The sequence below is a fragment of the Candidatus Polarisedimenticolaceae bacterium genome (assembly GCA_036376135.1).
Taxonomy (GTDB): Bacteria; Acidobacteriota; Polarisedimenticolia; order Polarisedimenticolales; family DASRJG01; genus DASVAW01.
On record DASVAW010000019.1, the window covers coordinates 1 to 57,671 of the forward strand.

Here is a 57,671-nt window from a genome sequence, read left to right on the forward strand (position 1 = left end):
TGGCGCCGACGAGCGCGGACATCGGGATCGTGAGCACCCACGCCCAGATGACCCGCGCCGCGATCCCCCACCGCACCGCCGAAAGCCGCTGGATGGCGCCCACGCCCACGATCGCGCCGCTGATCACGTGCGTCGTGCTCACCGGGATCCCCAGCTGCGCCGTACCGAAAAGCGAGACGGCCGCCGCGGTCTCCGCGCACGCCCCGCCCCACGGCTTCAGCTTCGTCAGCTTCATCCCCATCGTCTTCACGATCCGCCAGCCGCCCGCCATCGTGCCGAGCGCGATCGCCGCGTGGCAGATCAGCACGATCCAGAAGGGAAACTCGATCTTCCCCGCCTCGAACGCCGCCTGCTGCGATTTCCACACGCTGGCGTACAGCAGGGCCGCGATGATCCCCATCGTCTTCTGCGCGTCGTTCGTCCCGTGGCCGAGGCTGTAGGCCGCGGCGGAGATCAGCTGCATGCCGCGGAACCAGCGATCGACCTTCGACGCGGCCTTCCGCTTGAAGGCGTTCATGACCGCGATCGCGAGGATCAGGGCGAGGATGAACCCGATCAGCGGGGCGAGCACGATGAACTGCACCGTGGCGACGAGCTTGCCGACGTGCATCACGCCCGACCACGTCCCGGCGTACGCCATGGCGGCGCCGCCGAACCCGCCGAGCAGCGCGTGGGACGAGGAGGTCGGCAGGCCGAAGTGCCACGTCACGAGGTCCCAGACGATCGCCCCGACGAGACCGCCCAGGATCACGTCGGCGTTCACGAACTCCGGGTGCACCCACTTCGCCACCGTGTTCGCGACCGCGACGCCGAAGACCCACGCCGCCGCGAAGTTCCACCACGCCGCCCACACGACCGCCGTTCCCGGGCGCAGGACACGCGTCCCCACGATCGTCGCGATGGAGTTCGCCGCGTCGTGGAAGCCGTTGATGAAGTCGAAGACGAGCGCGGCGATGAGAATCGCCGCGATGTAGGGAAACGACGCCAGCGCGTCGAGCGTGGCGATCAGGCCGGTGTCGACCACCTCAGGCGTACTTGACGAGGACGGTCTCGATGATGTTCGCGACGTCCTCGCATTTGTCGGTCGCGACCTCGAGGTGCTCGTAGAGGTCCTTCCACTTGATGACCTCGATGGCGTCGCCCTGGTCCCCGTTGAACAGGCCGGACAACGCGTCGCGCATCACCTGGTCGGCGTCGTTCTCGAGCTGGTTGACCTTCGCGCACTGCCGGACGATCTCCTCGTGCCGCCGAAGGTCCTTGAGAAGGCCGATCGCCGCGCGAACCTCCTCCGACGACCGCACGATGATCCGGCTCAACTCGATCGCCTGCCGCGTCGGCTGCAGGATCTTGAACGTCACGAGCCGCTTCGCGACCGCGTCCACGTAGTCGAGGACGTCGTCGAGGCGGCTGCACAGCTCGTAGAGGTCCTCGCGGTCGAGAGGCGTGATGAAGCTCTTGTTCAGGCGGTCCATGAACCGGTGGACGAGCTCGTCCCCCTGGTGCTCCACCTCGTGGATGGCCTTGCTGGCGAGGTAGATCTCCTGCTCGTCGCGCTTGGACTCCAGGCACTCCTGGAGGAGCTTCGCCCCCCGCAGGACCGTCTCGGCCTGGGCGTCGAGCAAATCGAAGAACTGCGGCTCTCGAGGGATCAGCGACATGCGACCTCCGGCCGGGCTATCTAGCACCGTCGCGGGATCGCCGCAATGCTTTCGTCTCAGTTGCGCCTTCCGGGAGTCAGGCCAGAAGCGCCAGGAGATCGTCCCGCGTGATCGCCGCCGCCCGCCCCGCCTCGCCGAGCGCGGCGTCGGCGATCGCGCGCTTGCTCGCCTGGAGGGCGAGGATCCTCTCCTCGACGGTCTCCTCGGACACGATCCGGTACACGAGTACGGGGCGATCCTGCCCGATGCGGTGGGCCCGGTCCGCGGCCTGGTCCTCGACCGCGGGGTTCCACCAGGGATCCATGAGGAAGACGTGGTCCGCGCGGGTGAGGTTGAGCCCGGTCCCCCCCGCCTTCAGCGAGACGAGCATCACCGGCGGGCCCGCTTCGTCCTGGAAGCGGCGAACGACCTCGCCGCGATCCACGGTGGAGCCGTCGAGTCGCAGGAACGGGATCGACGCCTCCCGGAGCCTCGGCTCGATCCGGTCGAGGAACGCCGTCCACTGCGAGAAGACGAGCGCCTTGTGCCCCTCGGCGATCACGGTGTCGAGGGTCTCGGCGAGCAGCTCCACCTTCGACGAGGTCTCCGCGTGTTGGCCCGGCACGAGCGCCGGATGGCACGCCGCCTGCCGCAGCCGGAGGAGCGCCTCGAGCGCCGCGAGCACCGAGCCCCCTTCGGACAGCCTGGCGACGACGTCGTCGTAGGTCGCCGCGCGCACGGCGTCGTAGACGCGGCGCTCGTCGAGGGAGAGCTCGCAATGAAGCACCGCCTCGGTGCGCGGCGGGAGCTCGGGAGCCACCTCGCGCTTGAGCCGGCGGAGCACGAACGGGCGGATCCGCTCGCGCAGTCGCGACGCCGCCCCGGCGTCCCCCTCCGCGACGGCGCGCGCGTAGCGGTCCTGGAAGTCCCGCCGTCCGCCGAGCAGGCCGCGGTTGGCGAAGTGCATCTGGCTCCAGAGCTCGTCGAGACGGTTCTCGACCGGCGTACCCGACATGGCGACGCGGAACCCCGCCTCGAGCCGGAACGCCGCCTGCGCCACCTGGCTCTCGGGGTTCTTGATCGTCTGGGCCTCGTCGAGCACGACGGTGTCCCACGGGCGGCCGGCGAGGGCGCCGTCGTCCAGGCGGAGCAGCGCGTAACTCGTGACCACGACGTCGGCGTCGGGCTCGATCGCGCGTCTGGGGCCGTGATACAGGCACGCGCGCAGCGCCGGCCGGAACCGGCGGATCTCCTCCATCCAGTTCGGGAGGACGCTCGTCGGCGCGACGACGAGCGTCCGTCCGCGGATCGCGCACAACGCCTGGACGGTCTTGCCGAGCCCCATGTCGTCGGCCAGCAGCGCCCCCAGACGGGCCTCGCGCAGGAAGCACAACCAGTCCACGCCGCGCTGCTGGTAGTGACGCAGCGTTCCGTGGAGGTCGGGAGGGAGCGCGGCGCTCGGAATCGCGTCGAACCCCGCGGCGAGGGTCTCGAGAGCCCGGAACCCGGGCGGGGGCGGGAGATCGAGGTCCGCCGCCAGCTTCGCGAGATCCCCGAGCGCGGCGCGCGCCAGGCGCCCCTGCGCGTCCCGCGCCGCGAGCAGGTCGGCGATGCGATCGCCGAACCGCGCCATCCAGTCCGACGGAAGCGGCGCCCATCCGCCCCCCAGCAGCGGCACGAGCGACTCCCCCGCCCGCCACGCGCGCACGACGGCGTCGGGATCGGCGCGTCGCGCGGCGCCGCCGGCGGAGGGCACCTCGAAGGAGAGGTCCATCCCGTCCCCCTCGAGTCGCACCCTCGGCACGATCGGGCCGTGGAGGTGGAACGCCTCGAGGCCTCGCGAGGGCGTTCCCGTCCAGGCGTCGAGCCTGCGCTTGAAGTCGACCGCGGCCGCGCCCGCGAACGTCTGGGCGACCCCCGGCGCCAGTCCCAGCGAATCGGCGAGGGAGCGCACGAGGCGTTCCTCCCCGCGCGTGTCGCGCAAGGGTACCTCGCCGCCGAGATGGACGAGCCGCCCCGCGTCCACGCGCGCGACCGGGGGATCGCCGTAGACGACGGTCGCGAGCGCGACGATCCCCTCGCCCTGGCGACTCGCCTGAACGACGGCACGCGGCGGGGTGGCGACGGTCCGCGGCAGGCGCGAGGTCCGGATCGCGACGGGCACCCGACCCTCGAAGGAAGGAAGCACGTCGGTCACGAGGACGGCGACGTCGTCCGGGGCGAAGCGCAATCCCCGCGGAAGCTCGTGGAGCTCGCGCCCGGTCAGCTTCGCCTCCCCCAGGGGTCGCAACAGGGCCCCGGAGCGGACGAGGCCGTTCGTGAAACGCTCGTCGATCTCCGGCGGGTCCTCGAGGACGAGGCGGAAGCCCTCGCCGTTGTCCTCCACCGCGACGCGCGGGAGCAGGGGATCCCCCGAGGTCCGCACGGCGACTCCGTCGAGGGTCACCGACTCCACGCGACCGAGGGCGGCGAGGAGCTTTCCGACCGACGGCCGCGGGAGCGCCCCCCGCCGGTGGCCCGCGAGCGCCGTCTCGACGTCGTGGTCGGCCTGCGTCGCGGTGAACGCCGGCGCCTCGACGCGCCGCTCGGCGAGCGCGACGAGGGTGGCCTCGAACGGGTGGAAGCCCGCCGAGTTCTCGATCCCGCGCTCGAGCTCGATGCCCTGCGGGCCGCGACGGAGCCGGTAGGCGACGCGCCCCACCTCGAACTTCGGGGACGGCAGCGCCGCTCCCGACTCGCGCGCGCGCTTGAGGGCGATCACCGCCGCCGCGGCGTGCTCGCACGCCGTCTTCGCGCCGCACGAGCACTCCCAGTCGCCGTCGCCGGTCCACAGCGTGACGGTGCGCGACAACATGCCGCCTTTGAGGGCGACACGGACGACCACCCGGTCCCCGTCGTCGGTCTCGCCGAGAACGGCGTCGGCGCGGACGAGCGCGATCCCCGACGACCACACCGCGGGGGTCGAGGCCTTGCGGACCGCGTCGAAGACCGCCTGCACGCGGCGATTCTAGGCGCTAGGCGTAGACCGAGGGGCCCCCGGATCGCTTCGGGATGTTCCGCCGGCCGCACAGGCCCCCGCCCTTCCCGCGCACCGAGCCCCACGCCGCCTCCGCGGCACGAAATACCTCCACGAAATCCGCGCCGTCGAGCGCACTCTCGATCCAGACCGCCCCGATGCTGACGCGAACCGGATCGTCCGAGCCGGGCACCCGCAGCGTGGACAACGAGACCAGGATCCGGTCGACCGCCGGGCCCGGGTCCTCGCATTCGCCGAGCGTGACGCCGAACTCGTCGCCGCCCAGACGCCCCACGGCGTCCGTGCCGCGCGTGGCGGCCTGGACCGTGCGCGCGACCTGGAGGAGCAGCTCGTCCCCCTGCAGGCGGCCGATGCGCTCGTTGATCGCGCGGAAACCGTCGACGTCGAGCAGCAGGAACGCGAACGGCTTCCCGATCCGGCCGTCGCGCTGCACGGTCTCGTCGAATCGGCGAAGGAACGTCCGCCGGTTGAGCACCCCCGTCACCTCGTCGAGGGAGCGCGCCTCCTCGAGGTCCCGCTCGCGCTCGCGCGCCTGGGCCTCGAGCCGCGCGACCTGGCCGGAGACGGCCTCGAGCCTGCGCTCGCCGTCCGAAGCCTGCCGCGAGAGCGCGAGGTGGAAGGCGAGGAACCCGGCCCCCATCGCCAGAACGCCGACGGTCACCCCGATCGACCACACATCGGCGCCGCGCGTGAGCGCCGCCGCCGCCGGTACCGCGCCCACGAAGAAGAACGCCACCGGCCCCGAGGCCCGCCGCCAGTCGGAAGACATCGCTCCCCTCCCGGAATCGGGCGCTCAACGTCGGTCCCGGAAAGCTCCGCGTCAAGAACGACGTCGGCGCGGCTCCCATCGGTACCGGTCGAGCGGCAGGGTCCCGTTCGCCCGGAACGCCACCCCCTCCGCCTCGAGCATGGCCCGCTGAAGCCCCGCCGGGATCCCGGGCATGCGGTCGGTCGAGCACGCCCCACGCGCGTTGACGACCCGCTGCCAGGGGACATCCTTGGGGCAGCCGTGCATCGCCCATCCCACCGCCCGCGGCGAGAGGCGGCTTCCGAGCAGGACGGCGATCTGGCCGTAGGTCATGACCCGGCCGCGGGGGATCCGGCGCACGAGCGCCCAGACGGCGGCGAAGGTCCGTGCCTTCTTCCCTTCGATCTCGCCGTGGACCCGCTCGGCCTTCGGCATCCGGCGTCGCATGCCGGCACTCTATAGGATGGTGGGGTCGCGGGAGGCATCCATGCGCCGACTTCTGCTCGCCGTCGTGTTGCTCCTCTCCCCTCCGACCCTCGCCGCGGACGTGCGCATCGTTTCCGCGATCCCCGAGGCGCAGGCGGGGACATGGACCGTGGTCGCGTCGGTCCCCAAGAAGCCGGTCTTCCTCGCCGACTCCACGGCGCTCGAGGTCGAATCGACCGAACCGGTCGGCGATCTCGCGCGAATCCGCCTCGCGGGGGTGCCGCCTTCGTTCGAGCGCCTCGTCCTCGGCACCGGAGAGGGAGCGAAGTTCAAGCCCCTCGCCGCAATCGCCGCCTCCGCCACGACGGGGGTCGCGGCGTCGCACGACGACCTGACGATCTACCACGTGATGCTGGAGATGTTCCGCAACGGCGCGCCGGCGAACGACGGCGAGATCAAAGGATGGAAACACCCGAACTACGCCGGCGGCGACCTCCAGGGGCTGACCGAGAAGCTCGGTTACATTCGCGAGCTCGGCGCCAACGCGATCTGGATCAGCCCGACCTTCGCCGCACGCACCTCGCACGGTTACGACGTCCTGGACTACGGCCGGATCGCCGACCAGGCGGCAGTCCCCGGGGATCCCGCGGCCTCCCTCGAGGTGTTTCGGACCCTCGTGCGCAAGGCCCACGAGAACGGCGTGAAGGTGATCCTCGATCTCCCGCTCAACCACGCCAGCCGCGCCTACGACCTCGAGAAAGGGGATCCGCTGGGGCTGAAGCCGCGCTCGACCGGACCGATGCAACCCGCGGAGAAGACCTGGGAGAGCTGGGGGGGCGGGTACCGGTACTGGAACTTCGATCACGAGCCCACCCGCCGGTTCCTTCGTGCGGCGGCGCTGCGCTGGCTGAAGGACGAACGGGTGGACGGTCTCCGGCTGGACTACGTGCGCGGCGTCCCCCACGACTTCTGGGCCGAGCTGCATGCCGAGGTGAGAGCCGCCGCACCGGCGGCGTTCCTGGTCGGCGAATGCTGGGCCGACGAGCAGGGAGCCGACGGGAACGCACGGGAGATCGCGTCGTACTACGCCCCGGTTCCCGGGAAGGGACCGCAGTTCGGCTCGCTGCTCGACTTCCCGATGCAGGCGACGCTGACGGACGCCTTCGCGCGCGGCGGATCCGCGCTCGCGCTCGAGGATCGCCTGCAATCCGATCTCGCCCTGTACGGCCCCGGCGCGCGTCCGGTGTGGTTTCTCGACAACCACGATATGTCGCGTTTCGCGTCCTTCAATTCCGACCCCGAGCGCCTCGAGGCGGCGGTCGCCTTCATGGCCTCGCTCTCGGGTCCGATGGTCCTGTTCTACGGGACCGAGACGGGCCTCCAGTCGGGCGCCCCCAAGCCCGGCTTCACCGACGCCGGTCGCGTCCCGATGCCCTGGAGCGCCCTCGACGAGGAGAGGATCTCGCGGGTCCGCCGCGTGCTCGAGGCCCGCGCGGCGCACCCGGCGCTGCGCCGCGGCGCGAGGCTCCCGCTTCACGCCGACCGGCAGGCGGTCGTCATGGCGAAGACGACCCCCGAGGAGACGTTGCTCGTCGGATCGAACGTCTCGGACGCGCCGACGACGGTCACCTTCGACGCTCCGACGGCGGCGACGGCGTTCGCGACGGTGCTCGGGACGACCGTGCCCTCGAGGGAACGGGACGGGAGGCTGCGCTGGACCCTTCCGCCGAAAAGCACGTCGATCGCCTCGATTGCGAAACCGTAGTCGTCATCGTCGTGCTTGACGCAACGGGAACCCCCTCGGATGATTCCCCCCGGTGACTGTCGCCGTCGGAATCCCCGCGTTCAACGAGGCCGCGACCGTCGCTCGCGCCGCGCGCGCCCTTCTCGGCCAGCGCGGCCCCCACCTGCGCGAGGTCGCCGTCGTCGTCGTCGCGAGCGGGTGCACCGACGACACCGTGGGAGAGGCGGAGCGTGCGGTCGCGGACGACCCTCGGGGGCGCGTGCTCGTGCAGGCGCGCCGCGAGGGCAAGGCCTCGGCGATCGCCGCATTCCTCGACGCCGTCGCGGGCGCGGACGTGTACGTGATCGCCGGAGCGGACGGCGTCGTCGAGGACGGGGCGCTCGAGGCTCTCGTCTCGCGCTTCGACGACCCCTCGGTGGGAATGACGGGGGGTCGGCCGGTTCCGGTCAACGACCCGCGCACCCTGATGGGTCGCGTCGTGCGGTTGCTGTGGGAGATGCACCATCACGTGGCGATGCGCTCCGCGAAGCTCGGGGAGCTCGTCGCCTTCCGTCGCGCGTTCGACGCGATGCCCCGGGACACCGCGGTGGACGAAGCCGCGATCGAGGCGCTGATCCTCGCCCGGGGATTGAGGCTGTCGTACGTCCCCGAGGCGCGGGTACGGATGAAGGGGCCGACGACGGTGCGGGAGTTCCTGCGCCAGCGGCGGCGGATCCACGCCGGGCATCTGCGCCTGAAACACGCGTCCGGGCACGCGGCGTCCACCATGAGCGTCCGCGCGATCCTGCGCGCCGCCCTCGCCGCAACGCCGCGCTCGCCCCGCGGGATCGTCGATCTCGCTGCGGCGGCGGTCTTGGAGGCGACCGCGCGCGCGCTCGGCACCTGGGACGCGACCCTCGGCCGCCGCGACCACACGGTCTGGGAGCGGATCCCGTCCACCAAGGACCTCGCTCCATGATCGGCGTGGTGGCGAAGGTCCCCGGGTTCCGTCTGATGCACGCCTTCGGCTGGCCGCGGATGGAGCCGGTCAACGTGACCGTCTCGACGAACTTCCGCTGCAACTCGCGGTGCCTCACGTGCAACGTGTACGAGCGCCCGGTCGACGAGCTGTCGGTCGAGGAGTGGGACCGGGTCTTCGTCTCCCTGGGCCGGTCGGCGCGCTGGTTCACCTTCTCCGGCGGAGAGCCGTTCCTGCGCAAGGACCTCCCCGACCTCGTCGAGGCGGCGTGGCGGCGGTGCCGCCCCTCCGTCGTGAACATCCCGACGAACGGGACCTACCCCGACCGCGTGGTCGCCGGGGCGGAGCGCCTCACCGCGCTGTTCGGGACGAAGACGCAACTCGTGCTGAACGTCTCCCTCGACGCGATCGGCGAGCGCAATGACGTGATCCGCGGCCTCAAGGGGGACTACGAGCTCGCCACGGAGACCTTCCGCCGGCTCAAGGCCCTGGGGCGACCGAATCTCACCGTGGGGATCCACACCGTGGTCTCGCGGCACAACGTCGCGCAGTTCCCCGCGATCGCGGACGCGCTGATGGCCCTCGGGCCGGACCAGTACATCGCCGAGCCCGCCGAGGAACGGCTGGAGCTGCAGACGCTGGGGACGGGGATCACGCCGCGCCCGGACGAGGCGGATCGGGCGCTGGGCCACCTCGAGGGGCGCCTGCTGCGCCGGGAGGACGGCGGCCTTCCGGCGCTCACGCGGGCGATCCGGCTCGTCTACTACCGCCTCGCCCGCGCCACGCTGCGCCGGGGCGAGCAGGTCGTGCCCTGTTACGCCGGGATCGCCTCCGTCCATCTCGCGGCCAACGGCGACGTCTGGGCCTGCTGCACGCGCGCGCGCGCGCTCGGCAACCTCCGCGCCGAGGGGTACGACTTCCGGAAGATCTGGCGCGGCGAGGAGGCCCGACGCGAGCGGCGCTCGATCAAGAATCGCGAGTGCGCGTGCCCGCTCGCCAACGCCGCGTACACGAGCATCCTGATGCACCCGGGGTCGCTGCTGCAGGTGGGCCGTCACCTCGCGGGAGGCGGAGGGAAGTCGTGAAGGCGATCGTCGTCATCCCGACTTACGACGAGGCCGCGGCGCTGCCGTCGCTCCTCGACAAGGTCCTCGAGACGGCGCCGGGCGTCGACGTTCTCGTCGTGGACGACGCATCCCCGGACGGAACCGGCGAGATCGCCGACTCGTACGCGGCGAGGACGCCCCGGGTCCGCGTCCTGCACCGCGCGGGGAAGCTCGGCCTGGGAAGCGCCTACCGGGACGGCTTCCGGGCCGCGCTCGACTCCGGTTACGAGGCGATCTTCGAGATGGACGCCGACCACTCGCACAACCCGAAGTATCTTCCCGCGATGCTTCGCCGCCTCGAGGACGGCCTCGACGTCGTGATCGGCAGCCGCTATCGCGACGGCGTTCGGGTGGAGAACTGGCCGTTCCGCCGCCTGCTCCTCTCCCGATTCGCGAACTTCTACGTGAACTGGACCACCGGCCTTCCGATCGGGCTCGTCTCGGACGCGACTTCGGGGTACCGGGGTTATCGCCGCATGGTCCTCGAAGCCCTCGACCTCGCGACCGTCCGCTCGAACGGCTACTCGTTCCAGATCGAGATGGCGTACCGGGCCTGGCGGCTCGGTTTCCGCGTCGCGGAGATGGGGATCACGTTCGAGGAGCATTACCTGAGCTCGTCGAAGATCTCGCTCGGCATCATCTGGGAGGCCATCTGGCGCACGCCGCTGCTGCGGCTGACCGCCCCCGGCCGTGACCGATGAACCCGGTCGGAACCGGGGAGCGATCCTCGAGCGCCCGGAGGTGGGAGCTCACGATTACGATCGCCGTGGCGATCGCGGTGCGCCTGGTCCTGGCGCGGGACGGCGCCTGGCAAAGCTCCGATTCGTTCCACTACTTCGCCCTGGCCGACGCCATCCACGAGCACGGGGCCTTCGAATCCGGCGGGAGCCAGCACCCGGACCTTTCCCGGTCGCCGCTCTACCCGACGCTCGTCGCCGCCACGCGGTTCCTCGTCCCGGACACCGCAACCGCCGGCTTCCTCGTCTCGCTGCTCGCGAGCGTCGGCGCGATGTTCGCGATCGCCAGGTTGGCGGGCGATCTCTTCGGCCCGGGAGCGAAGCGTGCGGGGCTCGTGCTCGGAGCGGTGTCGCCCGTCGGCGTGATGGCCCTTCCTTCCCTTCCCGACCCGTTGCTGGTCGCGCTCCTGCTCGCGTCCGCATCGTCGATCTGGCGGGCGCGGGACTCCGGCTCGTTCCGGCCGGCCCTCGAAGCGGGCGTCTGGGCCGGGCTGGCGACGCTGACGCGGGCGGAGGGGATCGCCTACCCCCTCGCCGCCGCCGCGCTCGCCGTCGCTTGCGGCGGCGGCCGGGCGCGGCTCGGCGCGCGGGTGCGCAACGGCGCACTCATCCTCGCCTGCGGCGCGGCGATGTACGCACCGTGGGCCTGGTACGCCTCCCAGCGGTTGGGACGCACGATGTTCGCGCCGGGGTTCGAATACGTGGCCGGTCAGCGCGCCCTCGCCGATGCGATCGAGGCACGTTACTGGAACTACCCGGGCCTGGACTGGACGGACGTGGTCCTGTTCGCCCCGACCGCCGACCATGGCGGTACGCTGTGGACACGCTGGTTCGAGACCGGCCGCGTGCCGGAGCTCGATCCGCGCGTGCTTCCGGCTTCCATGAAGGATGCCTCCGTCCCCGCTGCGACCACGGGGCGTGGCGGGACATGGCTGCAACCCTCCCGGTGGCTCCGGCGCGCCGGAATCGTTCAGAGCAACCTGCCGAGAGCCCTGCGCGGCTTGTGGAGCGAGCGGCTCGTCACCGTCTCGACGCTGGTTCTGGGCGTGGTCGCAGCGATCGCGCTCGCGGGTTCCCGCCGCCGGCAGGAGGCGTGGTTCCTCGCCGGCGTGGGTGTTTGGGCGAGCTTGCCGCTCGCCAGCCACGTGGAGTACCGATTCCTGTTCCCTTGGACCGGGCTCGGCGCCGTCGTGGCCAGCGCCTGCTGGAGGACCTTCGCGACGCGTCCCTCGATCGGGATCGCCGTCGCGCTGCTCGTGGGGGTGGACACGCTGAGCGCTCCGCGCCCGGCGCACGGGCTACGCGACGATCCGCAGGGCCTGGTCCGGCTGGTGCGCGACGCGAACCTGCCCCCGGGCCCCCTCATGGCGACGCGCTCCGGAGTTCCCTACCTCTCCGGCCGCCCCTATCGGCCGCTGCCGGTCGGGGGCCCGGAGGTCGTGGCCGACGCGCTCCACGCCACGGGATCGGTCGCCGTCGTGGTCGAAACGGCGGCGGACCTCGACCGGCGGCCCGACGTCGGCGCGCTCCTCGAGGATCCCCCGCCGCCTCCGTGGCGGATCGCGGGCCGGATTCCCTCCGGCACGCGGGGCGAATACCGTCTGCTCGTCGTCTCCCACGAGGCGACGATTCCGTGAGCCGCGTGATCCTGATCGGGGGCAACGGCTTCCTCGGAACCGCCCTAACGTCGCGCCTTCGTGCGGCCGGGCGCGACTTCGTGGTCGCGTCCCGTTCGGGCACGGTCCCGGTGGACGTGGCGGAGGGGGTTCCGCAGGCGCTCGTCGCCGACGCCGACGCGGTCGTGAACCTCGCGTCGATCCTCGGGCGGCCGCGGATCGACGAGGGGACGTACCGCGCGGTGAACGCGGAGGGGGCGCGCCGCGTCGCCGAGGCCTGCGCCGCGGCGGGGGTGCGCCGCCTCGTCCACGTGAGCACCACCGGGGTGCTCGGACCGACGGGGACGACGCCGCTCGACGAATCGGCGCCGCCTCGCCCCGAAACGCCGTACGAGCGCACGAAGCTCGAGGGGGAGCGCGCCGCACGCGCGTTCGCGCGCACGGTCGTTCTCCGCCCCGGCCACGTGTACGGTCCCGGCGACCGCCACATGCTCCCGTTCTACCGGTCGATCGCGAAGGGGACCTTCCGCACGATCGGGGGCGGCCGCGCGCTGTGGCAGCCGGTGCACGTCGACGACGTCGCGCGCGCGATCGAGCTCGCCCTCGACGCGCCGGGAACGGAGGGAGGGATCTTCCACGTCGCGGGCTCCGAACGCCTTTCCCTCGGCGCGTTCGCCGCCCGCATCGCCGCCGCCCTGGGGACGACGCTTCGAGGCCCGTCGATCCCGACCCCGCTCGCGTGGGGGCTCGGCGGGCTCCTCGAGGCGCTGATGCTCCCTTTCGGCTCCGACCCGCCGTTGACCCGCGCGCGGGTCCGCACGATGACGACCCACCGCGTCTACGCGATCGAGCGCGCGCGCGCGTCGCTGGGGTGGGCGCCGCGCATCGGCCTCGACGACGGGCTCGCGGGCACCGTCGCGTGGTGCCGGGCGGGGGGGTGGGCGTGAGCGCGCTCCCCCGCGCGAGCGTCGTCGTCCCGGTGAAGGACGGCGGCGAAGGAATCGAGCGGCTCGTCCGCTCGTTGCAGGCGCTCGACTACCCGCGCGACCGGATCGAGATCCTCGTCGTCGACAACCGCTCGACCGATCGCACCGCCGAGCGGGTCGCGGCCCTCGGCGCGGCGGTCGTGCGTGCGGACGACGTGGCGAGCAGCTATCACGCCCGCAATGTCGGCTGGCGCGCCGCTTCGGGGGAGTGGATCGCCTTCACCGACGCCGACTGCGTGGCCCCCGCGGGGTGGCTTCGCGGCCTTCTCGCGCCGCCGATCCCCCCCGCCGCCGGAGCGATCCTCGGCGAGGTCGTCGCCCTCGAGCTCGAGACCGCCGTGCAGCGGCTGACCGAGCGGTTCGGGATCATGAAGCACGCGGTCACGATGCCGCACAAGCGGCTCGCGTGCTTCTCGACCGCGAACGTCGCCATCCGACGCGACGTCCTCGAACGGCTCGGCGGCTTTCGCGAGGACGTCCGCTACTTCGGCGACATGGAGCTGTCCTGGCGGATGCAGCTCGAGCTCGGGGTCGAGCTCGTCTTCCGCCCCGAGGCGGAGATCCTCCACCGCCATCGGCGCACCTGGGCGGAGCTGTGGCGTCACGGCGTCCAGCACGGCCGAGGGGTCGCTTTCATGAAACGGGCCTATCCCGACCGCTACGCCATCGAGGCGCGGGAACAGGCCGGCCGCGTTGGCGGCATCGTCCGAGCGCTCGCCAGGGACGGGGCGGCGGGCGCCATGTTCCAGGTCGTCTGGCTGGCCGGCATGACCGCGGGATACCTCCGCGGCCCGGCGTGGAGTCGTGAATGAAGCGTGTCTTGTTGCTGCTCGTCGGCATTCCCCTGGGCCTCGTGATCGTGGTCGCCGCAGTGCTGTGGTCCAAGCAGAACCCGATCGCCGTGACGATTCTCTACCCCGCGATCGAGCCGATCCTCCCGGAGATGGTGGAGATCCCGGCCGGTCCGTTCCTGCGCGGCAATCCGACGGGGACCGACTTCGAGAAGCCCGTGCGCACGATCCACGTCTCGGCGTTCCGGATCGGCAAACACGAGGTCACCAACGAGGAATGGAAACGCTTCGCGGACTCGACCGGTCGGATCTACCCCGTGGAGCCGCTGCACAACGAAGTGCAGAACTACTTCCTGAACTACCCGAAGAGCCCGGTCGTCGAGATCTCGTGGGAGGACGCCGCGGCCTACTGCGTGTGGCTCTCGATGAAGACCGGGAGGGACTTCCACCTCCCCACCGAGGCGCAGTGGGAGAAGGCGGCGCGTGGCGGACTCGACGGGATGGAGTTCTTCTGGGGGAACGACCGGCGCGAGGGGATGGCCCAGCACGACGTCTCCTGGGACATCGGCCCGAAGGACGTCGGCTCGTTTCCGCCCAACGGATACGGGATGTACGACGTCGCCGGCAACGTCAACGAGATGGTGAACGACTGGTACCGGGAGGACTACTTCGCGAGCTGTCCGGACCGCGACCCCGTGGGCCCGTCCGGTCTCTCCGCCTACCTGTCGCTGGTGAGCCCCTCCGGCACGCGTGCGCGACTCAAGGGCCGCTGCAAAGTGATCAAGGGCGGCTCGTACCGCGCGCCGTGGAGCTGGCGGGAGCGCAACCCGGACAACATGATCGAGACGCCGGTCCAGGTCGGCGCGCGCGAGTATGTGTACCAGGAGCCCTACACCCACTTCGACCTGGGCTTCCGCGTCGCGGAAGGCGGCGTGTGGAAGTAGGGCTCCCGGCCCGGCTCGGGATCAGAAGTTGAACCCGACGCCCGCGTACGGACCTTTGACCTTGAGGTCGACGTCGCCGGCGAGCGGAAGCTCGAACGTGCGCGTCTTGTCGGTATACCCGGCGTAGATGTAGAAGAACGGCAGGGGCTTGATGCCGATCCCCGCGTCGAAGTCGGTCCCGGTGTCCCCCTTGAAGGTGCCGACGCCGGTGTCGATGTCTCCGAGAGCCGGGAGGTAGGCCGCGCGCGCGTAGAAGTAGACGATCTTCACGCTGACCCGCCCCTCGGCGAACACGCGCGCGCTCGTCGAGGAATCGTCGGCGATCCCGAGCTGCTCGACTCCCGCGCCGAGCGCGAAGAAGTTGTTCCGCGAAGCCGAGATGAACTTGTACTTCACGCTCACGTTCGTGAAGTCGATTCCTTCCCCGCCGTCCGGGTCCGCCTTGTAATACGACGCGCCGACGACCCAGTGGTCGCCGAACCCGAGATCGACGAACCCGCCCGGCGCCTCGGAGTCGACCGCCTCGGTGTCGTCCTCGGTCTCGGAGACCCAGTAGACGACGCCGAGGTCGATGTCCACCGGACCCAGCGCCAGTGCGGGCGTACCCGCGGCGGCGACGATCGCCGCCGCCATCAGGAGCTTCTTCATGATTCCGCTCTCCCTCGACGCCCGAAGTCTTGGTCTCGGAGGGGGACCGAGCCGCCCGGGCGGAGATCACGGATAATGCCCCGCAGGCGAAGCGTCAACTCGACAATTCCGCCACCTGCTTCGCGAGGTCGAACTCCCGCTCCACCCGGGCCCGCGCCGCCCGGGAGCGTCGGAGTCGTTCCTCGTGCGGCGCCGCGGCGAACGCCGCGATCGCCTCGGCGACCCCGTCGGCGTCGGCGGCGCGGGCGAGCCAGCCCGTCGAACCGTCCACGAGCTCGGGAATCCCCGAGACGGGGGTCGCGATCAGGGGAACGCCGAGCGCGGCCGCCTCCACGAGGACGACCGGCAGTCCGTCCCGATCTCCGTCCTTGGCGACGATCGAGGCGAGAACCACGGCGTCGGCGGCGCGCATGCGCGCCAGGACCTCGGTCGGAGGAAGGGCGCCGACGAAGCCGACGCGTCCGCGCAGCGCCGGCCGGTCGGCCGCTCGCCGCAGGTCGTCGAGGAGCGGTCCCTCGCCGACGAAGTCGACTCCCGCCTCGCCCGCCGTCCCGGCCAGCCGCTCGAGCGCCTCGAGGAGCACCGCATGCCCTTTCTTCGGGACCAGCCGTGCCACGCAAAGCAGGCGTGCGGGGCGCGACGGGACCGTCGCGGCACGGAATGCGAACTGCGCGAGGTCGAGCCCGCAGCGCAGCACCCGCACGCGACCCGCCTCGATCCCCAGCCGGCGCGCGCGCAACAGCAGCCAGGCCTCGTTCGCCGTGGACACGGTGTAGACGCGCTCGGCGGCGGCGAGGTTCGGCCCCAGCAGGAAGGGGTCCTGGTAGAGGTCGTACGCGTGCGCGGTCACGCGGTACGGGAGCCCCGTCAACGCGGCGGTATAGCGGCAAAGCGCCGCCGCGTCGTTGGCGAAGTGGGCGTGGAGCCTGGCCGTGTCGCCGGGGAGCAGGGCCGCGGCACGTCGGGCGTAGAACCCGAGCCGGAGGGCGCGCGCCCACTTCCGGGGCCGGAGACCCAGGGACAGGAGGTCGGAGGCGAGCGCCCGGGCCCACGCCCCGGCGTTCGGGACGCGGGTGGAGGGGACGCTTCCGCGGTGCGCCAGCACCTCGCCGTCGAGGACCCCGCTCGCCGGATGTTGCGCGGGGAACGCCGACAGGACCGTAACGGGCACCCGCGCGGCGACCAGACCTTCCACCTCGCGCACGACGAACGTCTCCGAAAGCTCGGGATAGGTTCTCAGGACGTAAGCGACGCGACGATTCTCGTGATTCACGGGTACGCAGCTTACCCCATGCAAAAGGTTGACACGACGGAGCTTACCGGGAATATTGTTCCGCCATGAACCCCTCGGTCCGGAAGGTCCTTCTCCTCAACCCCCCCGGGGACCGGCTCTACATCCGGGACCAGTTCTGCTCGCACGTGTCGAAGGGCACGTATTACTGGCAACCGCTCGACCTGCTGATGATCTCCGCGCGGCTCCACGCCGCGGGGTACGAGCTCGCGGTCGTCGACGCGATCGCCGAGCGGCTCGCCGCGGAAGAGGCGCTGCGCCGCGTGGAGGCGTTCGCCCCCGACGCCATCGTGTTCCTGACGGGGAGCGACTCCTTCCTCGACGACATCCGCTTCGTGGAGGAAGCGAAGCGACGCGGCGTGCGGCTCGCGGTCGCGATCGGCGACGTCGTCCGCGAGAAGGGCGAGCGGCTGCTCGTGCAGCACCCCGCGATGGACGCGTGCATGACGGACTTCGTCACGCACGGGCTCGAAGCGTTCCTGCAGGGGCGAGCCGACGAGGCGGCGAACATGATCGTGCGCGACGCGGACGGCACGGTGCGCAAGATCGCGGGCGCCAAGGTGCCTCGGACCTTCACGATCCCCACGCCGCCCTACGCGCTGTTCCCCCTCGACCGCTACCGGATGCCGTACAACCGGTACCACCCGTACGCGACGATCATCACCTCGACCTGGTGCCCCTACGGTTGCAGCTACTGTCCGTTCTCGCGCACGCCCTATCGGATGCGCGAGCCGGAGGACGTGCTCCGCAACCTCGAGGACGTCCGCGCGATGGGGATCCGGCAACTCCACATCGCCGACTGGACCTTCGCGGTCAACAAGGCGCAGGCCAAGACGATCGTCCAGGGGATGATCGCGCGGGAGTTCGGATTCACGTGGTCGTGCCTGAGCCGCGTCGACCTCATGGACCGCGAGCTCATGGACCTGATGAAACGCGCGGGATGCGACCTGATCGAGTTCGGCGTCGAGTCGGGGAACCAGCCGATGCTCGATCGCTACGACAAGGGGACGACCGTCGAGGAGATCCGGCGCGCGTTCGGGTGGGCCCGCGAGCTCGACATCCCGACCCTCGCCACGTTCGTCCTGGGCCTCCCGGGCGAGACCCGCGAGACGTTGCAGCAGACCCTCGACCTCGCTCTGGAGATCGAGCCGACGTTCTGCTCGTTCAACGCGGCGAGTCCGCGCATGGGGACCGAGCTCCGCCACGACATGCTCGAGCAGGGGCTGATCCAGGACTCCGACGACGCGGTGCTCGACTCGTCGCGGTCGCTCCCGGTCTTCTCCACGGAGACGCTGTCCGCGGAGGAGGTCCAGCGCTTCCGCCAGCGGGCGATCCGCTCGTTCTACCTGCGCCCCTCGTACCTCGCGCGCCGCGTCAAGCGGCTCGGGTCGTGGGTCGAGCTGCAGAACCATCTCGGCAACGGCGTCTCGCTGATCTGGCAGACGCTGCAGTCCGCGAGGGCACGTCGGACCTGAGCGAGACACGTCACGTCAACCGCTCCGTCCCGGCGCTCGCCGCCATGGCGGCACTGGCTGCACTGGCGCTGCTCGTCGTCCGGTCGTGGCGGATCGACTATCCGTATTCGATCGACTTCCAGACCTACTGGCTCGCGGGACATCGCCTCGCCGCCGGGGAGGCGGATCGCCTGTTCGACGCCGGCGGCGGACCGGCCTCGGGGATCCCGCTCGAGCTCGCCGCGCACGAGTTCAAGAACCTCCCGATCGTCGCCGTCCCGTTCGCCCCGCTCGCGTCGCTCCCCTACCTCGAGGCGAAGCGGGTCTTCTGGTGGATCGGCCTCGCCGCCCTCGTCGCGGGAGGGACGCTCTCGGGGCTCGGCGGGCTCTCCCCCCGGTTCGGGAGCCCCGCCACCCGGGTGAGCGTCGGGATCGCGGTGACGGCGCTGCTGTCCCCGGCCCACTCCGCGCTCCGCCACGGGCAGACGACCCCGCTCGTGATGCTGGCGCTGGCCGCCTGGCTGTACGGGCGCGATCGCCGCCCCGCGTGGGCGGGGGGGGCCCTGGGCCTCGCGTGCCTCGTGAAGTTCCCGCCCCTGGCACTGCTGGCCCTCGACGCGGTGCGCGCCCGGCTGAAGGCGACCGCGGCCGCGGTCGCGACGATCCTGGTCGCGGTCACCCTGTCGGTCGTCGCATTCGGCGTCCCGCTGCACCGCGCCTACCTCGCCCACATCGGAGGGAACGCGGGCACGGTGATGACCGGGCACAACAACCAGTCGATCGTCGCGATCCTCGCCCGACTGGTCGTCCCGGTCCCCGTGCTGGACTGGACCCCGCGTCCACTCCCCGACGGGATCGGCGCGGGGGCGGTGATCGTGACGCTGCTCCTGTTCGCGCTCGCCGCGCGGACGATCCTCCAGGCCGGTCGCACCCCGCCGGACGAGCTCCTCGAGGTCCCGCTGGTCGCCTCGCTGGGCATCGTCGCCCTCCCCGTCGCGTGGGACCACTACGTGCTCCTCGCGGGGCCGGCGATCCTGGCGCTGCTCGGCGGCCTCCACGCGAAGGGGCTGCTCCTTCGGCCGCGATTCCGGCTCGCCTTCGCGGCGACCTTCGTCGTGCTGGCCCTCCCCACACCCACCGCGTGGCTCGACGGCTCGGAGCCGGCCGGCTTCCTGCGGGCGCTCGCCCTCTCCGGGGACGGGCTCGCCCTCCTCGGGGTCTTCGGCACGGCGATCGTCGCCTCGCGGGTGCGCCGGTGAGGTGGGCGCTCGCGCTCAACGCGACGATCGTCCTTTGCTCGGTCGCGGCACCGGTCGAGGGCGTACCGGGCCCGCTGCGGATGCTCGCCGCGGGACTGCTCGTGCTCGTCCTCCCCGGACTCGGCTGGCTGGGCGCCTTCCGCCGCATCGTCCTCGACCCGACGCGGCTGGCCCTCGCGACCGTCGGGATCTCCGCGGCGAGCAGCGTGCTCGGCTTCGTCCTGCTCGTCGGCACCGCCCGGCCGCCCTCGCCGGGCGGGCTCCTGCTCTGGACGCTGCTCGTGGCCAACGCGGGACTGTGGTCGGTGCGGGGCCCCGGCCGCTTCGACGACCGCGCGCGATGGCGCGACCTCGCGATCGTCGCCGGGGCGGCCTTCTCGATCTTCTCGCTCGCGGCGCTCCACCTGGTGCCGCCCCTCGAGGACCACGACATGGAGGTCCGAGGGACGGCGTGGGGTCTCGCGACCGAGCTGAAGCCCTACTTCCAGACGAACCGCGAGGTCTACCTCCCGCTCGCCCATCCGGTCCTCCTCCACGGCTTCGTGGCGCAGTCGCTCGCGTGGACCGGCGAGATCGAGACGACTCGCGGGTCGTACGAGGCGGCCAAGCGCGCGGAAGCGGCCCGAGGGTCCGGCGCCCCGTTCGACGGGATGGCCGCGTGGCGCGCGGACTACGAAGCGATGGTGCGGCGTCCCGCGCTCGCCGGGACGCGCGCCCCGGGCGTCCTCCTCGCCGCGCTCGCCGCGGCGCTCCTGTTCGACCTCGTGGCGCGGCTGGGCGCGTCCGTCCCCGCCGCGTGGGGGGCGGTCGCCTGCTGGCTGACCTTCCCCGAGACGATCGTCCGCTCCTCGTACGCCGGCTACTTCGCCCCGGCGGTCTTCGCGATGGCCGTCGCCGCGGGGTCGTTCGGCCCGCGGGACGAAGACGACGCGCGCCGGCCGATCCGCCAGTACGGCCCGGCTGCGGCCGCGGGGTTCCTGTGCGCGTGGCTCGACCACAAGACGATCGTCTTCGCGGGCGCGGTGACCGCGTGGTTCGCGTGGCGCTTCGTCGCGACGCGCAGGCTCGACCTTCGCGCCGCGGGGTTGTTCGCCGGGTTCTCGGCGGGAACGCTCGCCTGGTGGGCGTACGGCCTCTCCGTCGACGTGCACGCGTTCGTGCAGGACCACCTGCGGATGCACTTCGCGCACCGGCTGCTCCTCGACGATCTGCGCCTGTTTCCAGGCGGCCAGCGGTACTCCCCCTCGATGCTCGAGTTGTGGGGCCAGTTCTCGTCGCACACCGGGTGGCTGTTCCTCCCGGTCGCGATCGTCGCGGCGTTCCTGTGGCTGCGCCCGCGCGGAGACGACGGGGACGCGCGTCGCACCGTGCTCGCCGTCTGGGCGCTCGGCCACCTCATCGCCTTCACGCTCACCGACTGGCGGCAGACCAAGCACCTCATGAACGGCCTGCTGCCGCTGGTTGCGGCCGCCTTCGTCGCGATCTCCGAAACGCGGCACGTCGCCGTCCGCCGCGCGGCGGTCGGCGCGCTCGTGCTCGCGTTCCTCTGGAACGTGGCCACGGACGTGCGCCTTTTCCGCGACTTCGGCTCGCTCGTCATCCTCGGGGCGAGCGACGTGGATGGCTGGTGAACGGCGCCCCGCGGTTCTCCGTCCTCGTCCCGACGCGGGGCCGCCCCGACCTCGCCGCGGCGTGCGTGGCCTCGGTCCTCGCGCAGGACCACCCGTCGTTCGAGCTCGTGCTCTCCGACCAGTCCGACGACGACCGGACCTTCGCGGCGGCGACCGCGGCGGCGGCGGGGAACCCCCGCCTGACGATCGTCCGGGCTCCCGGACGCGGGCGGAGCCGCGCGCTCAACGCCGGCCTTCCCGCCTGTCGCGGCGCGTGGATCGTGATGACCGACGACGACTGCGAGCCGGAGCCGGGATGGCTCCTCGCCCTCGACCGCGAGGCCGCGCGGGCCCCCGAGCGCGCGGCCATCGTCGGCCGGGTGGTTCCGGGTCCGGTCGAGCCGGGGAAAGCGGATCCGCCGGCGACCCTCGACGAGCCCGAACCCCGCGACTGGCGAGGCCGCGTCGACCGGGACCTCGTTTACCCGAACTTCGCGATCCCGCGCGCGGCCTTCGCCGAGCTCGGCCGGTTCGACGTCCGCCTCGGCGTCGGGACTCCCATCCCGGGGGGCGAGGACAACGACTTCGGCTATCGCCTGCTCCGCTCGGGGTACGCGCTCCTCTACCGCCCAGGCCCCACCGTCGTCCATCGTGCCTGGCGCAGCCACGAGGAGCGTCTCGCCCTCAAGCGGGCCTACGGGGTCGGCCAGGGGGGCTTCTACGCGAAGCACCTCGCCCGCGGCGATGCTTTCGTGGCATGGCGGCTCGCCCGCGATCTCTTCCGGAACGCCCGGGCGGCCGGCGGCGCGGCGATCCGGGGAAACCGGACGGGCGCGCGCGGGCATCTCGCGTATCTTTCGGGGTTGGGGACGGGTCTCTGGCGCATGGGGATCCTGCTCGCCCGCAGGGCGCCGGCGGAGGACCGTTGAGGGGACCGGGAGGAGCGGTCGCGGAGATCGACCTGGCGGCGGACGATCCGCTTCCCGAAGTCCTCGTGTACGCGCCCCTCGCCTACGTGCTCGTCCGCGACGCGGGCCGGCCGGTCGCGCGCCTGGTCCTCGAAGGGGACACGCCGCGCGACCGCGCGACCCTGTTCGCCCGGGCGCGCGAGGTCGCGAGCGTGCTTCCCGCGCCGCACGCCGGCGGGGTCGTCGTCGAGCCGGGGGCCGTCAGCGTGATCGTCGCGACGCGCGATCGGCCGCACGACCTCGAGGCGTGCCTCCTCGCGCTCTCGCAGCTCGCGCCCGGCCCCGGCGAGGTCGTCGTCGCCGACTCGGCCTCGGCCGCCCCGGCCCTCGTCGCGATGACGGCGCGCAAGTACGGCGCCCGCTACGTGCGCTGCCGCCGTCCGGGGCTGTCGATCGCCCGGAACACGGGAGCCCGCGCGGCGCGCAGCGCGATCCTCGCGTTCCTCGACGACGACTGCCGCGTCGAGGCGGGCTGGCTGCGCGCGTTGTGCGAGGGGTTCGGGGCCGACGGCGGCGACGTCGTCACCGGCCAGCTCCTTCCCTCCGAGCTGGAGACCGAGGCGCAGCAGCTGTTCCTCCACTACAGCCACATGGACCGTCGCGGCTTCGTGCCCCGCCGGTTCACGCGCGACAGCCGCGAGTCGAAGCACTGGCCGATCGACGCGTGGCGGATGGGCAGCGGCGGGAACCTCGCGGTCCGGTCCGACGCGTACTGGCAGCTCGGCGGGTTCCGCGCCGACCTCGGGCTCGGGACCCCCGCCCTCGGCGGCGAGGATCTGTTCTTCCTCTGGTCGGTCGTGGTCGACGGCGGCACCGTCGTGTACCGCCCCGACGCCCTCGCCTGGCACCGGCATCACCGGGACGCGGCGGCGCTCGAGCGCGTGATGTTCGGGTACGGCTGCGGCCACTCGGCGTTCATCGCCGCCGCGCGCTCCGCAGGCGCGGCGAGAGGTCGCGTGGCGCTCTACCGCGCCTCGTTCTGGTACGACCGCTTCAAGCGGCTCGGGCGCTCGCTCGCCCGTCGCTGGCCCGTGCCCGCCCACCTCGTCCTTCGCGAGATGGCGGGGTCCCTCGCGGGACGCCACCGCTTCCGGCGCGCGCATCGCGAGGTCGCATGAGCGGCATCCCGGTGCTGATGTACCACTGGGTCAACGACGATCTGGGGAACCACCTCCGCCTGTACGGCGTCGCCCCGGGGGCCTTCGCATCGCAGATGCGCTCGCTCTCGTCGCGCGGTCGCCGCGCGGGGACGCTCGACGATCTGCTCGCGCACGTCCGCGGGTCGACGCCCGCCCCCGACGGGACGATCGTCCTGACCTTCGACGACGGCTACCGCGACAACGTCGAGAACGCCGGCCCGGTCCTCGAGGCGCTCGGCTGGACGGCGACGATCTTCGTCGTCACCGACCGGGCGGGAGGGGTCAACGCCTGGGACGCGCGCTACGGCGACACGCCGAGACCGATCCTCTCCTGGGACGAGATGCGCGCGCTCGACGGGAAGGTCTTCCGATTCGAGCCGCACTCGCGCACGCACCGCCCGCTCCCGACCCTCGACGACGCGCAGGCGGCGGACGAGATCGGGGGATCCAAGCGCCGCCTCGAAGACGAGCTCGGCAGGGCTTCGCGGGTCTTCTCGTACCCGCACGGCGAGTTCAGCCGGCGCGTCGAGGGGTACGTGCGCGCGGCGGGGTTCGAGGCGGCGGTCACCGACCTCCAGGGCCTCAACACCGCCGGGACCGACCCGCTGCGCCTGAAGCGCACGATGATCACCTCGCGCGATGTCGCCGCGACCTACTTCATCAAGTCGTCGACCGGGTACGGCGTCGCGGGGATGTGGGACGAAGGCCTCCGCCGGCTCGCCGGCCGTCCCCCGCGCTGGGAGCGGGCGCGGTGACGCAGGCCCCGTCCCGCGCCGAACAACTCGCCGCCTGGGCCTCGCTCGCCGTCCTCGCCGCCTTCTACGTGAAAACGCTCGGGGTGCCTTCGTTCTGGCTCGACGAGGCGTGGGAGGCGAACTACTACGCGGGATACGAGCCGGAGCCCTGGTACAACCGCCCGATGGCGCTGATGGCGGCGCAGCGGGCGATCGCGACGATCGCCGGGCCTTCGGAGCTGGCGCTTCGCGCGCTCCCGTGCCTGGCGGCGCTCGCCGCGGTCGCGCTCCTGTGGAGGCTCGCGCGGCGACGCCTGGGAGCGACCGAGGCCTGGATCGGCGCGGCGGCGCTGGCCCTGGCTCCTCCATTCGTGCTGCTCGCGCATCAGCTGAAGCACTACCCCTTCGACGCCCTCGCGACGGTGGCGTTGTGGACGGCGCTCGACGCCTGGCGCCAGCGGCGCAGCGCCTGGAGCGCGGCCGCCTTCGCGGCGACGGGATGCGTCGCGTTCGGCTTCTCGTTCACCGCGCCCTTCGCGATCGCGGGATGCGCCGTCGCGGCGCTCGCGGCCTCGCGCGCGGATCGGAGGGGCCTCGGCACCTTCGCGACGGCGTGCGCCGCGACGGCGGCGGTCTTCGCGGCGGTCTACCTCGCGTTCCACGCCGCCGACGCCTCGAATCCCAACACCGTGGACTGGTTCGAGGGGGCCTACCCTCCGTCGGGGGGGATCGTCGCGTGGGTGCGCTGGGCCCTGGCGCAGACCGTGGAGATCGCCAAGCTCCACACCGGCGCCCCGTCGGGACTCGCGCTGGCCGCCGTCGCGGGCGCGGGGCTTCTCGCCGCGCGCGCGGACGGCCGCTGGATCTTCGTCGCGGCCGGCGGCGCCCTCGCGGCGGCCCTCGCGGCGGGCACGTTGCGGATGTACCCGTACGGCGCGGCGCGGACGACCCTCTGGATCGCCCCTGCGATCGCCCTCACCGTCGGCTGCGCCTTCGGGACCTTCGTCGGCGACGGGCGCGCTCGCGCGGCCCGGGCGCTCGTCGCGGCGGCCTTCGCCTATCTGGCCTTCTACCCGGCGCTCCGCGACCTGGGCCCGTACCTCTCGACGGGATGGAAGAAGGAACACCTTCGGCCGTTCGTCGAGACGATCGCGCGCGAGCGTCGCGCCGGCGAGGCGATCTACGTCTACGAGGACGCCCTGTCCGCGTTCCGCTTCTACTGGCGCCGGCTCGGGCGCGAGGGCGTCGATCCCGATCTCGCGATCGCGCCGCGCAGCCGTCTCGACCTCGCGCGGCACCGCGTCGCCGTCGACGCCCTCGCGGAGCGCTACGATCGCGTCTGGGGGGTGTACACGCACGTGAGCCGCGAGGAGATGGACGCGATTCGCGCGGCGCTCGCGGCGCGATACGAGCGGGTCCGCGGGGGCGAGGACGGAGACGCACGCTGGGACCTGTGGGTCCGGCGCGCCGGCGCGGCTCCGTGAGCGCGCGGATCGCGGTCGTCGTGCCGACCTTCCAGCGCCGCGCCCTCGTGACGCGCGCGGTCGCGGCCCTCGCCGCGCAGCGGCCCGCCGGCATCGCGTCGCAGCTCGAGGTCGTGGTCGTCTGCGACGGGAGCACCGACGGGACCGCGCAGGCGCTTCGGGCCTCGGCACCGTCGAACCTCGCGTTGCGCGTGATCGAGCAGGCCAACGCGGGCCAGGCCGCCGCGCGCAACGCCGGCGCCGCCGCGACGTCCGCTCCGGGCCTCCTCTTCCTGGACGACGACATGATCGCGGCGGCGGACCTCGTCGCCGTCCACCTCGAGGCGGCGGCGGCGAACCCCTCGGCGGCGCGTTCGGGCTCGATCGCCGTGGACCCGGGGTCGCCGCGTTCGTTCGTCACCGAGGGACTGCGCCGGTGGGGAGAAAGGCGCGACGCGCGCCTCGCCGGGGCGCCCGAGCTCCCGTGGGACGAGGCGCTGACCGGCCATCTCTACGTCCCCCGGGAGGCGTTCGAGGCCGCCGGGGGCTTCGAGGCGTCGTTCACCGCGAGCGGCGGTTTCGGCGGCGAGGACCTCGAGTTCGGTTGGCGCCTGGCCCGGTCCGGCGTTCCCCTCGCCTTCGAGCCCCGCGCGGTGACCTACCAGGTCTACGCGAAGACCTTCCGCGAGCTCGCACGCGACATCCGGCGCGCGGCGGCGGGGGACGTGCGGCTCGCCGCGCGCCATCCGGAAGCGGCGGTGCGCCTCTTGCTCGGATCGCCGGGAACGCTCCCGCCATGGGAGCGCCGCGCGCTGGCCCTCAGCCGGCGGCACCCGGCGCTGGCGGGCGTGCTGTTCGCGCCGCTGCTCGCGGTGCTCGACGCGGCGTCACGGGCGGGGCGCTGCGGGAACCGCTGGGAACACGCCCACGCGGTCGCCCGGGCGCACCTCTACGGGCTCGGGCTCGTCGACGCCGCGAAGGCGACGCGGTAGAGGACGGCGAGCCCGTCGGACTCGCCGAACCGCGCGACCTCCTCGAGCCACGGCACCGAGGCGGGGTCGAACGCGCCGAGCGCCCGTTCGTGGGAGGTCCACAGGACGTAGTCGAGCCCCCAGCGCGCAACCAGGTCCCTGCGCCAGGCGTCGTCGGTGTCCGCGCCGAAGAACCGCGCGACGTCGCGGCTCTTGGCCTCGCTGTCGATCGTGAGGGAGTAGTGTCCGACGAAGGTGTGCACCCCTGCGAGCCCCGGGACCAGCATCCCGAGCGCGTGGGAGGCCAGCACCGCGTCGTCGGGACCGGTCCTGCGGTCGAGCTCGCTCAGGAGGTCCCGATCCGGGACGGCGATCCAGGTCGGATGGCCGAAGCGTCGCACCTGCCTCCATTCGATGTCGCGGAGGTAATACGGCGTCGCCGCGTGCAGCGGCACCATCACGAGGACCAGGAGCGCGGCGGCGACCCGGGCGCGGCCCGCCATCCTGCTCGCAAGCCAGGGGACGACCCAGGTCGCGAGAACGAACGCCGCCAGCACCGCGATCGGGAGCTGGATTCCCCCGAGGAGCCGGCGCTGGAACCGGAACGGAAGGTGCGCGGCGAAGAGCGAGCCGACGAGCCACGCCGCCGCGACGCGCTGGGCGGGCGTCATCCTCCGGACCCCGAACAGCGCGCCTACGGCGAGCAGGCCCGACGCCCCCAGGGCGAGCGCGAGCTTCGACAGCTCGGGGGTCGTCATGACCGCCTGTTCGTCCATCGCGCGGAAGGCCGGATTGCGCGAGAACAACCACGCGTTCCAGAGGATCGCCGGAGCGACGATCGCCATCGGGATCGCCGACATCCTCAGATCGCGCCACGGGGCGCGGCGTTCGACCGCCGCGGCCAGGAGCGGGTAGAGCCCGAACACCGCGGCGCACGTCACGACCTCGTACGGGTGGAAGAACACGAGCCCGAGCAGCGTCGCGCCCGAAGCGGCGGCGAACCGCGTGGCGGCGGCCCCGCTCCGCCAGGCGACGACCATGAACCCCACCGCGAGGACCTGAAGCGCGAACGCCGCGTCGAAGTGAGGGATCGTCATCGTGCTGAAGAAGGTGCTGATCTCCGGGGTCCACCATCCCGGGCTCGAGACCGGCTCCCAGCCCCGGTTGCGGACGAACCAGTTGTAGGGGCCCTCCCATCCGCCCGAGACCGCGGCCATCGCGAAACACGCGAGCCGGGCGCCGCGGCGCTCGAAACACAGCCCGGCGAACCACCAGAGCGCGGCGAGCAATGCCGCGGCGGCGGCCACGCGCGCGGCGGCGTACACGGCCGGGATCGACGCGCCCGTCACCCCGGCGATCCAACCCAGCGGACCGTAGAAGACGTTGACGTAGAGCTTCCGGTGCTCCTCCACCGTGAATCGGTCGGCGAAGGCGTACTCCCCTTCCTGCCCCTGGCGCATCCAGCCGTAGTACGACAACGCGTCCTCGGCGGACGTGGGCAGGACCCCCGTGTACACCTTCCCGGCGGCATACCCCCGCGACTGGGCGTAGACGGCCCAGGCATGCGGCACCTGCGTGGCGACGATGAACGCCGCTCCGAACGCGACCGCGAGCCACGTCGCCGTGCGCTTGATCACGAGTCCGTTCTTTTCGCCGCGACGAGGATCATCGGACCGAAGTCCCGGTAGGGCGGGATGCCCGCCCGTCCCAGCCGCTCGAAGATTCCGCGAATCACGCGCTGCCCGGGCGTCCCTTTCCACTCCCGCCACGAATGCCACTCGTACCCCGAGGTCGAGGCGATCACCCGCAGCCCCGACGCCGTGAGGAACGCCCTCAGCGAACGGATCTCCGGCTCGCAGAGCGCGTCGAGGTCCCCCTGGTACACGCCGTGATCGAGGACCTTGGGGTGCACACGCTCCCAGCCCAGCGCGGAACGGGCGCTCGACGCGCGGTGCGCGCCGAGCCAGCGACGGAGAAACCGGGCCGCCCCGCCTCCCGCCCGATTCGGGCTGGCCCCCAGCGGTCCCCCGTACTGCGGCGACAGGACCGCGAGGACCCCGTCGCGGGCCAGGACGCGGATCATCTCGGCCAGCGCGACCTCGGGCCGTGAAAGGTGCTCGATCACGGAGATCGCGACCACGCCGTCGAACGACGCCGAAGCGAACGGCAACCGCTCGCCTTCGGCGACCACGACGCGCCCCGGCGCGATCGGGTCCGCCAGGCGCGCCGCCAAGGGGGACAGATCGCACCCGAAGGTCGTCCGGCCCCGTCCCGCGAGCGCCTCGAGGTTGCTTCCCTCGCCGCACCCCACCTCGAGCAGCCGACCGGCCGCGGGGAGGTAACCGTCGAGCAGCCGGTACTCGGCACCGGCCGACGCGGCCTGGCGCACCGTCTCGCGCGCCCGGGCGTAGTAGTCGACGTCCCGCGACCAGAGCTCGCGCAGCAACCGGTCGACCACCGGGTCGCGATTCACGGTTCGGTCCTCGTGGGATCGAGGCTCACGAACACCCGGCGCGCGTGGATTCGCAGGAACTCGCGCTCCTCCCCGTCGAATCCGAGACGCCAGAACAACCCCGCGTAGATCGCGACCCCTCCCCCGGCCCAGGCCGCGAGCGCGGCCAGACCGCCCGGGGCGACCGCGTCCCGCGTCCACCACAAGGCGACGGCAACGGGGAGCCCCGAGAGCACGCCCGGGAGCAGCGCGCGGCGGAGGAGGTCCGCAGCGCCCAGGCCGCACGCCCTCGCGGCGGCCGGGATCTGGACGATCGCCTGGCCGAAGAACGCCCCCACGAGGGCGCCCCACGCCAGCCCCTCCGCGCCCAGCCGCGCGGTCAGGGGGACGCCCAGCGCCAGCGTGATCACCGCCTGCGCCGTCCCGCAGCCGGCCAGCAGCCGCGTCCGCCCCACGCCCAGCAGTACCGATTCGGCGGGGAGGCTCGTCGCGATCACGAGGAACACGGCCGCGAAGACCTGGAGCACGCCGACGGCGTCGGGGGCCCGGCCGCCGAGCCAGTTCGCCTGGATCGGGCCGGCGCCCAGCGAGAGCAGCAACGCCATCGGCAGCGCGACCGTCCACGCGAACTTCGTTCCCTTCACGAGCGATTCGCGCAGGGACACGTCGCGGCGGCTCGCGTCGAGCTCGCTCGCGAGCGGAAACAGGACCGCCGCGAGCGGACCGATCGCCTCGGCGGGCATCGTGGCCAGGCGACGACCCGCCCAGAACGCGCCGACGGCGGGGAGCCCCGCGAAGATCGCGAGCAGCGGCTCGAACAGCCGCGTCGTCGCCACCTCGACCACGTGGCGCAAACCGTTCCAGACGCCGAAATCCACCAGTCGGATGATCTCGGCGGGAACGAAGGCGATGCGAGGGACGACGTCGGGATACGCCCGCGCCAACGCGCGCCAGCGCATCGCGTGGAGGACCAGGCGCGCAAGCAGCTCCGCGCAGGCGACGCCGACGACGCCGTACCCGGACTGGAGGGCGAGGACGATCAGCACGAGCCGGACCAGCGCGTGCACGACCCGGAGCAGGTTCAGCAGGTCGAAGCGGAGCAATCCCTCGAGAAGCGATCCCGACAGGCCAAGGGGGTAGGACACGGCCGCCGAGGCGGAGAGCAGCACGATCGCCGCCCGCAACTCCGGCCAGGCGCCCCGGTCGTCCACGAGGATCGGGACCGCGACGGTCGCGAGGATGCACCCCCCCGCGAACGCGAGGAGCCCGATCACCCCGTACATCCCCAGGGCGGTCGAGGCGAGGCGCCGGATCGCGGGACGGTCCCCGCGGGCCTGGAAGGCCGCCGAGAACTTGAGGACCGCCTCGCGGATGCCGAAGTCGAGCAGTTGGAGCCAGTCCGCCAGGGTGACGCCGAGCGTCCAGATGCCGAAGGCCACGGGCCCGAGCCGGCGCAGGAGGAACGGGGTCAGCAGGACGAACGCTGCTCCCTCGGCGATCGTGCCGAGGTAGGACATGACGAGGATGCGCCCGCTGGTCGCGCCGCGGCGGTACCCCTGCGATGCGGGAGCCGGGTCCTTCGGGCCGTTCATGCGCGGGATCCTTCCCACGCGGCGATCAGGCGTCGTGCGTCGCGCCGCCCGGTGAACAACGCGCGCGCCACCCGCACCCGCCGCCACGAGCGCGCGAGCCCGTCGGCGGGGGCGTGACGCACGAGGGTCGACAGGCAGCGGCGGAGCGCGTCGCTCCAGAAACGCTCCGGCACGCGGTCGCCGAACGACTTCCGGCGCTCCACCCACGCCCCGAGGCCCCACGCGTAGTCGATCTCGTTGCGATCGTGGGCGTGGGCGTCCCGAGGAGGGTGGTGGGAGACGATCGCCGCCGGGACGAAGACCACCGCGCCGCCGGAGAGGAGGATGCGGTGGAACGCGTCGGCGTCCTCTCCTCCCTTCAGGGGACCTCCGGCCCCGAGCATCGGGTCGAACCCCCCGGCCCGGCGCAGGTCCTCGACCCGGAACGCCATGTTCAGCCCGCCTCCGATACGCGAAGGCTCGGTAGGGCCGGAGAAGACGATCTCATCCTCCCCGCCCCAGTCGGTCACCCACGACGGCACGCCGTCCGGGAGCGGCATCGAAGGGTCGGGGCGCATGGGCCCCGTCGCCGCTCCGGCCGACGGGTGGCGCTCGAACGCGTCGCCGAACGCCCCGGCCCAGGCGGGGCGCACGAGGCAGTCGTCGTCGGTGAAGGCGACGATGGGCGTCGTCACGCGCTCGAGCACGGCCTGGCGCGAGGCCCCGAGACCGCGCCGTGCGGGCGCGAACCACTCCGCCCCCGCAGCCCCGGATCGCTCCCGACCGACCGCGGCGAGGGCGTCGTCGCTCTGGTCCGCCACGACGATCGCCCGCGGCGCGGGATCGAGCGCCCGCAGGCTCGCGAGGCATCGCGCCAGGTCGTCCGGGCGATTGCGCGTGCAAACGGCGACCGTCACCTGCGCGGCGTTCACGAGGCGCGTTCCGCGACGACCAGCCAGTTCATCGGGAGGCGAGCGTCGAGGTATCCGAGGAACGCCGCGAGGGGGCCGCGCTCGGCCAGACGCTCCAGCACGCGTCCCGCGACATTGGCGGCGACGAACAACGCGACGGCGATCCAGCCCACCGGCGCGGCGGCGACGCCCAGTCGGCGCCTCGCGGCGATCGCCGCCTCGCGCACGACGGTGTTGAACGCCGCGAACGGGAGGGCCAGCAGCCCGCCCTGGCGGACGATCTCCCGGATCGTGAGGCCCGGGAACAGCGGCGGAAGCTGGGGCCGCCCGAATCGGTGCTCGACGCGGGCGGAATCGTAGGGCCACGCCGCCGGAGCCGAGACGAGGACGGCGCCGCCTGGGCGGACGACCCGTGCGATCTCGCGCGCGAACGCCGCCGGATCGTCGACGAGGCCGAGGAGCTGGGTGGACACCACGACGTCGAACACCCCGTCCGGAAAAGGGAGCGCCTCCGCGCGCGCCACCACGTCCGGGGTGGCCTCCGGGTCGAAATCGACCCGGAGGTAGTCGCGCGTCACGAAGTGCATACGATACGGGGTTCCGCCGCTGCCGACATCGAGGACTCGATCGATTCTGCCCAGCGCGGCCGCGCGAGCGGCGAGGTCGCGGGCGAGGGGGCGGAGGTGCAGGTAGTCGTGTTGCCAGATTCGCGGCCGGCCCCGCGCGTCGAACGTCTCGGTCGGCATCGCGGGTGAAGTATAGTCGCCGCCGATGAGTGTGCCGTCCGTCGCGCGTGGCCCCGCCGGGATCGTGCTGCTCGGTCTTGCCTTCGTGCTCCTGGCCCTGGCGACGCGCCTTCCGTTCCGCGACACCACCCTGTTCATCTCCGATTCAGGGCGCTACGCGATGGCGCTCGAGCGCTACGACATCACGGTCGGCCGCCCGCACCCCCCCGGGAACCCCCTCTACGTCGGCATGGCGAAGGGGATCGACGCCGTCGTGAAGGACCCGCCCGCCTCCCTCGCGCTCCTGTCGGCGCTGCTCAGCGGAGTCGCCTTCCTGTTCGCCTATCTTCTCGGACGCGACGTCGGCGGGGAGCCCGCCGGCTGGCTGGCGGCGGGGATCCTCGCCGTCAGCCCGCTCTTCTGGTTCTTCGGGGGGATCGCGATGCCCTCGACCGGCGAGGCGGCGCTGTCGCTGATCGTGGCGTGGGTGGCGCGACGCGCGAGGGAGCCGCACTCCCCCGCGGCGTTCTGGGCGCTCACGATCCTCCTCGGACTCGCCTTCGGATACCGTTCCACCTTCGCGGTGCTGGTCGCGCCGCTCTGGCTGTACGCGGGATGGCGGCACCCGAGAGGGCGCCTTGTCGGCGGCGCGGCGGTGCTCGCGGCCTCGTGGCTGGGCTGGACGGCGATCGTGGCGGGGCTGTCCGGAGGCCTTGCGGCCTATCGGGAGACGACCGCCTCGTTCTTCACCGACGTCGTCGTCGGCACGAAGATCCTCGGCGGAGGCTGGGGGAAGATCCCGCACCAGGCTGCGGCGATGGGGGCGAGCGCGGTCCTGGGCCTGGGACTGTTCCTTCTGCCGTTCCTCGTGGGCCTGGTCGGCACGATCGCCGGGAGGCCGCCGTTTCCCGGGGCCGGCCCCTTCCTCGCGACGTGGGCGCTCCCGACGCTGGTCTTCCACGCCGTTTACGATTGGGCGCCGCGATTCGGGGTACTCCTCCTCGCCCCGTCGGCGATTCTCGCGGCGACCGCCGCGGTCCCGCTCGCGCGCCGATGGCTCGAGGGACGGCGCCCGCTCGACCCCACCGCGCCGGTCGGTCCCGTCGCGCGGGCGTTCGTCGTGGCCGGGCTCGCCTTGAACCTCGCGTTGTTCCTGCTCCCCGTTCGATTCGGGGAGTGGCGCCTCCCCGATCCGTACCCGAGCGGCACGCGCCTTCTGGAGCGCAACGTCGACCTCGCCCGCCGCGACGCGGTTCTGAAGTCGACGGTGCCGGACCCCGCCTCGACGGTCGTCCTGGCGTACGACGACGCCTTCCACGTCGCGTGGTTCCTGCCCGAGTACCGCGTGGTCGGCCTCTTCCCGCTGTTCAAGGACGCCGCGGACGCGTGGGTTCCGAGCTTCCGCGACCGGACGCTGTCGTACGAGCCGGGCTCGCGGGCGGTGCCGGTCGGCGACCCCCTGCGCCTTCCCGACGAGGTGCGCCGCGTGGTCCTCTACGACCCCGAGTACGTCGCCTTCTGGCCGGTCGATGCCCTGCCGCTGCGCGAAGTCCTCTACGACCCCGCGTCGGGCCGGAAACTGTGGACCGCCGAGCTTCCGGGGCCGGGGTGCCTCGACTTCGCGTTCCGCGAGCTCCGGTTCCTTCCCGCCGGGACCGCGGGGTGCGCGCCGTGACGGCTCCTCGGCTCCCCCTCGGGCCCGAGCCGCGCCGCGTCCTCGTCACGGGGAGCGCGGGGTATTTCGGCGGAGTCCTCGCGACGTGGCTCGCCGACCGAAGGATCAAGGTCGTGGGCCTCGATCGTCTCCTTCCCCCGGAGCCCGATCCCCGGATCGTCACGGTCCGCGCGGATCTTCGGGACGCCGACGCCGTCCTCGACGCGTTCGCGAAGGAGGGGCCGTTCGACGCGGTTTTCCACTGCGCGGCGCTCATGGGGCACGAGAAACCGGACCCCGAGGATCTCTGGGACTCGAACGTGGAGGGGACCCGCAACGTCGCCCTCGCCGCGATCGCGCACGGCGTCCGCAAGCTCGTCTACACCTCGACGATCTGCGTTTTCGGGCGCGAATATCCGCACCTCGTGACGGAGGACGAGCCGGTCTGCCCCATCGAGCCCTACGGGAAGTCGAAGCTCGAAGGGGAGCGGGTGCTCCAGTCGCTGGCCGACCGCCTCGATGCCGACGCCATCCGGTGCCCGACGATCGTCTCGGCGGGACGCCTCGGCCTGCTTTCGATCCTCTTCGAGTTCGTGGAGGAGGGTCGCCGCGTCTACCTCGTGGGCGACGGCTCCAACCGTTACGGTTTCGTGTACGCCCCCGATCTCTGCGAGGCGTGCCTGCTGGCGTCGCGGGCGCCCGGATCCCACGTTTACCACGTGGGAAGCGATCGGGTGAAGACGCTGCGCGAGGTCTACCAGGCGGTGATCGACGAGGCCGGGTCGCGGTCGCGCCTGTTCAGCCTCCCCGAGGGCCCCGCGATCGGAACGTTGAAGCTGCTCTTCAAGCTCGGCCTCTCCCCGCTCGGCCCCTACCACGCGAGGCTGATCAACGGCACCTTCGTCTTCGACACGACGCGCCTGCGGTCCCAACTCGGCTGGAAGCCGACCCTGGCCAACGACGAGATGCTGCGGGAGGCGTACCGCCATTACGCCGAACACAGGCCGGGAAGGGCCGAGGGGCTCGCGGCCCACCGCCAGACGGCGAAGATGGGCGTCCTGAGACTCGTGAAGTGGCTGTCCTGAGGCTCGCCTTCGCCACGCTGCTCGCCCTGTCGCTCGCCGCCTTCGCCGCGATCGCCGGGCGTACCCTCCTCTACCCGCACGAGGTCGTCGTCTCCGAAGGGGCGGTCCGCCTCGCGACGGAGACCTGGGCGCACGGCCGGGACCTGTGGGCGCCCGACCGCCTCACGGACGCCCCGTTCGCGATCGCGCACTACACCCCGCTCTACTACCTGTTCACGCGCGCCGTCCAGACGGTGACCGGCGAGGGGTTCCTCGCGGGGCGGCTCGTCTCCGTCCTCTTCACGGTCCTCACGGCCTGCGCGGCGGGCTGGATCGCGCGCCGCGAGACCGGACGGACCTGGGCCGGGTTCATCGCGGGCTCGGTCTGGTTGTCCTTCTACGCGGTCGCGTTCTGGGGGACCGCCCACCGGGTGGACGCGCCGGGGATCTTCTTCGAGGCGGTGGGCATCGGCACGTATCTCGCCGCGCGGCGGGCGGGACGGGACGGGTACGGCGCGATCCCGTGGTTCGTCGCGGCCTGGTGCGTCAAGCAGGTGATGTTCGTCGGTCTCGTCGCGGTGCTCCTGGACGTCGCGCTCGACCGCAACCGCGGCCCCCTTCGCGCCGCGCGGTACGCGGCCCTGGCGTGGGGCCCGATCCTCGCGCTGTTCGGCCTGTGGACCTGGTGGAGCGACGGCGGATTCTGGAGCGCGACGGTCCTGGGGACGGTCAGCAAGGACGCGGACACCCCGTGGGTCGTCGTCTCCAACGCCGAGCGTTTCTTCGGCTCGCCGTGGAGCCTCGCCACGTTCCTCGCGGGAATCGCGGCGGCGGTGTTCTTCCCGCGCAGGAACTTCCTGGGCGTCTACCTTCTCACCGGAATCGTCCTGGCCATCGTCACCGACGCGAACTTCCCCCGCTTCTTCCCGCCGGCGCTCGCCGCGGCGATCCTCGTCGCGATCCTGCTCGTGGACCTCGAGGCGCACCCGAAGGCGAACGAGTTCGCGCTGGCCTCGCTCTCCCTCGTGTTGTTCGCCCACCTGGGCTGGGAGATGCGCCCGCTCTTCCGCGAGCGCGCGTTGAACCTCACCCCGTCCAACACGCGCCTCGACGCCGCGGCGTGGCTTCGCGCGAAGGTGCCGGAGGGGCGACCGGTCCTCGCCCAGGACGTCGGCATGTTGCTTTCGGCCGAACGCCCGGTCACCGTCGCCGACCCGCTCGTCTACTCGATCCTCGTCGGCAACGGCGCGTGGGATCCCGAGGTCCTCGCCAAGGGGATTCGCGAGGGGGCCTACGGCGCCGTCGTGCTGAACCGTCCCCTCGAGGAGCTCAACGACCGCGAGTGGACGACCCTCTGGATCTCGGGCCCCGCGCGGCGCGCGCTCGCCGAGCGCTACCGCCTCCTCGACACGTTCACGATCGGCCAGTCGTGGGTCTTCCTCGAGCCGACCCGTTACCTCTACGTTCCGAAGGAGGCCCCGTGACCGCCCCCCGCGTCGTCGTGCTCGGCGCCGGCCCGGCCGGGCTCACCGCCGCCTACGCCCTCGCCAAGCGGGGAATCGCGGTGACGGTGCTCGAGGCCGACCCCGAGTACGTGGGCGGGATCTCGCGAACGATCCGGTACAAGGGGTTCTACTTCGACATCGGCGGGCACCGGTTCTTCTCGAAGTCGAAGGCGGTCGAGGACCTCTGGACCGAGATCCTCGGCGACGACTTCCTCGAGCGTCCCCGCTCGTCGCGGATCTACTACGGCGGGAAGTTCTTCTCCTACCCCCTCAAGGCGGGGGAGGCCCTCTCGAATCTCGGTGTCCTCGAAGCGGTCCGATGCGTCGCCTCGTACGGGCTCGCGCGCCTGATGCCGCACCCGTCGCCGAAGAGCTTCGAGGATTGGGTCGTCAACCAGTTCGGCCGGCGCCTGTTCGAGATCTTCTTCAAGACGTACACCGAGAAGGTCTGGGGGATGCCCTGCAGCGAGATCTCGGCCGACTGGGCCGCGCAGCGGATCAAGGGCCTGTCGCTGTGGACCGCGGTGCAGAACGCGTTGTTCCCGCGCCGCGAGCCGAAGGACCGCACCGCGGTGATCAAGACGCTCATCGACTCGTTCCGCTATCCGCGCCTGGGCCCCGGGATGATGTGGGAAGCCGCCGCCACGAAGGTAAAGGCGATGGGGGGCGCCGTGCTCCTCGGCCGGCACGCGACGTCCCTCGCGTGGGATGCGGCGTCCGCGACGTGGACGGTGGCTTGCGGCGAGGAGCGGTTCCGCGGCACGCACGTGATCTCGTCCGCTCCGATCCGGGAGCTTTTCGCCGGACTGACGCCCGCGCCCGGGCCGCTGGCCGCGAAGGCCGCGGCGGCGCTGCGTTACCGCGACTTCATCACGGTCGCCCTCATCCTGAAGGAACGCGACGCCTTCGACGACAACTGGATCTACATCCACGACCCCGGGGTGAAGGTCGGCAGGGTGCAGAACTTCAAGTCCTGGTCCCCTCAGATGGTCCCCGACCCCTCCCTCGCCTGCTACGGCCTCGAGTACTTCTGCTTCGAGGGGGACGGGACCTGGACCTCCGCCGACGCCGACCTGATCGCGCTCGCGACGCGGGAGCTGATCCAGCTCGGCCTCGCGCAGCCGGGGGACGTGGTGGACGGCTGCGTCGTCCGCCAGCGGAAGGCCTACCCGGTGTACGACGACGCCTACGCCGCGAACGTGGCGACGGTCCGCGAGGCGATCGCGCGGGACTACCCGAACCTCCACCTCGTCGGCCGCAACGGGATGCACAAGTACAACAACCAGGACCACGCGATGATGACGGCGCTGCTCACCGTCGAGAACATCGTCGCGGGACGCGAGACCTGGGACGTCTGGCGCGTGAACCAGGACGCCGAGTACCACGAGGAAGGCGAGGCGGGAGGCGAGACGGGGCTCCGTTCGGTCCCCGGGCGCGTCAAGGCCTGATCTTCATCACCGCCCAGTTCTCGGTCGCCCCCGGGACCTCGCGGACGGCGATCCCCGGCCTGCGCGAGAGCTTCCACATCACCTCGCCGAACCCGCCCGGCTCCCGCGGAGGCTCCTCCGGCCGGGACGGGTCCCATCCTTCGAGCCAGTCGCGGTCCATCAGCACGTGGTCGATCGGGGAATCGGCGATCCACCGGTCCACCTCCCCGTCGCGGATCGCCGCGTAGAGCGTGGCGTTGTTGATGAGGCCGTCGAGGTTCACCACCTTCCGGCCGGAGAACCAGCCGAGCTTCCCCGCGTCGCGGGCGCCGAGCACGGCGTCGGCGGGAAGGGTGCGGCGGATCCAGCCGTACACGAACCGGTCCGCGACCGCCCCGTCCCCCGCCCCCACCGCGTCGCCCGCGCGGATCGACTCACCCGCGAGGTGCGCGACCAGCGCCGCGAGCACGAAGGCCCCCACGGTCACCCTCGCCGGGCGCAGGCGGACGACCGCGTCGAACGCAGGCCCCGCGGCGGCGGCGAGCGCCGCAGCGAGGGCGAGCGCCTCGGGCATGAAGTAGTAGAGGCGATACCGCGCCTCCCCCGGCGTCCACAACCAGGCACCGTAGGCGGCGAGGTGGATCGCCCCGCCGACCAGCAGCCAGCCTACGGCGTCCCCGACGCGCGGGCGGAACCGGCGGCGCGCCGAAAGAGCCGCGGGGACGGCCACAGCGCCGACGAGGAGGATCGCGACCGCCGCACGCCGCCCCTTCAGCCCGGACTCGAGGGACGCGGCGCCGCGCACCGCGCCCGCGCCGAGCTCGCGCGGGATGTCGAGGACCGCGTGGCGCGCGCGGCGCTTCACCCAGGCGGCCGAAGCGGCGCCGCCGAGCTGCGTCCGCTCCTTCGCCGCCTCGAGCGCGACGATCCTCCCGCTGACCGGCACGGGGCTTCCGAAAGCGGCCGCGTTCCAGGCGAGCACCGGCCCCGCGACGACCGTCGCCGCGGCCGCCATCACCACGACCGGCATCACGCGCCGCGTCAGCGCGAACAGCAGGACCGCCGAGCCGACGGCGAACGCCCCGCCGTCGAGCCGGGCGAGCACGACCGCTCCGAGGAGCAGCCCGAACAGCGCCAGAGCGGATTTCGGGGGGAACCGCCCGGGGACGTCGCGCTCGGCGAGCATCCGTTCCCAGGCCCCCGCCCCGAGCGCGAGCCCCAGCGCGTAGAGCGGGGTCTCGAGCCCGTTGGGCCGCGCGAGCCCGATCGCGATCCAGGGGTGGAGCGCGAAGATCGCGGCGCCGAGCATAGCCCCCGAAGGCCCCGTGCGCGGGCGCAGCGCCCACGCCAGCGCGAGCGGCACCGCCGCCGCGATCAGGAACCACAACGCCGCGAAGGCGCGGACCGCGCGCCCGGGGTCGTCCCAAAGCCCCGCGAGGGGGACGATCAGGCCGCACCAGAGCGGATGGTAGCCGTTGGTCGCATGGAGCCCGTCGAAGGTGCTCCCCGACCCGGCGGCGAGGTTCCGCGCGACCCCGAAGTAGTAGTAGGCGTCGTCGTAGAAGAGGAACGCGAGGCGCTCCTCGGGGCCGAGCAGGTGCCAGACGCCCAGCGCGAGGATCGTCCCCACGATCCCCGCCAGCCCCAACCCGAAGGCCCACCCGGAACGTTCGTGCATCGCCGGCGAATGTTACGCTCCGCGGCCATGGACAGACTCGCCTGGTTCGCGTGCGGTGCCGCGCCGTTCCTTCTGGCGTCGCTCGTGGGGCTGCTGCGCACGCTCCAGAGCGCGGGGTCCGCGCGCCCCTGGATCGCCCGTTTCGCCGGAGGGGTCGCGATGCTCGAGATCGCGATCGGCGCCCTCGTCGGGGCGGCGTTCGTCACGTGGCTCGCCCCGCGCGACCGACGCCTGGCGGCGGCGGCGCTCTCGGCGGGGGTCGCGGCGGCGCTGGGCGCGTTGATCCTGCTCGCGGACGGATTGCCTCCCCTCCCCGAGGCCTCGGCAACGACGGCGATCGGCGTCGCGCTGGCGGTCGGACTCGCGGTCGGGTTCGCGCGGACGCTCCCGGGCGGAGCGCCCGACCCCGCCCGCGCGACCCTGCTCCCGGCCGGGATCGTCCTCGCCGCGGCGGGATCCCGCTTCGTGATGCGTGCGCTCGACGTTCCGCCCGGCTCGGCGGGAGGACTCGCGGTCGTCACCGGCGTCGTCGCGCTCGCGGCGGCTGCGGCGCTGGCGGCCGGGCGCCCGGCGGTCCTCGGGCGCCCCGCGGTCGTCTGCGTCCTGGCGATCCCCGCGGTCGCCGCGGGAGCGGCGATCACGCTCGGACGCCCCATGGACGCCGCGCTTCCGCGGATCGCTTCGTCGACTTTGCCGGACGTGCTCGTCGTCGTGCTCGACACGCTGCGCGCCGACCACGTTCCCGCCGCGGCGGGCTCCCCCTTCCCCACGCCCCACCTGGCGCGCCTCGCGAAGGACGGCGCGCGGTTCACCTCGATGACTTCGACGTCGTGCTGGACCCTCCCCGCGCACGCGTCGCTGTTCACCGGCCTCAACCCGCTCGCGCACGGCGCGGGGTGGGAACGCGGAGGGCTGAAGGACGGGCCCCCGACCCTCGCCGAGCGGCTGCGCGACGCGGGATGGCGGACGGCGGGGTTCTCGGCGAACCCTTGGGTGTCGCGGGAGCTCGGTCTCGACCGGGGGTTCGAGACCTTCGTCGAGGCGGACGCGTCGCGTGCCCCCCGCCCCCCGTGGCCGGTCCGGTTCTTCCCGTCCCTGTTCGCGCGCGCGGAGGGGGCGCTGCTCTTCGAGGACAAACGCGGCCGCCAGCTCACGAGCGAGCTCCTGCGCTGGCTGGCACGGGGGGACGGACGCCCGGCGTTCGCGTTCTTGAACCTGCTCGAGCCTCACCTCCCCTACGACCCGCCGACCCGTTACCGCGCGGCCCTCGCCGGGGACGGGTGGACCGCCCGGGAGCTCGAAGCGATCCCTCAGGATCGTCTCGAGGATCTCCTTCCCGATCGCCGTCGCCCCCCGCGGGAGATCGAAGGACTGCGACGGCTCTACGCCGCGGAGGTCGCCTACGCGGACGCGCTGCTCGGCCGGATCATCGTCGCCCTCGAGCGCTCCGGGCGGCTCGACCGGACGCTGATCGTGATCGTTTCCGATCACGGCGAGAACCTCGGCGACCACCCGCCCCTCGATCACCAACTCGGGTTGTGGGACTCCCTCGTGCGTGTTCCCGCGATCCTGCGGCTTCCCGCGGCGATCGCGGAGGGGACGGTGCGCCGGGACTCCGCGAGCCTCGAGGACGTCCCCGGGTGGGTCGAACGCTTCGCCGGCCTCCCGCAGACGTTTCCCGGCGAGCCGTGGGATCGGAGCGAGCGCACGTACACCCTCGCGGTGTACGACCGCCCGTTGCCGATCCTCGAGCAGATCCGCGCGAGCCTGAAGATCGACCCCGCTCCGTGGGACCGCCGGCTGTACATGCTGAGGGACTCCGACCGGAAGTGGATCTTCGCCGGCGACGGCCGGCACCAGGCGTTCGACCTCGCCGCCGATCCCGGCGAAGCGCGCAACCTCGCCGAGGGCGGCGGCCCTCCCGCCGCGTTCCGCGCGCTCGAGGACGCGCTCGCGCGCCTGCTCGCGAGTTACGGATCGCCCGCGGCCCCCGCGCAGGCACCTCCGCTCGACGACGAGACGCTCCGACGCCTGCGCAGCCTGGGGTACCTCCCGTAAGGCGGGGCGGTCCCTACCGACGTTCCCAGACGATCATCCGGTCGCCGGTCCCGGCCTCGTACGCGATCGCGTACCCCGCGTCGAGGAAGGCCCGCAGGCGCGGGAACCGGTCGACGGCGTACGCGCCGTCGCCGAAGAGGTGGTCCTGAGAGGCGTCGACGATGAACCTCGGGCGCTCCTGCTCGAGATCCGCGAGGAGGAGGTCCCAAGACCCCGGGACGATCCATGGGGTCGTGTCCTCGTGCGGGGCGACGCGCTCCCACGGGACGAGCCCGGTGAGGAACGTGCACGTCACGAAGCGCGTGGCCGGGACCAGCCCGGAGTAGACGTAGAGGTGGGGCCGCTTGCCCCAGACGAACAGGCGATCTCCCCCGCGCGATCGGTCGCGCAGCCAGCCCGCCGTTTCGGCGGCAAGGCCGTCGCGACCGGGCCAGTAGACCGCCATCGTCAGGGCCTTGCTCCCCGACGCGCGCACGCGCGCGTTCGTCCGCTCGAACCCTCGGCCCCACGGGAGCCCCCAGGCCTGCGCGAGCAGCAGGGCCCCGACCGTGCCCGCCACGAGCTTCCGTCCCCTGCCGGGGACGCGGGAGACCATCCAACCCGCGAGCGCCGCCCAGAACGGCAGCGCCAGCGCGAAGTAGTGCGAGAAGAACCGCAGCCCCGGAAACATCGCGAGCGTGGCGGCCAGCGCGAGCGCGGCGACGATCGCCGGCGCCGGCTCCCGGCGGAATCGGGCCACCGCGAGGGCGATCCCCGCCCCGCCGGGGATCGACGCCGCGAGCACGGGGCGAAGGAAGTTCTCCCAGGCGGCGAGCGGGCTGCGGAGCATCCGCTCCGCGGTGACGTGCGTGGCGGCGACGTACACGTCGCGGTTGTAGTCCCAGACGCAGAAGCGGAACGCCTCCCACGCCCCCGCGCCGGCGTAAAGGGCGGCGACGGCGGCGACGGGCGCGGCGAAGCCGAGGGTCAGCCCCATCGCGCGGCGCGGTCGTCCCGCCAGGAGGTCGCAGGCCGCGAGCACGGCCCAGACCACCCCGGCGTTCTGCCGGCACAGCAGCGCCGCCGAGGCGAGGAGACCCGCGACGATCGCCCCCGCGGCTCCTCCCTCGCGCGTGCGAAGCCAGACGATCGTGGCCGCGGTCGCCGCGACGGCTGCGGGGAGCTCGGTGTTCGGGGTTCCGCCCACCGACGGGAGGCAGGTGACGAAGACGAGCCCCGCGGCCACGGACGGCCACGTCCCGGCGCCGAGCTCGCGGGCGAGCGCACGGACGGCGAACGCCCCCGCCATCGCGAGGGCGAGCCACGTGAGGAAGACGGCGAGGATCGGATACGGCCCGAACGTCGCCTCGAGGGCCTGGAACCCCGCCATGGCCAGCGGCCCCTTCTCGATCCACGCGGCGACGTAGGGAAGCGCTCCCTCGGCGTGCGCGCGCGCCGCCGCGGACATGTAGAGGAGAACGTCGACGTCTCTGGCCTGCTCGGGGATCGTGGGGATGGCGACGGTCAGGACGGCGGCGGCGAGAAGAAGATCCGGTTTCCGTCGTTCGAGCACGACGCGAACCCTATCACGATCGGTAGACTGGCACGGTGCAGCGAGTCGCCCACGTCGCCGTCAGCACCGCCGTCGCGTTCGGCGTGCTCGTGCTCCTCGAAGGGGCGCTCCGTCTCGCCGGCTTCGAACGCGAGATCACCCCGGTTTCGCTCCGCTTCGGGTACCCCGACCCGCGCGAGATCGGGTCGGTGTTCACGCCGGATCCCGAGTTGTTCTGGCGGCTGCGCCCCGGGTCCGAGTTCGACGCGGAGGCGTCGGTGGCGATCAACCCCCTGGGGTATCGCGGTCCGGTGCCGCTCGATCCCCGACCCGCCGGACGCACGCGCATCGCGGTCCTCGGAGACTCCGTCGCGTTCGGCGGCGCCGTCGCGTGGCCGGAGATCCTCGCCGATCGGACCGGCGCCGAGGTCCTCAACTTCGGCGTGCCCGGATACACCGTGGTCCAGGGGAGCCGGCAGTGGGCGCGCGACGTCGCCCCGCTCCGCCCCGATGTCGTGGTCGTCGCGTACGGCTGGAACGACCACTGGGTGGCGAAGGGCGGCCTTCCGGACTCGGCGCGGACGGTCCCCTCCCGCGGCCGAGCGGCGTTCGAGTTGGGACTGTCGCGGCTTCGCCTCGCGCAGGCCGCACACGCGATTCTCGGAACGGCGGCGTCCGCCGAACCCGGCCCCGCCCCCCCGGGCGCGACGCGCCGCGTGCCGCCGTCGGACTACCGCGAGACGCTCGATCGGCTCCTCGCCGCCGCCTCCGGGTCCGGAGCCCGCGTGCTCGTGCTCGCGCTCCCTTCGGGGCTGCGGGAATCGGACTTCCCCTCCTACCTGCTCGATCTCGGCTTCACCCCCTCGGCGAGGGACGCGATCGAGGACCACGCGCGCTGGGCCGCGCTCGCCCGCGACGCCGCCGAGAAGCACGGTGCGGCGTTCCTCGACCCGTCCGACCGGTTCGCCTCGGCGGGGCTGTTCTCGCGCGACGGCATCCATCCCAGCGCGGAGGGTCATCACGTGCTCGCCGAGGCGGTCGAGGGAGCGCTCCCCCGATGAGCCGCGCGATCCGGGCCGTCCTGCTGACGGGAGCCGCCCTGGTGTTCGTTCTCGCCTGCGCGGGTTTCCGCGACAGCGTGATCGACGACGCGTTCATCGTCTTTCGCTACGCCGATCACCTGCTCGCGGGGCACGGCCCGGTCTTCAACCCCGGCGAGCGCGTCGAGGGGTTCACGAGCCCGCTGTGGCTGCTCCTGCTCGCCGCCGGGCGCGCCGCGGGATTCGACTACCTGTCGCTCGTCCCCGCGTTCGGCGTCGCGTTCGGGCTCGCGGCGATCGCCGCCACCCACGCGCTCGCGCGACGCGTGGCGCCGGGCTGGCCCGCGCTGCTCGCGCCGGCGCTCCTCGCCCTGCACCCGGGCTTCGCGATGTGGTCCGTGCACGGCCTCGAGACCTCGCTGTTCCTGGCGCTGCTCGCGGCGGGATTGTCCGCCTGGGTCGGCGGGAGCCCGCGCGCGGCGGGGGGGTGGCTGGGCGCGGCGTTCTGGACGCGCCCCGAGGCGGCGATGGTCGTCGTCGTGCTCGCCGCGCTGGCCTTCGCGCGGCGCGAGCGCCGCCGCTCGTGGGAAGTTCTTTCCGTCTTCGCGGCGTGCGCGGTGCCGCTGCTCGCGGCGCGCCTGCTGTACTACGGTGCCCTGTTCCCGAACACCTTCCATGCGAAGACCGGCGGGGGTTTCGGACGCATCCTGTTCGGCCTCGGCTCCGCACGGCTGTTCGTGGAGACCCACCTGCCGCTCGTGTTCGCCGCGGGGGCCGCGGCGCTGGCGAGCGCGCGCCGCCGCTCCGCCGACCCGGCCGCCTTCGATCTCGCCGTCCTCGGCGCGGTGTGGAGCGCGTGGATCGTCTGGATCGGCGGGGACGCCTTCCCGGGGTACCGCTTCTGGCTTCCGGTCCTCCCGATCGCGAGCGCGGTCGCGGCGTGGGGGATCGCGCGCGCGTCGACCGCGCGGTGGCGGGGGCTCGTGCTCGCCGCGGGGTCGGTGGTCGGGATCGGGCTCGTCGCCTACGACGCGCGCCCGGACGTCCTGCTCGAATACGAGACCGGCAAGGACTTCACCGCGAAGATGCGCACGGTCGGTCGATGGATGAAGGCCAACGTCCCGCCGGGAACGGTGATCGCGGTGAACTACGTCGGCGCCCTTCCGTGGGAGTCGGGGCTCCCGACGATCGACATGCTCGGCCTCACCGACGCCGCCGTCGGGCGCTCTCCGATCGCGGGGCGCTTCCGCTTCCCCGGTCACGCCAAGGGGAACGGCGCGTCGATTCTCGAGCGGCGGCCCGGCCTGATCCTGATGGGCGGGGTCTACCTCGCCCCCGACCCTCCCGGCGGCGCGATCGGCACCGAGCTCGACTCCGAGGACCAGATCGCCGCCGATCCACGTCTCGCCGCGGAGTACGTCCTGGAGGCGACGCGGATCGCGGCGCCGGGGGGGCGCCTCTGGTTCGCCTTCTACAAGCGGAGGGACCTGGCGTGGTCGCCCCCGGAGTGACGACCCCGCGGTGGATCCCGTGGGCGTTCGCCGCGGCGGCGGTCGTGTTGTGCTGGCCGCTCGCGCTCCCTTGGGTCTACGACACCCACGACGGCCACTACGCCCTCTACAACGCCGCGCAGTTCGACCTGGCGCTGCGCGACGGGCAGTTCCCCGTGCGCTGGCTCCCCGACCTCTTCGGCGGCCGCGGGATCCCCCACTTCGTCTTCTACCACCCGCTCGTCTTCTACCTGATCGCGGCGGTCCACGCGCTCGGGCCGGGGTTCGTGGTCGCGACGAAGGCCGTCTCGATCGCGGCGGCGGCGGCGGCGGGGCCGACGATGTACGCGTGGCTGCGCGAGAGCCTTCCACCTCCGGCGGCCGCCGTCGGCGGGCTCGCGTGGGCCCTGGCCCCGATGCACGCCGTCGAGATCCACGTGAAGGGTGATCCCCCGGCGGGGCTCGCGTGGGCCCTCGTGCCGCTCGTCCTCCTCGCCGCCGGGCGCGCCGCGCGCCGCACGCGTGGCGGCGCCCCCTGCCTCGCCCTCGCCTCGGCGGCGCTCGTCCTCGCCCATTCGGTGACGGCCTTTCTCGTCGCGCCTTGGGTCGCCGCGTGGGCGTTCGCCTCGCGCGACCGCGAGGCCGCGGGGCGCTGCGCGGTGCACGTCGCCGCGGGAGGGCTCGTCGGTGCGGCGCTCTCGGCGTGGCACTGGCTCCCCGCGCTGGCCGAGAAGAAATTCGTCCACGTCGAGAGCGCGAAGGGGATCCTCTTCTTCGATTTCCGCGATCACTTCCTTGCGGCCTGGCAGTGGCTCTCGCCGCTGTGGGGGTACCACGGCTCGTTCGCGGGCACGCGGGACGACATGGCGTTCCAGATCGGACCGGTCCACGCGGCCGCCCTGGTCGGCGCCGTGCTCTTCTGGCGACGCCTTCCTCCGGGGCGGACGCGGCGCCTCGCGGGGTTCGGCGTCGCGACGGCGGGGATCTCCCTCATCCTCACGCTGCAGATCGCCCGCCCGGTGTGGGAGGCGGTCGCGCCGATGAAGTTCGTGCAGTTCCCGTGGCGCCTGCTCGCCCCGGCGGCCCTGGGCCTCGCCGCGCTCGTCGCGGTGGGGAGCGCCTCCGCTCCGGCCGCACGCGTCGTGGCCGCGGCGACCGCCGCGCCCGCCGCGATCACGACCGCGTTCGCCCTCGTCGAGGGAAACCGCTGGTACGCCCTCGTCGCCGCCGGATACGCGCTCGCCGGAGCGACGGTCGGCCTGTCGTGGCGGCGGCGGCGGGGCGACGCCGCCCCCGCCGTCGCGGCGATGCTCCTCGTCGCCGCCCTCCCGTGGACGGCGGTCCCGTTCCACCATCGTTTCCGGCACGAGCCGGCGATCGTCCCGATCGCCGAGCCGGACCTCGCCCCCGAGCGCGTGCGCCTCGGGATCCGGCGCACCGCGGCGCGCGACGACTACCTGCCGCGGACCGTCGAGGCGATCCCGCCGCGCGACCCCGGGCAGGAGTACCTGCCCCCGCCGGAGGTGCAGTCGCCTCCCGAGCTCGAGGTCCTCGACGGCGGCGCCGCGCCCCGCGTCCTCGAGCGACGCAGCGCGTCGTGGCGGATCGCCCCGAACGGGGCGGGACGGGTCGCGCTCGCGCTCCACGAGTTCCCGGGCTGGACGGCGCGATGCGCGGATCGCGAACTCGTCATCGCGACGGACGCCGAAGGTCGGATCGTCCTCGACCTCACCCCCTGTGAGGGATCGCCGGTCCTCGTTCGGTTCGGACGCACCCCCGTCCGGGGCGCCGCGGAGGCGGCGAGCGTCGCGGCCGTCCTCGCCTTCGCCGCGTGGGTGCTGGCGCTTCGCCGACTCCCCTGACGGAACCGGAATCCACCCTGCGAATTCGTGTCCCCCGAGCCCTTCGGTTCCCGGAATTTCCCGGAACTCGTTTCCGTACTGCTGGCATCGCCGTTGCCAACTCACGCGTCGGGGATCCGACGGGAGCGGCAACATGCGACAGAACGACCGCGAAGCTCCGGCCACGGGCCCCGAGCGGCACGGGTGGCGCGTCCACGTGGAGACCCCGCGGGGCGTCGAAGCGATCGGCGTTCTCGTCGCGCCGTCGGGAGATCTCTGGCGTTCGCGGATCCTCACCTACCCGAACGTGCTGTGGGCGGAACCGGGCGGCGGGACGACGATCAAGTTCCTCGCCGAGTCCCCGCAGCAGGCCGAGCGCCGGGCGATCGAGTACATCGAGGCCCACGTTCGCCGGATGGGATGGCTCCGGCGCGACGGGCTCGAGCCGGTCGAGTCGGCGACCTCGCACGAGCCCGCCCGCGCCCCGGCGGGCACGGTGCGGCGGCGCGGCGCCCGGGCGTTGCGTCATCCCCACGCGCGCCAACACTCGCCCCGCAAGATGAAGTGCCTGCCGGTCCGCTTCGGCGCCGCGCGACCCTCGACGCTCGCCCAGACGGTCAACGTCTCGAGCGAGGGGATGTGCGTCGCCACGCCGAGCCCCCTCGATCCGGGCGAGCCCGTCCGGATGCACTTCGACATCCTCGGGCACACGGTCACCTTGCACGGCTACGTCGTCTGGCGGCGGGCCCGTCACGAGTTCGGGCGGCCGATGGGGATGGGGCTGCGCCTGGTGGAGGCTCCGGAGATCTACACGAACTTCGTGGCGTCGCTTCCCTGACTTCGGCGAAACTCTGGCGGCCGCGGACCGTACGGGCCGCGTTCCCGGAGGTTCGCATGCGCCGCTTCACGCTCGCCTTGCTCCCGCTCGCGCTCGTCGTTCCGGCCCTCGCCGCCGAGGAGGCCGCCGACGAGAAACCCTGGAAGGTCGATGCTCCGCACGGCCCGACCCGGCCCCTGAGCTTCACGACCGACGAGGGGACCTGGCTGCACCTGGACCTGTCCCCCGACGGCTCCACGATCGTCTTCTCGCTCCTCGGCGACCTCTACGTGATGCCCGCCGGCGGAGGCGAGGCCAGGAGGATCACGAGCGGCGCGGCGATGGACGTTCAGCCCCGCTTCGCTCCCGACGGGAAGCGGATCGCGTTCGCGAGCGACCGCGGAGGGCTCGAGAACCTCTGGATCGCCGACGCCGACGGCGGGAACGCGCGCCAGGTCTCGACCGAGAAGGGGTCCACCGTCTCCGCGCCGGCGTGGACCCCGGACGGCCAGTGGCTCGTCGGGCGCAAGCGCCTGACCGACGCCTCCTCCATCGGGGCCGTCGAGCTGTGGATGTGGCACCTGCGCGGCGGCGAAGGATTGCAGGTCACCAAGAAGGAGGAGCAGCCCGACGCCGCCGATCCCGCCTTCTCGCGCGACGGCCGCTACCTCTACTTCTCGGCGCGCGACGCCCGGTACCGGTACGACCGCAACGTCAACGAGGGAATCTGGCAGGTCAAGCGGTACGACCGGACCACGGGGCAGGTGATCCCCCTCACCGGAGAGTTCGGCGGCTCCGCGGCGCCGACCCCCTCCCCCGACGGCGCGTCGCTCGCCTTCGTCCGGCGCGTGAGGGCGAAGACCCGGCTCGAGGTCCTCGACCTCGCCACCGGCCGGACGCGTGTCGTCGCGGACGACGTGCAGCGCGACAACCAGGAAGGGTTCGCCTTCCACGGCGTCTTCCCCGGGTTCGCCTGGACCCCGGATTCGAAGGGGATCGTCGCGACCGCCGAGGGCAAGGTCTGGCGCTGGGACGCGGCGACGGGCACCCGGGCCGCGGTCCCCTTCACCGCGAAGGTCGATCAGCGGATCGCCGAGACCGTGCGCCAACCCCGTCGAATCGGCGAGGGGGACGTCCGCGTCCGGATCGTCCGCTGGCCCGTCGAATCCCCCGACGGCAAGCGCCTCGTCTTCTCCGCCGCCGGGCACCTCTACGGGATGGACCTTCCGGGCGGCAAGCCCGAGCGCCTCACGCAGAGCGCGGACCTCGAGTACGCCCCCGCCTTCTCGCGAGACGGCTCGACCCTCGCCTTCGTGACCTGGAACGACGGCGACGGCGGGAACGTGTGGACCATGCCCGCGCGGGGCGGGGCCGCGAAGAAGGTGACCGGCCGGCCCGGCCACTACGCCAACCCGTCGTTCTCCCCCGACGGCACGCGGATCGTCTACCTCGCCTCGAGCGGTGCGACCTTCCGCGGCGACGACCTGGGCAACGAGCTCTGGCACGAGGTGCGCGTCGTCCCGGCTTCCGGGGGCGAGTCCCGATACGTGACGGGGGCGAAGAACCGGGGCCCGAACCGGCGCATGCCGCGACCGATGTACGACGCGAAGGGAGAGCGGATCCTGTTCGTCGACGACGAGTCGCCGGCGAAGCCCGGAGATCCGCCGCGCGCGGCCCTCGTCTCGGTGAAGGAGGACGGCACCGACCGGCGCGCGCACCTGCGATTCGCCCTGGGCGAGGAGGCGGTCGTCTCCCCCGACGGCCGCTTCGTCGTCTACAACGAGCTCCACGACGCCTTCGTCGCCGCGATGCCCGCGCTCGACGCGCAGACGATCGACCTCGCGGCCTCGGGAGCACCGGTTCCGGTCGCGCGCCTCACCGACGCGGGGGGCGAGTGGGTGAACTGGGCCGACGGCGGAAAGACCGTCACGTGGATCTACGGGCCGGTCTACAAGCGCGTCGCGCTCGACAAGGCGCTGCCGGAGCCGAAACCTCCGGCCGAGGACGACGCGAAGCAAGACGACGCGAAGAAGGACGAGTCGAAGAAGGACGAGAAGTCGAAGCTCCCCGAGGCCACGGCGATCGAGATCACGCTCACCCTCCCCCGCGCGAAGCCATCGGGGACGGTCGCCTACACCGGCGCGCGCGTCGTGACGATGAAGGGGGACGAGGTCCTCGAACGCGGCACGATCGTCGTGAAGGACGACCGCATCGTCGCGGTCGGAGCCGCCGCGCCCCCCGCCGGCGCCAGGGTCGTCGACCTCACCGGCGCCACGATCATCCCCGGATTGATCGACGAACACGCGCACCTGCACTACTCGACGCTCGACGTGTTCCCGGAGAGGCCCTGGAAATACGCCGCGAACCTCGCCTACGGCATCACGACGACGCACGACCCTTCGGCCTCGACGCAGGAGGTCTTCGCCCAGGCCGAGATGGTCGAAGCGGGGCGGATGACCGGGCCTCGGATCTTCTCCACGGGGTTCATCCTCTACGGCGCGAATCTCCCCGGGAAGGCGGTGATCGACAAGAAGGAGGACGCGGCCAAGCACCTCGAGCGCCTGAAGGCCCTCGGCGCGTTCTCGGTGAAGTCGTACATGCAGCCCAGGCGCGACGTGCGGCAGTGGATCCTCGACGCCGCCCGCAAGCTCGACATGCTCGTGGTTCCCGAAGGGGGCGGAGACCTCGAGACCAACGTCGGGATGATCCTCGACGGCCACACGACGATCGAGCACGCCCTGCCGATCGCCCCGCTGTACAAGGACGTCACCACCCTCTTCGCGAAGTCGGGAACCGCCTACACGCCGACCCTGCTCGTCGCGTACGGAGGAATCTCCGGCGACAAGTGGTTCCACCAGCACTACGACCTGTGGAAGGACGAGCGCCTGCAGAAGTTCGTCCCGCAGTCGATCGTGGACTCCGTCGGCCGCATCCGCGGCGTGATGGCGACCGACCCGGCCGACTGGCACCACCTGGACGTCGCCGCCTCGGCGAAGAAGGTGGTCGACGCCGGAGGGCGCGTGTGCCTGGGCGGCCACGGCCAGATGCAGGGACTCGGCCCCCACTGGGAACTGTGGGCGTTCGTCCAGGGGGGGATGACCCCGCTCGAGGCGCTGCGGGTGGGGACGCTCCACCCGGCGCAGACCCTCGGCCTCGACCGCGACCTCGGGTCGATCGAAGCGGGGAAACTCGCCGACTTCGTCGTCCTCGACAAGAACCCGCTCGAGCGGATCGAGAACACGGAAACGGTCCGACTCGTGGTCAAGAACGGGCGGGCGTACACTCCCGACGAGTTGGCGCTGCCCAAGCGCTGAGGGAGGTACCCATGGCCGACGTTCAGGTCAGGCGGCTCGACGAGCTTCCCAGCTACGAGAACCAGGGAGGGTTCATCTTCGTCGGGAAGGGTCTCGGGATCTCGTCGTTCGGGATCAACGTGCTCCGGATGCCCCCGAACTGGGCCGACTATCCCGAGCACGACGAGACCTCGACGGGACAGGAGGAGGTCTACGTCGTGACCGCGGGGAGCGCCACGCTCACCGCCGGGGGCTCGTCGTGGCCGCTGACGCCGGGCTCGATCGCGCGCGTCGGGCCCGCCGAGACACGCAAGATCGTCCCCGGTCCCGAGGGGGCCACGATCGTCGCGCTCGGCGGGATTCCCGGGAAACCCTACGTGCTGCCGGACTGGATCAAGTGAGCGTCGAGCTTCGAGACGCAGTCCCCGCCGACGGCCCCGTCATCCTCGACCTCGTCAACCGGGTGCTCTCGGAGTACGACCTCACGACCGACCCTGCGGGGACCGACGCGGACGTCCTCGACCTCGAACGCGCGTACGCGGGAGGGGTCTTCAAGGTGCTCGTGGACGACGGGGCGATCGTCGGGTCCTACGGCATCTTCCGCGTCTCGGCCGACACCTGCGAGCTCCGGAAGATGTACCTGCTCTCGGAATACCGCGGTCTCGGTCTCGGCAGGAGGATGCTCGAGGACGCGTTCGCGTCGGCCCGGGCGCTGGGCTTCTCGACGATGATCCTCGAGACCCATCACCGGCTCGCGGAAGCGATCGCGATGTACAAGCAGAACGGGTTCGAGGAGTACGAGCCCGAGCACCTCTCGACGCGGTGCAACCGCGGGATGCGGCGGGGGCTCTAGCCGATCACGCGATCGGCGTGGGCCTTGAGTTCCGGCTTCACGTGCGTCGTCGCCAGCGTGTCCAGGTACACCCGTAGGCCCTCGCGCCACGCGAGCCGCATCGCCGGAACGAGGTCGGAGTCCGCAGAAACGACGACCACGGATCCGACGAGGCGTTTCAATGCCAGCGACGCCATGTCGAGCCCGATTCGCATGTCCACGCCCTTCTGTTGGATCTTCGGCTGGAGGTCGACGGCTTCTATCCTGGGGGAGCCACCCGAGAGGATCTCTCGGAATCGTCGCTTCGTGATTTCCCAGCCGAACTGCGCCAGCACCCCGCGCCGTACGGCCACGTCCGGAGAGAACTCGAGCTGGGAGATGAGCCTGGCGTTTCGTCGGAACGTCTCGTTGGCCGAGAGGTCGGTCCAATCCCCGCTCATGGGGTTCCGAGTTCTTCCCCCCACCGGATCCGCGGTGTAATAGAACGCGCGGTAGAGCTGTTCGCCCGAGAGGTCCGAAACCGATGCGATCCGATCGATCTCGGCGCGGACCTCCTCGAACGTCGGAAATCGACTCGCGCGCCTCGCGAGCGTCTTCTTGACGAACTCACCGTCCAGCAGGATGGCGTATCGGTTCACTCCGGACATGACGGCTCCGCGGAGGAGGCGGAGGTGCCCCGCGGAACGTGTGAGTTCCTGTCGGAACCCAACTTGGATGAGGACGTTTCCTTGGGGCGGGTTTGCGCGCGGAGTATCGCCCCCGCTCCTCCCGCAGTCAAGGGCCGTGCGGCAGCGAAGCGTTACCTATCCGCAACCCTCGATCATCTCCAGCACCCGCTCCACCGCCCCGTGCAGCGCCTCGGACGTCCCGTCGGACAACGTCTCTGCGAACCCGAAGTCGCGCCCGGGGATCTCGAGGAGGACCACCCGCTCCGGGCGGCGCCCGTACAGCGCCTCGCAGAGCGCGAGCAGGGCGCCGGGCGAGCCGACGTGCGTCGACGTCGAGGTCGGATCCGCGACGACGTCGGAGAGCGTCAGCTCGCGTGCGCTCGCCGACGCGTCCACGAATACGGCGACGTCGGCCTCGGCCATGCGCTCGGCGATCTCGGGAACGAGCTGCTGCACCGCGATCACGTCGGCGAGGGGCCGCAGGCGCGCGACCCGCTCGGCGACGCGGATGCCCGCCGCGTCGTCCCCGCGGGTTACGTTCCCGATCCCGACGACGAGCGCGGGCCTCAGCGGGAGCGCTCCGCCAGGACCTCGCCGCCGGGTCCCACGAGTCGCACCTGCATCGGCATGGTTCCGATCGCGTGGGTGGAGCAGGACAGGCACGGGTCGAAGCATCGGATCCCCGCTTCGAGGCGGTTGAGCAGCCCCTCGGTGAGCTGGACGCCGTTGAGGTGCGTTCGCGCGAGCTGGCGGACCGCGCGGTTCATCGCGAGGTTGTTCTGCGCGGTCGCGATGAGCATGTTGACCTTCAGCAACACGCCGTCGTCGTCCACCTTGTAGTGGTGGAACAACACGCCGCGGGGCGCCTCCGAGCAGCCCACTCCCTCGTTCCGGTTGATCGAGGCCTTGGCGCGATAGTGGTCGCCGAGGATCGCGGGGTCGTGCAGGAGCATCTCGATCGTCTCGACGGCGAAGAGGATCTCGATCAGCCGCGCGTAGTGGTAGTGGAAGGAGTTGTTGACCGCCCCCGACTCGCCGGCGAGCTCGCGGAACGTCATCCGCTCCTTCTCGGCCTCGGGGGTGGGGATGTAGTCGCAGACGTTCAGGCGCGACAGCGGCCCGACGCGGTAGACCCCCTTCGGGTAGCCGAGGGGCTTGTAGTACGGGAACTTGAGGTACGACCAGGACTCGGCGATCTCGCCGAACCAGGTCTGGTAGTCGCGCGGCTCGATCCTGTCGGCGACGGTGTTCCCGTCGGCGTCCCGGACGCGCAGGTGCCCGCCGTAGTACTCGAGCGCCCCGTCCTCGGCGACGAGCCCCACGTGCAGCGTCAGGAAGTTCCCGAAGGAGGGGATCTCCTGCGCGTGCCGCTTCATGAGGCCCTTGAGCGTGTCGATCGCGATCCGGGTCGTCGTCTTGACCTCGGGGATCCAGCCGAGGAGCTTGTCGCGGCGGCCCACGTCGAACGGCTCGCGCACGCCGCCGGCGACCGCCCACGGCGTGTGGATGCGGCGGCCGCCGAGCACCTCGATCACCTCCTGCCCGAACTTGCGGAGTCGGATCCCCCGACGCGCGAAGTCGGGGTTCTCCGCGATCAGGCCGAAGACGTTCCGCTTCGCCGGATCGGAGTCGAACCCGAGGATCAGGTCCGGGGAGGAGAGGTGGAAGAAGCTCAGCGCGTGGCTCTGCACCCACTGCCCGAGGGTCATGATGCGCCGCAGTTTCTCCGCGGTCTCGGGGATCCCGACGGCGAGGATGTCGTCCCCCGCCTTGGCCGAGGTGATGAGGTGGCTCGCCGGGCAGATGCCGCAGATGCGCGAGGTGATCCCCGGCATCTCCCACATCAGCCGCCCCTCGCAGAACTTCTCGAAGCCGCGGAACTCGTTGACGTGGAAGCGCGCGTCCTCGACGTTCCCTTGGTCGTCGAGGTGGATCGTGATCTTCGAGTGCCCCTCGATTCGGGTCACCGGGTCGATCGTGACGATCTTCGACATGCTCGGGGCTCCTGGGGTTCCTAGCCGTAGCGCTGGTAGACGTGGGGGAGGTTCGGGACCTTCCCCTCGATCAGGGAGCAGACCGCCATCCAGATCTCGTCCGCGGAGGGCGGGCAGCCGTGCAGGAACGCGTCCACGCGGATGAACTCGTGAAGCGGGCGTGCCTGCGGGAGGAGCTTGGCGATCGTGGTGAACTCGGAAGGGATCGTGGGGTCGCCGTCGGCGAGCTCGGCGTACGCCCGGTGCAGGATCTCGTCGGGGCTGTAGCGGTTGCGCATCGCGGTGACGTTTCCGGTCGTGGCGCAATCGCCGAAGGAGACGACGAAACGCGAGTGGCGGCGGATGATCCGCGCGAGGTGTTCGTTCTCCACGTTGGTGACCGCCCCCTCCACGAGGGCGACGTCGACGTTCGCGGGGAACTCCTTCACGTCGGCGATGGGGGAGTAGACGAGCTCGATCCGGGCGGCGAGCTCGATGAGGCGCTCGTCCATGTCGAGGAACGACATGTGGCAGCCCGAGCAGCCTCCCAGCCAGACGGTCGCGACCCTGGGCTTGGCGGGGGACTCGGCCATCACTCCTCCTCGAGGAAGTCGCTGACCCACTCCTTGCGCTGGCGGGCCGTGACGATGTACTTGAGGAAATCGGTGCGTTTCTCCATCTCGGAGATCGTGGCGCCTTTCTCGAACAGCGCCCCGGTCGGGCAGACGGCGACGCACTTGCCGCAGGAGGTGCAGCTCTGGGACTCGCCCCAGGGCTGGTCGAGGTCCGCGATGATCTCGCAGTGAATCCCGCGGGCGGCGATGTCCCAGGTGTGCGCCCCCTCCACCTCGTGGCAGACCCGCACGCATCGCGTGCACAACACGCAGCGGTTGTGGTCCATCACGAACAGCTCGTGGGTGGCGTCGAGGTCCTTGGCCGGGTAGAGGTAGGGAACCCGCACCGACTGCAGTCCCACCTTGTAGGCGAGGTCCTGCAGCTCGCAGTGGTTGTTCGAGACGCACACCGCGCAGTGATGGTTCCCCTCGGAGGCGAGGAACTCGATGATCGTGCGACGGTAGCGGCGGAGCCTCTCCGTGTCCGTCCGCACGACCATCCCTTCGACGGGCCGGGTGGTGCACGCGGGGAGGAGCTTCGCCGAGCCCTCGACCTCGACGAGACAGAGCCGGCAGGCCCCCACGTCGGTCAGGCCGTCGAGCTGGCAGAGGGTCGGGATCTCGATGCCGTGCTCGCGGGCGATCGAGAGCAGCGTCTCGTCGTCCTTGCCGCTGACGGCCTCGCCGTTCATGGTCAGCGTGACGATCGCCATGGCTACTTCGCCTCCCCGGCGACCCCGCCCGCGAACGTCTCGGCGGGCCGGAGCTTCTTCTCGTATTCGTCGCGGAAGAAGCGGAGGGTGGACAGCACCGGATTCGGCGCGGACTGGCCGAGCCCGCACAGGCTCGTCTCCTTGACCATGACGCACAGCTCCTCGAGGAGCGCGACGTCGTCGGGGGTGGCCTCTCCCCTCGAGACCCTGTCGAGCAGGCCGTGGATGTGCTTCGTGCCGATGCGGCACGGCACGCACTTGCCGCACGACTCCTCCATGGAGAACTCCATGAAGAACTTCGCGACGTCGACCATGTTCGACTCGGAGTCCATCACGATCAGGCCGCCCGATCCCATGATCGAGCCGACGGCGGCGAGGGACTCGTAGTCCACCGGCAGGTCGAGGTGCTCGGCCGGGATGCATCCCCCCGAAGGACCGCCGGTCTGCGCCGCCTTGAACTCGGCCCCCTCCGGCGGACCGCCCCCGATGTCGTAGACGATCCTGCGGAGCGGGATTCCCATCGGGACCTCGATCAGCCCCGTGTTGCGGATCTTCCCGGCGAGGGCGAAGACCTTCGTCCCCGCGCTCTTGGCGGTCCCGATCGACGCGAACCACGCGCCGCCCCGCGCGAGGATCGGCGCGATGTTGGCGAACGTCTCGACGTTGTTGATGACGGTGGGCATCCCGAACAGGCCCTTCTCGGAGGGGTACGGCGGGCGGGGCTTCGGCCGGCCGCGCCGCCCCTCGATCGAGCGGAGCAGCGCCGTCTCCTCGCCGCAGACGAACGCACCGGCGCCCATCCGGAGGTCGATGCGGAAGCTGAATCCGGAATCGAGGATCCGGTTCCCCAGCACGCCCGCCCGCTCCGCCTGCTTGATCGCGAGCTTGAGCCGCTCGATCGCGAGCGGGTACTCCGCGCGCACGTAGATGTACCCCTGGTTCGCCCCCACCGCGTACCCGGCGATCGCCATCCCCTCGAGGACGCGGTGCGGATCGCCTTCGAGGACGCTGCGGTCCATGAACGCTCCCGGGTCCCCCTCGTCGGCGTTGCAGACGACGTATTTCTGTTCGGAGGTCGCCTTGCGGACGATCGACCACTTGAGCCCCGTCGGATAGCCGGCCCCCCCCCGGCCGCGCAGGCCGCTCTTGCGGATCTCCTCGATGACCTCGGGGGGCGAAAGCTCCGTGATCGCCTTCGCGAGGGCCTCGTAGCCGCCGACCGCGACGTACTCCTCGATCCGCATCGCGTCGATCCGCCCGCAGTCCTCGAGCACGATCTTCGTCTGCTCGGCGAAGAACGGCGCGTCCGTGTCGAGCGCCATCGCCTCGACGGGATTCCCGCCCTTCAGGTGCTCGTCGACGATCCTCTCGGCCGCGGCGGCGTCCACCGACGCGTACAGCGTCTCGTCGGGGGCGACCTTCACGAGCGGCCCCTTGCCGCACAGGCCCATGCACCCCGTCCCGACGACCTCGCAGGACTCGTCGAGCCCCTGGTCGCGGATCGCCTTCTTGAACGCGTCGCGGGTGGCGTTCCCGCCGCAGGAGAC

At 72.2% G+C, this 57,671-nt stretch carries 48 protein-coding genes (1 of these 48 running past the window's edge); 28 read left to right on the top strand and 20 right to left on the bottom strand.

From position 1 onward, the window contains the following. From VF139_01625 to VF139_01645, 5 genes are all read right to left on the bottom strand, one after another. The coding region (locus tag VF139_01625) for an inorganic phosphate transporter (protein ID HEX6850076.1) at positions 1 to 1,024 on the bottom strand (1,024 nt) is incomplete at its 3' end. Position 1,025: 1 nt separating this feature from the next. Then, positions 1,026 to 1,658 carry a DUF47 family protein gene (locus VF139_01630; GenBank protein HEX6850077.1) on the bottom strand — a complete coding sequence of 211 codons (633 nt, stop codon included), beginning with the start codon at positions 1,656 to 1,658 and terminating at the stop codon, positions 1,026 to 1,028. Between the two features lie 76 nt (positions 1,659 to 1,734). Further along, positions 1,735 to 4,635, bottom strand: a complete 2,901-nt coding sequence (locus VF139_01635; protein HEX6850078.1) for a DEAD/DEAH box helicase — start codon at positions 4,633 to 4,635, stop codon at positions 1,735 to 1,737. Positions 4,636 to 4,651: 16 nt separating this feature from the next. Then, positions 4,652 to 5,443 (bottom strand): GGDEF domain-containing protein, encoded by a 792-nt coding sequence (locus VF139_01640; protein HEX6850079.1) that lies wholly within the window; start codon positions 5,441 to 5,443, stop codon positions 4,652 to 4,654. 51 nt (positions 5,444 to 5,494) lie between these two features. After that, a complete protein-coding gene (locus VF139_01645) occupies positions 5,495 to 5,869 on the bottom strand; it encodes an MGMT family protein (protein HEX6850080.1) in 375 nt (124 codons plus the stop codon). 40 nt (positions 5,870 to 5,909) lie between these two features. Between VF139_01645 and VF139_01650 the strand changes: the two genes are divergently transcribed. From VF139_01650 to VF139_01685, 8 genes are all read left to right on the top strand, one after another. Continuing rightward, complete coding sequence (locus tag VF139_01650; GenBank protein HEX6850081.1) at positions 5,910 to 7,613, top strand: alpha-amylase family glycosyl hydrolase; 1,704 nt, start codon at positions 5,910 to 5,912, stop codon at positions 7,611 to 7,613. Between the two features lie 52 nt (positions 7,614 to 7,665). Next, entirely contained in the window at positions 7,666 to 8,550 is an 885-nt protein-coding gene (locus VF139_01655; GenBank protein HEX6850082.1) for a glycosyltransferase, read from the top strand. Continuing rightward, positions 8,547 to 9,635, top strand: coding sequence for a radical SAM protein (locus tag VF139_01660; GenBank protein ID HEX6850083.1), 1,089 nt, complete (start codon positions 8,547 to 8,549; stop codon positions 9,633 to 9,635). The genes VF139_01655 and VF139_01660 overlap by 4 nt, the downstream gene beginning before the upstream one ends. Continuing rightward, the gene (locus VF139_01665) at positions 9,632 to 10,357 is read left to right on the top strand and encodes a polyprenol monophosphomannose synthase (protein ID HEX6850084.1); all 726 of its coding nucleotides are present in this window, start codon (positions 9,632 to 9,634) and stop codon (positions 10,355 to 10,357) included. The genes VF139_01660 and VF139_01665 overlap by 4 nt, the downstream gene beginning before the upstream one ends. Positions 10,358 to 10,422: 65 nt before the next feature. Further along, positions 10,423 to 12,030: a glycosyltransferase family 39 protein gene (locus VF139_01670; protein ID HEX6850085.1), complete on the top strand. Its 1,608-nt coding sequence runs from the start codon at positions 10,423 to 10,425 to the stop codon at positions 12,028 to 12,030. Continuing rightward, a complete protein-coding gene (locus VF139_01675; protein ID HEX6850086.1) occupies positions 12,027 to 12,956 on the top strand; it encodes an NAD(P)-dependent oxidoreductase in 930 nt (309 codons plus the stop codon). Before VF139_01670 ends, VF139_01675 begins: the two co-directional genes overlap by 4 nt. Then, on the top strand, positions 12,953 to 13,807 hold the full coding sequence (locus tag VF139_01680) for a glycosyltransferase (protein ID HEX6850087.1): 855 nt from the start codon (positions 12,953 to 12,955) through the stop codon (positions 13,805 to 13,807). The genes VF139_01675 and VF139_01680 overlap by 4 nt, the downstream gene beginning before the upstream one ends. Next, positions 13,804 to 14,730 carry an SUMF1/EgtB/PvdO family nonheme iron enzyme gene (locus VF139_01685; GenBank protein ID HEX6850088.1) on the top strand — a complete coding sequence of 309 codons (927 nt, stop codon included), beginning with the start codon at positions 13,804 to 13,806 and terminating at the stop codon, positions 14,728 to 14,730. The genes VF139_01680 and VF139_01685 overlap by 4 nt, the downstream gene beginning before the upstream one ends. A 21-nt stretch (positions 14,731 to 14,751) precedes the next feature. Here the strand turns inward: VF139_01685 and VF139_01690 are convergent, their stop codons facing one another. Both VF139_01690 and VF139_01695 read right to left on the bottom strand, forming a co-directional pair. Further along, a complete protein-coding gene (locus VF139_01690) occupies positions 14,752 to 15,378 on the bottom strand; it encodes a hypothetical protein (GenBank protein HEX6850089.1) in 627 nt (208 codons plus the stop codon). Positions 15,379 to 15,472: 94 nt separating this feature from the next. Next, on the bottom strand, positions 15,473 to 16,651 hold the full coding sequence (locus tag VF139_01695; protein ID HEX6850090.1) for a glycosyltransferase: 1,179 nt from the start codon (positions 16,649 to 16,651) through the stop codon (positions 15,473 to 15,475). Positions 16,652 to 16,716: 65 nt separating this feature from the next. Here VF139_01695 and VF139_01700 point away from each other — a divergent pair, with 65 nt between their 5' ends. Genes VF139_01700 through VF139_01735 form a run of 8 tightly spaced genes read left to right on the top strand, consistent with a single transcriptional unit; the run spans position 16,717 to position 26,288 of the window. Beyond that, positions 16,717 to 18,144 carry a radical SAM protein gene (locus tag VF139_01700; protein ID HEX6850091.1) on the top strand — a complete coding sequence of 476 codons (1,428 nt, stop codon included), beginning with the start codon at positions 16,717 to 16,719 and terminating at the stop codon, positions 18,142 to 18,144. 44 nt (positions 18,145 to 18,188) lie between these two features. Continuing rightward, positions 18,189 to 19,382, top strand: coding sequence for a glycosyltransferase family 87 protein (locus tag VF139_01705; protein HEX6850092.1), 1,194 nt, complete (start codon positions 18,189 to 18,191; stop codon positions 19,380 to 19,382). Continuing rightward, a complete protein-coding gene (locus VF139_01710) occupies positions 19,379 to 21,013 on the top strand; it encodes a hypothetical protein (GenBank protein ID HEX6850093.1) in 1,635 nt (544 codons plus the stop codon). Before VF139_01705 ends, VF139_01710 begins: the two co-directional genes overlap by 4 nt. Beyond that, entirely contained in the window at positions 21,010 to 21,921 is a 912-nt protein-coding gene (locus VF139_01715; protein ID HEX6850094.1) for a glycosyltransferase family A protein, read from the top strand. The genes VF139_01710 and VF139_01715 overlap by 4 nt, the downstream gene beginning before the upstream one ends. Continuing rightward, the gene (locus VF139_01720) at positions 21,918 to 23,078 is read left to right on the top strand and encodes a glycosyltransferase (protein HEX6850095.1); all 1,161 of its coding nucleotides are present in this window, start codon (positions 21,918 to 21,920) and stop codon (positions 23,076 to 23,078) included. Before VF139_01715 ends, VF139_01720 begins: the two co-directional genes overlap by 4 nt. Continuing rightward, complete coding sequence (locus VF139_01725; protein HEX6850096.1) at positions 23,075 to 23,854, top strand: polysaccharide deacetylase family protein; 780 nt, start codon at positions 23,075 to 23,077, stop codon at positions 23,852 to 23,854. Before VF139_01720 ends, VF139_01725 begins: the two co-directional genes overlap by 4 nt. After that, positions 23,851 to 25,317, top strand: coding sequence for a glycosyltransferase family 39 protein (locus tag VF139_01730; GenBank protein HEX6850097.1), 1,467 nt, complete (start codon positions 23,851 to 23,853; stop codon positions 25,315 to 25,317). Before VF139_01725 ends, VF139_01730 begins: the two co-directional genes overlap by 4 nt. Further along, entirely contained in the window at positions 25,314 to 26,288 is a 975-nt protein-coding gene (locus tag VF139_01735; GenBank protein ID HEX6850098.1) for a glycosyltransferase, read from the top strand. Before VF139_01730 ends, VF139_01735 begins: the two co-directional genes overlap by 4 nt. On the opposite strand, the gene VF139_01740 is transcribed toward VF139_01735, so the two are convergent. From VF139_01740 to VF139_01760, 5 genes are read right to left on the bottom strand one after another with little or no spacing between them, the layout of a single operon-like run. Further along, complete coding sequence (locus VF139_01740) at positions 26,246 to 27,904, bottom strand: hypothetical protein (protein ID HEX6850099.1); 1,659 nt, start codon at positions 27,902 to 27,904, stop codon at positions 26,246 to 26,248. The genes VF139_01735 and VF139_01740 overlap by 43 nt on opposite strands. Continuing rightward, a complete protein-coding gene (locus VF139_01745) occupies positions 27,901 to 28,740 on the bottom strand; it encodes a class I SAM-dependent methyltransferase (GenBank protein ID HEX6850100.1) in 840 nt (279 codons plus the stop codon). The genes VF139_01740 and VF139_01745 overlap by 4 nt, the downstream gene beginning before the upstream one ends. After that, positions 28,737 to 30,311: an oligosaccharide flippase family protein gene (locus VF139_01750; GenBank protein ID HEX6850101.1), complete on the bottom strand. Its 1,575-nt coding sequence runs from the start codon at positions 30,309 to 30,311 to the stop codon at positions 28,737 to 28,739. Before VF139_01750 ends, VF139_01745 begins: the two co-directional genes overlap by 4 nt. Continuing rightward, positions 30,308 to 31,222, bottom strand: coding sequence for a glycosyltransferase family A protein (locus VF139_01755; GenBank protein HEX6850102.1), 915 nt, complete (start codon positions 31,220 to 31,222; stop codon positions 30,308 to 30,310). Before VF139_01755 ends, VF139_01750 begins: the two co-directional genes overlap by 4 nt. Continuing rightward, positions 31,219 to 31,947 (bottom strand): class I SAM-dependent methyltransferase, encoded by a 729-nt coding sequence (locus tag VF139_01760; protein HEX6850103.1) that lies wholly within the window; start codon positions 31,945 to 31,947, stop codon positions 31,219 to 31,221. Before VF139_01760 ends, VF139_01755 begins: the two co-directional genes overlap by 4 nt. A 25-nt stretch (positions 31,948 to 31,972) precedes the next feature. Here VF139_01760 and VF139_01765 point away from each other — a divergent pair, with 25 nt between their 5' ends. The 4 genes from VF139_01765 to VF139_01780 are packed head-to-tail and all read left to right on the top strand — an operon-like array spanning position 31,973 to position 37,597. Further along, positions 31,973 to 33,601, top strand: a complete 1,629-nt coding sequence (locus tag VF139_01765) for a glycosyltransferase family 39 protein (protein HEX6850104.1) — start codon at positions 31,973 to 31,975, stop codon at positions 33,599 to 33,601. Next, positions 33,598 to 34,665, top strand: a complete 1,068-nt coding sequence (locus VF139_01770; GenBank protein HEX6850105.1) for an NAD(P)-dependent oxidoreductase — start codon at positions 33,598 to 33,600, stop codon at positions 34,663 to 34,665. The genes VF139_01765 and VF139_01770 overlap by 4 nt, the downstream gene beginning before the upstream one ends. Then, complete coding sequence (locus tag VF139_01775) at positions 34,653 to 36,128, top strand: glycosyltransferase family 39 protein (protein ID HEX6850106.1); 1,476 nt, start codon at positions 34,653 to 34,655, stop codon at positions 36,126 to 36,128. Before VF139_01770 ends, VF139_01775 begins: the two co-directional genes overlap by 13 nt. Next, positions 36,125 to 37,597: an NAD(P)/FAD-dependent oxidoreductase gene (locus VF139_01780; GenBank protein HEX6850107.1), complete on the top strand. Its 1,473-nt coding sequence runs from the start codon at positions 36,125 to 36,127 to the stop codon at positions 37,595 to 37,597. The genes VF139_01775 and VF139_01780 overlap by 4 nt, the downstream gene beginning before the upstream one ends. Here the strand turns inward: VF139_01780 and VF139_01785 are convergent. Then, positions 37,587 to 39,254 (bottom strand): hypothetical protein, encoded by a 1,668-nt coding sequence (locus VF139_01785; GenBank protein ID HEX6850108.1) that lies wholly within the window; start codon positions 39,252 to 39,254, stop codon positions 37,587 to 37,589. The two genes, VF139_01780 and VF139_01785, sit on opposite strands and share 11 nt — an antisense overlap. Positions 39,255 to 39,281: 27 nt before the next feature. Here VF139_01785 and VF139_01790 point away from each other — a divergent pair, with 27 nt between their 5' ends. Next, positions 39,282 to 41,312 (top strand): sulfatase, encoded by a 2,031-nt coding sequence (locus VF139_01790; protein ID HEX6850109.1) that lies wholly within the window; start codon positions 39,282 to 39,284, stop codon positions 41,310 to 41,312. A 13-nt stretch (positions 41,313 to 41,325) separates the two neighbouring features. Here VF139_01790 and VF139_01795 read toward each other — a convergent pair whose 3' ends face one another. Continuing rightward, positions 41,326 to 42,864: a hypothetical protein gene (locus VF139_01795; GenBank protein ID HEX6850110.1), complete on the bottom strand. Its 1,539-nt coding sequence runs from the start codon at positions 42,862 to 42,864 to the stop codon at positions 41,326 to 41,328. A 35-nt stretch (positions 42,865 to 42,899) separates the two neighbouring features. Between VF139_01795 and VF139_01800 the strand changes: the two genes are divergently transcribed. The 7 genes from VF139_01800 to VF139_01830 all read left to right on the top strand — a co-directional run bounded on the left by VF139_01800 (position 42,900) and on the right by VF139_01830 (position 52,177). Further along, positions 42,900 to 43,904: an SGNH/GDSL hydrolase family protein gene (locus VF139_01800; protein ID HEX6850111.1), complete on the top strand. Its 1,005-nt coding sequence runs from the start codon at positions 42,900 to 42,902 to the stop codon at positions 43,902 to 43,904. Continuing rightward, positions 43,901 to 45,394 (top strand): hypothetical protein, encoded by a 1,494-nt coding sequence (locus tag VF139_01805; GenBank protein HEX6850112.1) that lies wholly within the window; start codon positions 43,901 to 43,903, stop codon positions 45,392 to 45,394. Before VF139_01800 ends, VF139_01805 begins: the two co-directional genes overlap by 4 nt. Continuing rightward, a complete protein-coding gene (locus tag VF139_01810) occupies positions 45,376 to 47,235 on the top strand; it encodes a 6-pyruvoyl-tetrahydropterin synthase-related protein (GenBank protein HEX6850113.1) in 1,860 nt (619 codons plus the stop codon). The genes VF139_01805 and VF139_01810 overlap by 19 nt, the downstream gene beginning before the upstream one ends. A gap of 133 nt (positions 47,236 to 47,368) precedes the next feature. After that, entirely contained in the window at positions 47,369 to 48,052 is a 684-nt protein-coding gene (locus VF139_01815; protein ID HEX6850114.1) for a PilZ domain-containing protein, read from the top strand. Positions 48,053 to 48,108: 56 nt separating this feature from the next. Further along, entirely contained in the window at positions 48,109 to 51,345 is a 3,237-nt protein-coding gene (locus VF139_01820; protein ID HEX6850115.1) for an amidohydrolase family protein, read from the top strand. Positions 51,346 to 51,356: 11 nt separating this feature from the next. Next, positions 51,357 to 51,725 carry a hypothetical protein gene (locus VF139_01825; protein HEX6850116.1) on the top strand — a complete coding sequence of 123 codons (369 nt, stop codon included), beginning with the start codon at positions 51,357 to 51,359 and terminating at the stop codon, positions 51,723 to 51,725. Beyond that, positions 51,722 to 52,177, top strand: a complete 456-nt coding sequence (locus VF139_01830; protein HEX6850117.1) for a GNAT family N-acetyltransferase — start codon at positions 51,722 to 51,724, stop codon at positions 52,175 to 52,177. The genes VF139_01825 and VF139_01830 overlap by 4 nt, the downstream gene beginning before the upstream one ends. On the opposite strand, the gene VF139_01835 is transcribed toward VF139_01830, so the two are convergent. The 6 genes from VF139_01835 to VF139_01860 form a co-directional block, all read right to left on the bottom strand. Then, positions 52,174 to 52,803, bottom strand: coding sequence for an NYN domain-containing protein (locus tag VF139_01835; protein HEX6850118.1), 630 nt, complete (start codon positions 52,801 to 52,803; stop codon positions 52,174 to 52,176). The genes VF139_01830 and VF139_01835 overlap by 4 nt on opposite strands. 156 nt (positions 52,804 to 52,959) lie before the next feature. Further along, positions 52,960 to 53,499 (bottom strand): hydrogenase maturation protease, encoded by a 540-nt coding sequence (locus VF139_01840; GenBank protein HEX6850119.1) that lies wholly within the window; start codon positions 53,497 to 53,499, stop codon positions 52,960 to 52,962. Further along, positions 53,391 to 54,818, bottom strand: a complete 1,428-nt coding sequence (locus VF139_01845) for a Ni/Fe hydrogenase subunit alpha (protein ID HEX6850120.1) — start codon at positions 54,816 to 54,818, stop codon at positions 53,391 to 53,393. Before VF139_01845 ends, VF139_01840 begins: the two co-directional genes overlap by 109 nt. Positions 54,819 to 54,838: 20 nt before the next feature. After that, positions 54,839 to 55,390 carry a hypothetical protein gene (locus VF139_01850; protein HEX6850121.1) on the bottom strand — a complete coding sequence of 184 codons (552 nt, stop codon included), beginning with the start codon at positions 55,388 to 55,390 and terminating at the stop codon, positions 54,839 to 54,841. Continuing rightward, positions 55,390 to 56,124 (bottom strand): bidirectional hydrogenase complex protein HoxU, encoded by a 735-nt coding sequence (hoxU, locus tag VF139_01855; protein ID HEX6850122.1) that lies wholly within the window; start codon positions 56,122 to 56,124, stop codon positions 55,390 to 55,392. Before hoxU ends, VF139_01850 begins: the two co-directional genes overlap by 1 nt. Before the next feature lie 2 nt (positions 56,125 to 56,126). Continuing rightward, positions 56,127 to 57,671: the 3' portion of a NuoF family protein gene (locus tag VF139_01860; GenBank protein ID HEX6850123.1), read on the bottom strand. 96 nt of this gene lie beyond the right edge of the window; only the last 1,545 of its 1,641 coding nucleotides appear in the window; its start codon lies off the right edge, out of view — the gene reads right to left on this strand; the stop codon is at positions 56,127 to 56,129.

Coding starts and splice junctions, on each gene's coding strand:
- VF139_01630 (HEX6850077.1), bottom strand. CDS start 1,658: ATGTCGCTGATCCCTCGAGAGCCGCAGTTCTTCGATTTGCTCGACGCC.
- VF139_01640 (HEX6850079.1), bottom strand. CDS start 5,443: ATGTCTTCCGACTGGCGGCGGGCCTCGGGGCCGGTGGCGTTCTTCTTC.
- VF139_01645 (HEX6850080.1), bottom strand. CDS start 5,869: ATGCGACGCCGGATGCCGAAGGCCGAGCGGGTCCACGGCGAGATCGAA.
- VF139_01650 (HEX6850081.1), top strand. CDS start 5,910: ATGCGCCGACTTCTGCTCGCCGTCGTGTTGCTCCTCTCCCCTCCGACC.
- VF139_01660 (HEX6850083.1), top strand. CDS start 8,547: ATGATCGGCGTGGTGGCGAAGGTCCCCGGGTTCCGTCTGATGCACGCC.
- VF139_01685 (HEX6850088.1), top strand. CDS start 13,804: ATGAAGCGTGTCTTGTTGCTGCTCGTCGGCATTCCCCTGGGCCTCGTG.
- VF139_01690 (HEX6850089.1), bottom strand. CDS start 15,378: ATGAAGAAGCTCCTGATGGCGGCGGCGATCGTCGCCGCCGCGGGTACG.
- VF139_01700 (HEX6850091.1), top strand. CDS start 16,717: ATGAACCCCTCGGTCCGGAAGGTCCTTCTCCTCAACCCCCCCGGGGAC.
- VF139_01705 (HEX6850092.1), top strand. CDS start 18,189: ATGGCGGCACTGGCTGCACTGGCGCTGCTCGTCGTCCGGTCGTGGCGG.
- VF139_01725 (HEX6850096.1), top strand. CDS start 23,075: ATGAGCGGCATCCCGGTGCTGATGTACCACTGGGTCAACGACGATCTG.
- VF139_01750 (HEX6850101.1), bottom strand. CDS start 30,311: ATGAACGGCCCGAAGGACCCGGCTCCCGCATCGCAGGGGTACCGCCGC.
- VF139_01760 (HEX6850103.1), bottom strand. CDS start 31,947: ATGCCGACCGAGACGTTCGACGCGCGGGGCCGGCCGCGAATCTGGCAA.
- VF139_01765 (HEX6850104.1), top strand. CDS start 31,973: ATGAGTGTGCCGTCCGTCGCGCGTGGCCCCGCCGGGATCGTGCTGCTC.
- VF139_01785 (HEX6850108.1), bottom strand. CDS start 39,254: ATGCACGAACGTTCCGGGTGGGCCTTCGGGTTGGGGCTGGCGGGGATC.
- VF139_01790 (HEX6850109.1), top strand. CDS start 39,282: ATGGACAGACTCGCCTGGTTCGCGTGCGGTGCCGCGCCGTTCCTTCTG.
- VF139_01805 (HEX6850112.1), top strand. CDS start 43,901: ATGAGCCGCGCGATCCGGGCCGTCCTGCTGACGGGAGCCGCCCTGGTG.
- VF139_01815 (HEX6850114.1), top strand. CDS start 47,369: ATGCGACAGAACGACCGCGAAGCTCCGGCCACGGGCCCCGAGCGGCAC.
- VF139_01820 (HEX6850115.1), top strand. CDS start 48,109: ATGCGCCGCTTCACGCTCGCCTTGCTCCCGCTCGCGCTCGTCGTTCCG.
- VF139_01825 (HEX6850116.1), top strand. CDS start 51,357: ATGGCCGACGTTCAGGTCAGGCGGCTCGACGAGCTTCCCAGCTACGAG.
- VF139_01835 (HEX6850118.1), bottom strand. CDS start 52,803: ATGTCCGGAGTGAACCGATACGCCATCCTGCTGGACGGTGAGTTCGTC.
- VF139_01840 (HEX6850119.1), bottom strand. CDS start 53,499: ATGCTTCGACCCGTGCCTGTCCTGCTCCACCCACGCGATCGGAACCAT.
- VF139_01845 (HEX6850120.1), bottom strand. CDS start 54,818: ATGTCGAAGATCGTCACGATCGACCCGGTGACCCGAATCGAGGGGCAC.
- VF139_01850 (HEX6850121.1), bottom strand. CDS start 55,390: ATGGCCGAGTCCCCCGCCAAGCCCAGGGTCGCGACCGTCTGGCTGGGA.
- hoxU (HEX6850122.1), bottom strand. CDS start 56,124: ATGGCGATCGTCACGCTGACCATGAACGGCGAGGCCGTCAGCGGCAAG.